Genomic DNA, 57671 nt, shown 5'->3' with positions numbered 1-57671 from the left:
GGGTCGTTCGCCGCGGCGGCCGCCGCCCCGGTCCGGCGCTGCACCGCAGCGAGCGTCGCGGCCGCACCCTCGCGGTCGCCGGACATGGCCTGCTGCTGCAGCCGGCGGGTCAGGTCGGCGACCGCCTGCAGATCGCCGCGCAGGTCGACCGTGCGGGAGGCGGCCCACCCCGCCGTGGCCAGCAGCACGAGGAGTGCGCAGCCCGCACCAACCGCGGCGCGCAGCCAGAACGGCCATCGGCGTTTTAGGTGGTTTACGGCTGATTCATCCCCCACAGTGGACAGCCTAGGTGTCGGCCGGGGCCGCGGTGCCGGATATGCCGTGCGCGGCCCCGATCGCGTGCGGAGCCAGGCGCGGGAGCCGCTCGGGTGCCGGGCCGGTTGCGATGCGGGTGCGGCGCGACGGTCGCCACCTGACATCGCGTCGGGTGGTTGGGCGGAACCCGTGTCCGGGCGGCCCGAGACGGCTCACGGCCAGTGATTTTCCGGCCGCGCCGGGTCATTGTGGATCTCGCGCCGCGACACGTCAGCGGCGGGAACGGAGATCCCATGCCCAGATCAGCCATGCGGCGTCGGGCGGCGGCAGGACGCCGGATTGTGGCGGCCGCCGTGGCCGCAGCCGCGACTGCTGCCGGCCTCGGTGCGGCCGCGGCACCCGCGCACACCCAGGTCGGTGACGCCGGTTGGGCGTCCAGCGCCTGGCTCGGCAGTAGCACCGGCTCGGCCGGCACGACGCTCGCCACCGTACGCTCCGCCATCAACGCCTCTACGGGCGCGGCGGCCGGACTGACCGGCGCCGGTGTCGGCGTCGCGCTCATCGACACCGGTGTCGCCCCCGTCGCCGGCCTGCCGGCCTCACAGATCGTGAACGGGCCGGACCTGTCGTTCGAGTCGCAGGACCCCGATCTGCGCTACCTCGACACGTACGGGCACGGCACCCACATGGCCGGCATCATCGTCGGCAACGACCCGACCACCGGCACCGTCGGCCTGGCGCCCAAGGCGAAGCTGACGTCGATCAAGGTCGGCACCGCCAACGGCGCGGTCGACGTGTCGCAGATGATCGCGGCGATCGACTGGGTGGTGGCACACCGCAACGACGACCCCGCCAACCCGATCCGGGTCATCAACCTGTCCTACGGCACCGGCGGCACGCCGAACTCGTGGAGCGACCCGGTCCAGTACGCCGTCGAGCAGGCCTGGCTGAAGGGCATCGTCGTCGTCGCGGCTGCCGGTAACGACGGCAACAACGACCTCGTGGTCAGCGACCCGGCCAGCGACCCGGCGGTCCTCGCGGTCGCCGCCAGCTCCATCAAGGGCACCACCAACGTCTCCGACGACGACTTCGCCTCGTTCACCACGATCGGCGGCAACAACCGCAGCGTCGACTTCGTCGCCCCCGGCGAGTCGATCATCTCGCTCGCCAACCCGGGCTCGAACATCGACCTGACGTACCCGTCGGCGAAGGTCGGCTCGACGCTGCTGCGCGGCAGCGGCAGCTCGCAGGCGGCGGCCGTCACGTCGGCGGCGGTGGCCCTGCTGCTGCAGGCCCGCCCGACGCTCACCGCGGACCAGGTCAAGACCGTGCTGACGACCTCCGCCAGCTTCGTCTCGGGCCTGGCGATGACCCGCAACATCAAGGCCCTCAACCTCAACGCGGCGATCGCGTCGCAGAACCTGTACGCGACCGGCTGGAACCGCTCCACCGGCACCGGCAAGCTCGACGACGCCCGCGGCACCAGCCGCCTCGTCCGTGACAACGTGGCGCTCAGCGGCGACAACGCCGTCTGGGGCCCGTTCGCCCCCGCCACGTGGGCGCCGCGCAGCGCCAACCAGACGAGCTGGTCGGGCGGCACCTGGATGGGGTACCGCATCGCCGGCGACAACTGGACCGGCACCTCCTGGGCGTCCAAGACGTGGGCGGCCGCGACCTGGTCGGGCAAGCCCTGGAACGGCGCCGCGTCGTGGGCCGACCCCGACTGGGAGGGCCACTACTGGTCCGGTCACTACTGGTCCGGGCACTACTGGTCGGGCCACTACTGGTCCAGTGACGAGTGGGCCAGTAGCTCCTGGTCGTAAGCACCACCGGACGATGCGCCGGGTCCTTCAAGGGCCCGGCGCATCGCCGTTTCCGCATCCAGCGGCGCGCATCGCCGTTGACGCTATTGCGTCGGCGGCGCCGAGGCGGACTTCGGGCGCGCGAGGAACGCCGCGACAGCGGCGGCGGCGAGGAGCAGGGCCAGGGCGGCGAAGCCGTACGCGAGCGTGGCGAGGGTGGCGATCGCCGCGACGAGGAGCGGGCCGCCGGCGTCGCCGAGCTCGCGGCCGAGCTCCGCGGTGCCCATCGTCTGGCCGAGGCGTTCCGGTGGCGTGCCGGCGGCGAGCGCGGCGAACCCCAGCGGGGTGATCAGGCCGGTGCCCGCGCCGATCAGGGCGGCGGCGGTGAGCAGCCCGGCGAGGCCCGGCAGCGCCGCGCAGGCCAGGCCCGCGGCGGTGACGGCCAGGCCGGCGGTCAGGCCCGTGCGGGTCGTGAGGCGCCGCCCGTCCAGGGCCCGGCCCGCCCACGGCTGGACGACCGCCGCGCAGAGGGCGAGCAGCGACACGGCGGCGCCGGTGGCGACCGTGCCGAGGCCGGCGGTCCGGCCGTTGACGGGCAGGAACCCGACGCCGACGGACAGGGCGGCGGTCGCCGCGGCGAGCGCGCCGGTCGGGGCGAGGAACGCGCGGTCGGCCAGCCGGCGCACGAGGTCCACGACGGTCTGCCGCTGCTTCGGCAGGGGAGCGACGGCGGGCACGGCGAGCGCCGCCCAAGCCGCCACGGCCGCGCCGAGGACCGCCAGGACGACGAACAGCAGCCGCAGCCCGCCGGCCCAGACCAGCACGCCGCCGAGCAGCGGGCCGAGGGTGTAGCCGATGGACTTGTGGAAGCCGTACGAGCCGAACGCCCTGCCGTGCCTGGCCGCCGGGTTGAGCCGGGCGACGAGTGCGGACGCGGCGGGGGAGAACGCGGACGCGGCGGCGCCCTGGCCGAGGCGTGCGGCCCACAGCCAGCCGGGGCTGTCGGCGACGGCGTAGAGGGCGGACGCGACGGCGAAGGCGACGAGCCCGCCGAGCAGCACCGGCCGCGCGCCGACCCGGTCCGCGAGGTTGCCGAACACCGGCTTGAGCAGCACCTCGGCGCCGTCGTACAGGGCGAGCAGGCCGCCGAGCACCAGCAGCGACGTGACCGCACCCTCCGCGAACCCGCCCAGGTTGGCGGCGATGCCGTGCGCCCCGAAGGCGGTGGTGAAGCCGGCCGCGTACAACGGCCACATCGGTCGGCGGGTCACCAGGGCCTCCGGGAAGCGGGAAGGTGCCGTCAGGATCTCCTGGTCGGGGCGGGTGGGGCGAAGGCCGACAGCAGGGTCGTGGTGATGACGTCCGGTGCCTGGTCGAGCGTGAGGCGGCCGGCGGTGACCTCGTCCGCCGCGCCGTGGATGACGTTGTAGACCACGGCGGTCATCCAGGACACGGGCAGGTCGATCCGGAACGTGCCGGCCTGCCGGCCGCGCTCGATGAGCTTCTCGACCCGGTCGAGCGGGCGGCGGTGGTGTTCGCGGATCTGGTCGGCGGGCAGCTCCAGCTGGGCGGCGTGCAGCAGCAGCCGGGACCGCTCGACGATCCGCCACGACGACGCGATCAGCCGGGCGAGGGCCTGGCGCTCGTCGCCGTCGAGGTCGACCTCGGCGAGGGCGCGCTCGGCGTCGGCGATCACCTGGGTGAAGACGGCGTCCACCAGCTCGGCGCGGGAGCCGAAGTGGGCGTACAGGGTGACCCTGCCGACGCCGGCGGCGCGGGCGACGTCCTGCATGCTCGCGGCCGGATCGGCGACGAGGCAGGCCTGCGCGGCGTCGAGGATGGCGCTGATGTTGCGGCGCGCGTCGGCGCGGCGCGGCGGCGTCGGTGACATCGGCCGGCATCCCCCTTCCATCAGGTGAAGTCGAACACAGGTGTTCGACTTTAGCAGCGTGCGCCCTACAGTAAGCCGTACATCGCTGTACGACTTATGGGAGGCCGAGGATGGAGCACCACCACGAGAAGTCCGGCAGCTGGGGCACGCTCACGCTGCTGTGCCTGGCGCAGTTCATGGTCATCCTCGACGTGACCGTGGTGAACGTCGCGCTGCCGAAGATGTCCGACGACCTGCGGCTCGACGCCGGCGCGGCCGCGTGGGTCGTCACCGCGTACACCCTGTGCTTCGGCGGGCTGCTCATCCTCGGCGGCCGGCTCGGCGACCTGCTCGGCCGGCGCGCCGTCTTCCTGGCCGGGCTGGCCGTGTTCACCGCCTCGTCGCTCGCAGCCGGGCTCGCCGGCGACGCGGCCGTCATCCTCGGCGCGCGGGCCGCGCAGGGCGTCGGCGCGGCGATGCTGTCGCCGGCGGCGCTGTCGATCGTCAGCACCCTGTTCCACGGCCGGCGCCGGCACCAGGCGCTCGCCGTCTGGGGTGCCGTCGGGGGCGGTGGCGCCGCGGCCGGCGTGCTCATCGGCGGGCTGCTCGTGTCGGGCCCCGGCTGGAGCTGGGTGTTCTTCGTCAACGTGCCGATCGGCATCGCGGTCGGCCTGGCGGTCCGGCACATGGTGCCACCGTCGCCGCGGCAGCCCGGGCGGGTCGACATCCCCGGCGCGCTGCTGCTCACCGGCACCGCCGCCCTGGTGATCTACGGCCTCGTGCGGGCCGGCACGGCGGGCTGGACGGCGACCTCGACCTGGCTGTCGTTCGCCGGCGCCGCCGTGCTCGGTCTGGCGACCGCCGCGGTCCAGCGCGCCACGCGGTCGCCGCTGCTGCCCACCGGACTGCTGCGCCGCCGGCCGGTCATCGCCGGCAACGCCGTCATGCTGGCCGCGTCCAGCCTGCTCATCGGCGGGTTCTTCCTCACGTCGATGCTGCTGCAGCACCGCTTCGGCTACTCCGCGCTGCGCACCGGGGTGCTGTTCCTGCCGGTCACCCTCGCCACGATCGTCTCCGCGCACCTGACCGGCCGGGGGCTGCAGCGCTTCGGCGCCCGGCCGGTGATGCTGGTCGCGTTCGCCGTGGCCGCCGCCGGGTTCGGGCTGCTGGCCCGGGTCGAGCCGCACGCCCAGCCCTTCAGCGCGGTGCTTCCTGGTTTCGTGCTGGCGGCGGCCGGCCTCGGTGCCGGGTTCGTCACCGCGTCCACCTCGGTGATGACCAGCGTCGACCACGCGGCCGCCGGCAGCGCCTCCGGCCTGCTCAACACCGGTCACGAGCTCGGTGCCGCGCTGGGCGTCGCGCTCGTCTCCGCCATCGCCGCCGGTGACCTGGCGGCGGCGCCGGGCGGCCCGCTGGACGGCTTCACCGCCGCCTACACCGCGGCCGCCGTGGTGGCGGCGGTCAGTGCCGTCGTGCTCGCGGCCGCGCTGCCCGGCGGCCGCCCGGCCGTCACGGAAGGCCCGGTCTTCGTGCACTGACGCCAGTACGTGTCGCGGGCCACCGTTGCGTAGATACCCCAGGGGGGTATAGTCGGCACAGGAAAAGGGAGGTCGACATGGATCACACGCATCACCACCCGGTCAGCACCGCGGCGACGACGACGTGGGCGGCGGCAGCGCAGGCGACCCTGCACTGCCTGACCGGCTGCGCGATCGGCGAGGTCCTCGGCATGGTGCTGGGCACCGCGTTCGGGCTGCACAACGCCGCCACCGTCGCGCTGTCCGTCGCGCTCGCCTTCGTGTTCGGCTACGCGCTGACCATGCGCGGCGTCCTGCGCGCGGGTGTCGGCGTGCGGACGGCGCTGAAGGTGGCGCTCGCCGCCGACACCGTGTCCATCGCCGTCATGGAGGTGCTCGACAACGCGGTCATGGTGACCGTGCCGGGCGCGATGGACGCCGGGCTGACCGCGTGGCTGTTCTGGGCCTCGCTGGCGTTCTCGCTGGCCGTGGCGTTCGTGCTCACCACGCCCCTGAACCGGTGGATGATCTCCCGCGGCAAGGGCCACGCGGTCGTCCACCAGTACCACCACGGTCACTGAACCGCGCATTTGCCGTCCGGCAAGTTTCGTCACGTGAACGGGTGGGGTAATGCACGGGCCGTGACGGCAACTGCGAGCGCAGGCCCGCCGCGGTGAGCCCTCTCACCGCGCACTTCGACCTCCCGATCAGCGACGGGGCGCCCGCCATCGCACGGCGGGCGATGGTGTCGACGTTCGCCGGCTGGGGGCTCACCGACGCCGACTGGATCGACCGGGCGATGCTGGCCGTCACCGAACTGGTCACCAACGCGGTGCGGTACGGCGGCGGCCGGGTCGTGCTGGCGCTGCAGGCGGACGAGCGGCACGTGACCATCTCCGTCGCGGACGGGTCCGCGGTCGTGCCGCGCATGCCGGCCGAAGCCGACACGATCGACCGCGACAGCGGCCGGGGGATCGCGATCATCGCCGCCCTCGCCGAGCGGTGGGGCGTCGAGGACCACGAGGGCGGCAAGCGGGTGTGGGTGCAACTGCCGCCACACCCGCCGGCCTGACGTGCTCAGCCGTGCCGCGGCGCGTGCATGATGACCGCCACGCCGAGCAGGCAGACGGCGGCGCCGACGATGTCGTAGCGGTCGGGCCGGAACCCGTCGACGACCATCGCCCAGCCGAGCGAGCCGGCGACGAAGACACCGCCGTACGCGGCGAGGATCCGGCCGAAGTTCGCGTCGGGCTGGAGGGTGGCGACGAAGCCGTAGGCGCCGAGGGCGGCGATCCCGGCCCCGATCCACAGCAGCCCCTTGTGCTCCCGGACGCCCTGCCAGATCAGCCACGCGCCGCCGATCTCGGCCAGCGCGGCGAGCAGGAACAGCAGGATGGACCGGATGATCGTCATGCGTGTATCGCAGCACATCGTCGCGGAAGGACGCCCTTGTGGTGCGGGTCAGCAGCCGCATCCGCCGCCGCAGCCGCAGGAGGCGCCCGCGGCGGCGGCCCGCCGGGCACTGCGGCGGCGGTGCAGCCACCACATGCCGAGCGCGGCGGCGGCGAGTCCTGCGGCGACCGCGAGGAGCGTCTGCTCGACGACCGCGGCGCCGGCGGTGGTGAGCACCCCGGCGGCGATGAGCAGCGGCAGGGCGCAGCAGGCGGCGCAGGCGGCAGCGGCGAGGACGCCACTGACCTTGCTCCGCATCGGCGGCGCTTTGTCCACCGCCGCGGGTTTCGGGTCGTGGTGGGTGTGCACCGGTCGCAGGGGCAGGCTCATGTGGCAGCTCCGTCAGTAGGCAGGGAGAGCGGGGTCGGTCACCGGGGCGCCACGGCTGTCGCCCGGCCGGCCAGAGAGGCGAGGACGTCGGTGTACGCGGCGGGGACCTCGATGTCGAGGACGAGCGCGCCGTCGGCGGGGCCGGGCGTCACGGTGAAGGTGAAGAACGAGCAGCACGCGGTCTCCCGCGCGGCGAGGTCGCGGACCGTCGCCTCGAGGCCGGCCGGCCCGGCCAGCCGCATCCGGGCATGGGTCGGGCTCACGGCCTCGACCGACCGGACGGCGCTGCTGAACAGCGCGTCGAACTCGGCGAGCCGCAGCGGCCGTTCCGCGGTCGGCAGGGTGCAGGCGTCAGGGGCGTCGAACGACATGACAGGCTCCTCGGGCTGGTGTCCCTCGACGGTAAGCCTGTACCTGGGTACCGGATGCAACCCCGGAAGTGGCGCCGGGCCGCCTCACCGCGCGGATCAGTAGCGGTGCGGCTTGGCTGAGCGCCAGGAGCGTGACAGGTGGACCGCGCCGGCGCCGGTGAGGAGCAGGGCCAGGCCGAGGCCGGTGAGCCAGGCGGTGTCGGCGCCGGTGACCGCCAGGCGGGTGGTCTGGATCGGCAGCTCGACCCTGGCCGGTTCCGGCGACATGACGCCGACGTCGGCGGTCGCCGAGGTGGCGCCGGTGGCCGGGTCGCGGCCGCTACTGGGCCGCGTTCGCCTACACGGGCGGCGGCCAGTCACGCAGCTCCAGGCTGTCCACGTACGCAAGGGCGAGCTGTCTGGCACGGGCGTCGTCGTCCACACGGCCGACCCTACAATCGGCCGGTGACAGGTCTCTCATCACGGCAGCAGGACCTGCTGCGGCGGTGGCTGCCGGACGCGACCGTCGACCGGGACCACAGCTGGGGGCTGGTCGCGACGACCGTCCTCGAGGTGACCTGCGGCGGGGCCCGGTTCATCGTCAAGGCCGGCGGCGACAGCGACCACCACATCGCCCGCGAGCTGCACGCCCACCGGCACTGGCTCGGCCCGTGGACGTCCCGCGGGCTGGCGCCGGTGCTGGAGCGCGGCGACGACGACGCGAAGCTGCTCGTCACCCGGTACCTGCCGGGCAGCCTCGTCCTGGGCACGGCGTTCGAGGACGACCCCGCCACCTACCGGCAGGCCGGTGGGCTCCTGGCGCTGCTGCACGCCCAGCCCGCGGAGACCGACGAGGACTACGAGCAGCGCGAGAACGCCAAGTCGCTGGCCTGGTTGGACGGTCCGCACCGGGTCCCGGCAGCAACGGCCGAGCGGCTGCGGGCCGAGATCGCCGGCTGGCCGGCGCCGCCGGCCCGCCTGGTGCCGACGCACGGCGACTGGCAGCCCCGCAACTGGCTCGTCCACGACGGTGCCGTCGCCGTCATCGACTTCGGCCGCGCCGCGATGCGCCCCGCCGCGAGCGACCTCACCCGCCTCGCCGCGCAGCAGTTCCGCCGCGACCCGTCGCTGGAGGCGGCGTTCCTCGACGGCTACGGCGCCGACCCGCGCGACCCCGCCGCGTGGCACCGCACCCGGGTCCGCGAGGCGATCGCCACGGCCGCCTGGGCGTACAAGGTGGGCGACGAGACCTTCGAGGCCCAGGGGCACCGGATGATCGCCGAGGCCCTGGCGTCCTGACCGCTGCTACCGGCCGGCGTGGAACGCGCGCTCGCGGTAGGTCAGCGCGGCGCCGGCCGGGCCGATCCGTGCGGCGGCGACCTCGGCGACGACCACGGTCGAGGCGCCGACCGGCAGCCGGTGCAGCGTCGTGCACCGAAGCGCCGCCGGCACGCCGTGCAGCAGCGGCTCGCCCGTGGGCAGCATCGTCCACGGCTGGTCGTCGGTGAAGCGGCGGCCGCCCGGTTCGGCGAACTGCCGGGCCAGGTCCTCGTGCGCCGCTCCGAGCAGGTGTACGACGAAGCTGTCCGCCGCCACGATCAGCCGCGCCGACGGCGAGTCCATGACCGAGAACGACAACGCAGGCGGCGCCAGCGACACCGACGCGACGCTCGACGCCGTCAGCCCGACGGGACCGTCCGGACCGGCCGCGGCGATGACCGCCACCCCCGTCGGATAGCCGCGGAACGCCGCCTTGAACGACGCCACGACCCCCATGTCGACCTCGACGGTCACCGACCGGCCCGCCTTCCGCCACCCCGTACCGACACCAACACCGCCAACCCTAAAACCTCAACCGAACTTGAGGTCAAGTCCGCGCTCCGCGCGCGATGAGGTCCGCGCGGGCGCGGCCGTACTCGGCGAGGGCGTGGAAGGCGGCCTTCGGGGTCCACGAGCCGTCCGGCAGCACCCGCACGATCCCGCGCGCGGCCAGGTCGAAGTCGCGGGCCGGGTCGTCGGTCGTCGGCAGGTGCCGGTTCGCGAACGTGTAGACGAACGCCGCCTCCGCCCCGCCTGCCTCGTAGTCGCGCAGCAGGTCCACGATGTACCGGGCCTGGGCCTCCTCGTCGCGTTCCAGGGCGGCGGTGAGCGTCGCGGCGCGGCCGTGCTCGTCGTACGTCACCGGCTCCGCCGCGCCCGCGACGTCGGCGGCGCCGCGGAACGTGCAGCAGCCGAACTCGGTCGCGGCGTAGGGCTTGCCCTGGCCCACGGCCGCCGCCAGGGTCTGCGGGAACGCCGCGGCGTTGGTCGCGTCACGGTAGCCGGCGTCGCTGGCGATGATGTCGAACGGCGTCCAGTCCACGGCCTCGAGGGGGATCGAGGCATACCCGACGGGCCCGCCGAAGCGCTCCCGGACCGCCGGCACCGCCTCGGCGAAGAAGTCCCGGACCGCGGCGCGGGCGGCCGGGACGGCATCCCGCATCCGCATCGGGTCGGCGAACAGCGCCATCCGCTCGGTCAGGTCGCGGCCGGGCAGGAACCCGTCGGTGAACATCGAGATCTCGGAGCCGGCGAGGTACACGACGGAAGCGCCGTCGCGCCGCAGCCGCTCGGCCCGTGACGCGCCGTCGAGCACGAACGCCATGAGCCCGTCGCGGTTGAGGCCGTTGGTGAACGGGCAGTACCAGACCTCGAGCCCGGCGTCGGCGGCCAGCCGGGCCGTGAGCTCGACGCGGTCCTGCACGCCGCCGGTGACACGCACCGCGTCGCAGTGCAGCTCGTCGCGGATGACGCGCAGGTCCCGCTGCACCACCTGAGGGTCGAACGGCTCGTGGGTGGTGGACCCGGCGCTCACGAAGCCGGTGTCGTAGTTCATGCCGAAGACGCGCATCGCGAAGCTCTCCTCGTTCGTAAGGTACGACGCGTACCCTATAAGGTACGTCCAGTACCCTGCAAGGCATGAGCACGAGGCGTCGCGGCGAGGACCTGGAGCGGGCGATCCTGCACGCGGCGGCGGAGGAGCTGCGCGAGTCCGGCTACGCGGGCATGACCATGGACCGGGTCGCGGGGCGGGCCGGGACCAACAAGAACGCCATCTACCGCCGCTGGCCGAACCGTGCCGCGCTGGGCATCGCCGCGTACCGGCACCTGTCCGACGCCGTGCTGCCCGACCCGGACACGGGGACCCTGCGGGGCGACGCGCTGGAGATGCTGCGCCTGGCGAACCAGACCTGGTCCTCACCGCACGGCGCGATCCTGCGCGGCCTGCTCGCCGCCGCCGCTGACGACCCCGAGCTGCTCACCCTCATGCGCGAACGCTCCGGCGCGGACACCATGGACCGCGCCTGGCTGACCATGCTCGGACGGGCCGCGGCCCGCGGCGAGGCGCCGGCGGCGGCCGTCCACCCACGGGTCGCGGCCACGCCGATGATGCTGCTGCGCGCCGAGTACGCGATGCGCGGCATCCCTTCGGTACCTGACGAGGTGCTCGTCGAGATCGTCGACGAGGTGTTCCTGCCGCTCGTCCGGGGCCGCGCCTGAACGCGGTGCGGCGACGCGGGGCACTTGAACAGGCCGGGTGGGTGGTCGCAGCCCGCGTGGCGGTGGGCTGTTCAACTGTGGCTGGTCACATCGGAGCGGTCGAGTGATGATCCTCCGGGCGCCGACTGGGCGACCAGCACATTGAGCATGGGAGGTCCGATCCGCATGATCCGGACGGCCGTCACGAAACGCAGCAAGCCCCGGATGTGGGGCTGGACCTACCGATGACCCTCAGCCCGGAGCTGCTGGACCTTCCGGCACCACACGCACAGGCCGTCGCCCCGCCGCGGCACACCCGCATCGCCGGGGTCGGCACGGCGGTGACGCCGGAGTCGTACACCCAGCGTGAAGTCCTCGACCTGTTCCGGATCACCGATCCGAAGATCCGGTCCGTCTTCCTGAACAGCGCCATCACCCGCCGCCACCTGACGCTGCCGCCAGTGGACGCCGACGGCAACCGGGTCTCCGAGCCGCAGGGTGAGCTCCTCGCGAAGCACACGCGGCTCGCCGTCGACATGGCGCTGCGCGCGATCCAGTCCAGTGTGGACGATGCCGGGGCTGGGCTCGACGACATCGAGTACCTGTGCTGCGTCACCTCGACCGGGTTCCTGACCCCCGGGCTGAGCGCCCTGATCATCCGCGCGGCCGGGATGGACCCGAGCTGCCACCGGGTCGACGTCGTGGGCATGGGCTGCAACGCGGGGCTCAACGCGTTGAACGGCACGGCCGCCTGGGCCCGCGGCAACCCCGGCCGGCTCGCCGTCATGGTGTGCGCCGAGGCGTGCTCCGCCGCCTACACGTTCGACTCGACGATGCGCACCGCCGTGGTCAACAGCCTGTTCGGCGACGGCGCGGCCGCCGTCGCGCTCAGGGCCGGCGACCACACGCAGGCCGCCGGCCCCCGGGTGCTGGGCTTCGCCAGCCACATCATCACCGACGCGATCGGTGCGATGCGCTACGACTGGGACACCGACCAGAACAGGTTCAGCTTCTTCCTCGACCCCGACATCCCGTACGTCGTCGGCGCCCACGCGGAACGGGTCGTGGACCGGCTCCTGTCCGGCGCGGGCCTGCCCCGCAGCGCGGTCCGGCACTGGCTGATCCACTCCGGCGGCAAGAAGGTCATCGACGCGGTGCGGGTCAACCTCGGGCTCACCCGCCACGACGTGCGGCACACCACGGGAGTCCTCGCCGACTACGGCAACCTCTCCAGCGGCTCGTTCCTGTTCTCGTACGAGCGGCTGCTCCGCGAACAGGTCGCCGAACCCGGCGACCACGGGGTCCTGATGACGATGGGCCCCGGCTCCACGATCGAGACGGCGCTGGTGCAATGGTGACGGAAAAGATCATGATCACGGTCGACGGCACGCAACCCATCTCCGCCGAGCTGGTCGCGAAGGTCGGTGAGGCGTGCGACCGGGCCGAGACGCTCGGCGGGCAGGTCGTCGTGTACGCGTCCGGCGCCCCGGCGCACGCCCGGACCGAAGGGCTGACGGTCGCGCTGGTGAGCCGCTGGGAGCGGGCGCTGCGGCGGCTGGAGCGGCTGCCGGTCGCGCTCGTGGCCGTCGCCGAGGGTGACGTCGGCGGCCCCGCCCTGGACGCGCTGCTGACCACCGACTACCGGATCGCGACCCCGTCGGCGCGGCTGGTCGTGCCGGTCGGGACCGGGGCGACCTGGCCCGGGATGGCGCTGTACCGGCTGGCGCACCAGGGCTCGCACACCGCCGCGGTCCGCCGGGCGCTGCTCTTCGGCGACCCGATCGGCGCGCGGGACGCGCTGGCTTTGCAACTGCTCGACGAGGTCACCGACGACGTCACCGGCGCGCTGGAGGCGGTCGCCGGGCTCACCGGGAACCTGTCCGGCAAGGAGCTCGCCATCCGCCGGCAGCTGATGCTGGACGCCGGCACGGTCAGCTTCGAGGAGGCCCTCGGCGGCCACCTGGCGGCCTGCGACCGCACGCTGCGCCAGGCCGCGGTGTGAGCGGTATGAACAGGGCGGAGCGGTGCGCGTTCCTCGACCGGCACGTCGAGGAGGTGTACGCGGAGCTGACCGGCGACGGCACCCGCCACCTGCGGCTCGCCGAGCTGGCCGAGGCCGCCGCGACCCGGCACCCGGGCCTGGTCCCGACGGCCGCGCAGCTCGCCGCCGACCGCGACCTGCCGCAGGCCGCGAAGGCCGGGCACGAGATCGACCTCGGCATCTTCTTCAACCGGGTCCTCGGCTCGCCCACGGCGGGGGCGCACCTCATGGACGCCATGCTCCGGCCGACGGAACGGGCGCTGGCGATGCTGCCCGAGTTCGAGCGGACGGGGACGGCCGATCTGGGGTCGGTCCGGGCGGAGCTGCGCGGGGCGGTGGTGCACCTGACCCTCTGCCGCGACGATTGCCTCAACGCCGAGGACCCCCGGCAGGTCGACGACATGGAGACCGCCGTCGACCTCGTGCTGCTGCACCCGGGGGCCGAGGTCGGGGTGGTCCGCGGCGGGGTGATGACCCACCCGCGGTACCGCGGCCGGCGGGTCTTCAGCGCCGGCATCAACCTCAAGACGCTGCACGCCGGTGGGATCACCCTCGTCGACTTCCTGCTGCGCCGCGAGCTCGGCTACATCCACAAGCTCCTGCGGGGGATCGTGACCGACGATCCGGCACGCTGGCACTCGCGGACCGTCGAGAAGCCGTGGGTCGCGGCCGTGGACGGCTTCGCCATCGGCGGCGGGGCGCAGCTGCTGCTCGTCTTCGACCACGTCCTCGCCGCCGCCGACGCGTACGTCAGCCTCCCCGCCGCGCAGGAGGGCATCATCCCGGGCGCGGCGAACCTGCGGCTGGGCCGGGCCGCCGGGGCACGGTTCTCCCGCCGTCTCGTGCTGCAGGGCCACAGGATCTGGGCGACCGAACCCGACGCCAGGTGCCTGATCGACGAGGTGACCGACCCGGCGGCGCTCGACGACGCCGTCGACCGGGCGGCGGAGGCGCTGCGAGGACCCACGATCGTCGCCAACCGCCGGATGCTGATCGCCGCCGAGGAGCCCGCCGACGCCCTGCGCCGCTATCTGGCCGAGTTCGCCTTGCAGCAGGTGTTGCGCATGTACGACGACGACGTGCTCGACAAGGTCCGCCGGTTCACCGAGCGCGGCTCGTGAGCGGCCAGCGAAGCGGCTCGGGCCGCTCACCAGGATTGCAGGTTGGGCTCAGGCCGACGCCGGAGCGAAGCGGAGGCGGCGGGGTGAGCGGCCAGCGCAGCGGCGACGACCGGCCGCGGGTGCGGTACGAGAAGCGCGCCGGCGTCGCCCGCGTGACGATCGACCGCCCCGCCGTGCTCAACGCGATGGACCTGCGCACCCACGAGGAGCTCGCGGCCGTCTGGGACGACTTCGAGGCCGACGACGACCTGCGGGTCGCGGTCCTGACCGGCGCCGGCGACCGGGCCTTCTCCGTCGGCCAGGACCTGCGGGAGCGGGCCCGGCTGAACGCGGACGGGGCGGCACCGACCACGTTCGGCAGCCGCGGCCAGCCCGGCTGGCCCCGCCTCACCGAGCGGTTCGAGCTCACCAAGCCGGTGGTCGCGCGGGTCGACGGCTACGCGCTCGGCGGCGGGTTCGAGCTCGCCCTCGCCTGCGACATCATCGTGGCCAGCGACCGGTCGGTCTTCGCCCTGCCGGAGGCGCGGCTCGGTCTCGTCCCCGGCGCCGGCGGCGCGTTCCGGCTGGCCCGGCAGCTGCCGTTGAAGGTCGCGATGGGCTACCTGCTGACCGGCCGCAGGATGACGGCGGACGTGGCGCTGCGGGCGGGGCTGGTGAACGACGTCGTGCCCGCCGGCGGCCTCGACGCGTGCGTCACCGGATGGACCGACGACCTCGTCCGGGCGGCGCCGCTGTCGGTACGGGCGATCAAGGAAGCCGTGCTGCGGTCGCTCGACATGCCGCTGCCGGACGCGTTCACGGCCGAGTTCGCCTGGGAGCGGCGGCGGATGCACAGCGAGGACGCCGTGGAGGGCCCCCGCGCGTTCGCCGAGGACCGCGAGCCCCGCTGGCTCGGCCGGTGAGCAGCCGCCCGGGCGGTGTGCAACTGCCGCGCCGCAGCGGTTGAACACCGCCGTTCAACTGTCGCAGCGGGCCGGTTGAACATGGGCGCCCGCAACGGATCCGGGCCTGATGATGAGGGCCGCATCCGTTCGAGAGGGGCATCGGCCGCACTATGCGCTACGTAACCGCCAACGGCATCAGGCTCGCCTACGACCGCACCGGCGACGGCGACGACGTCCTGCTGATCATGGGATCCGGTGCCAGCGGCCGGGTCTGGACCGCGCATCAGACGCCCGCGCTGCACAGGGCTGGCTACCGGACCATCACGTTCGACAACCGCGGCATCGCCCCGTCGGACGTGCCGCCCGGCCGCTACAGCCTCGACGACATGGTCGCCGACACCGTCGGGCTGATCGAGGCCCTCGACGCCGGGCCGTGCCACCTGGTCGGCACCTCGCTCGGCGCCGTGATCGCGGAGGAGATCGCGCTGCGCCGGCCGGAGCTCGTGCGCTCCGCCGTCCTCATGGCGACCCGGTCCCGCTCGGACCTCGTGCGCCGGGCGCTGAACCGGGCGGACCAGGTCCTCAACGAGAGCGGCGTGCAGCTGCCGCCGGGGTACTCGGGGCCGACGACGGTGCTGCAGATGTTCTCGCCGCGGACCCTCAACGACGAGTCCACCGTGTCGCTGTGGCTCGACGTGTTCGAGCTGTCCGGCGACAACGGCTCCAGCGGCCAGGACTGGGTCGACGTCGGCGCCGACCGGCGGGACCTGCTGTGCCGGATCACCGTGCCGTGCCGGGTCATCACCTTCACCGACGACCTGATCTGCCCGCCGCACCTGGGCGCCGAGGTCGCCGACGCCATCCCGGACTGCGACCTGGTGGAGATCGACGGTGCGGGGCACCTCGGCAACCTCGAACGGCCGGACGAGGTCAACGCCGCGATCGTCGAGTTCCTCGGCAAGTTCTGAGCCGGCCGGTGTTCAACTGGGGCACCGCTGTTCAACGGTGTATCCGCTGGTCCCCGGGGCTGCCGTGACCGGCCGGACGGACGCCGTTGATCGGATCGATGGGCTTGGGCATAGTGTGCACGCCCCCGGTGCCCACCGGTGGGAATGCGGTTTCGCCGGCCGGCACCAGGACACCGGGAAGCCGATCCGGCCGGCGCTGCGGCTGATGCACGTCTCGGAGGAATCCTGATGATCCCGTTGTCGTACGCGCAGCAGCGGCTGTGGTTCATCGGGCAGCTGGAAGGCCCCAGCGCGACGTACAACGTCCCGATCACCCTCCGGCTGACCGGAGTCATCGACGCCGGGGCGCTGGACGCGGCGCTGCGCGACGTCATCGGCCGGCACGCCGTGCTGCGGACCGTGTTCCCGGTCGCCGACGGGCAGCCGCACCAGCGGATCGTCCCGCTCGAGGACCTCGACCGGACCCTGCGCGTCGTCGAGGTGGCCGCCGCGGACGTGCCGGCGGCGGTGGACGCGGCCGCCGGGCACGTGTTCGACCTCGCCGCCGAGATCCCGATCCGCGCCACGCTGATCTCGTCCGGGCCGCACGAGCACGTGCTGATGGTGGTGATGCACCACATCGCCGGCGACGGCTGGTCGAAGGCGCCGCTGGCGCGGGACCTGTCCACCGCGTACGCCGCCCGCCGCGCCGGCCGGGCCCCGGACTGGGAACCGCTGCCGGTCCAGTACGCCGATTACGCCCTCTGGCAGCGGGAGCTGCTCGGCGACGAGTCCGACCCGGACAGCCTCATCGCACGGCAGGTCGCGTACTGGCGCGAGACCCTCGAAGGGGCGCCGGAGGAGCTGACGCTGCCCGCGGACCGGCCGCGCCCGCTCGTCGCCGGCCACCGCGGCCACCAGGTCCCGGTCGAGGTGCCCGCCGACCTGCACGCGCGGCTGGCCCGCCTCGCCCGGGCGCAGGGCGTCACCATGTTCATGCTGCTGCAGGGCTCCCTGGCGGTCCTGCTGTCCAAGCTCGGCGCCGGCTACGACGTCCCGACCGGCTCGGCCGTCGCCGGGCGCACCGACGAGGCGCTGCACGACCTGGTCGGGTTCTTCGTCAACACCCTCGTCATCCGGACCGACCTGACCGGCGACCCGACGTTCGAGCAGATCCTCGCCCGGGTCCGCACCACGAGCCTGGGCGCGTTCGCGCACCAGGACGTCCCGTTCGAACGGCTCGTCGAGGAGCTGGCCCCGGCCCGGTCCCTGGCCCGGCACCCCCTGTTCCAGGTCATGCTGACCGTGCAGAACATCGCGAACGCCGCCCTCGACCTGCAGGGGCTGGACGCGGCCGGCGTCGCCACGGAGCACGCGACGGCGAAGTTCGACCTGGACCTGACGGTCGCTGAGATCGAGGACGCCGCGGGCGCGCCGGCCGGGCTGCGGGGCTGGGTCACCGGCTCGGCGGACCTGTTCGACGCGGCGTCGGTGGCGTCGATCGCCCGGCGCTGGGTCCGGGTCCTGGCGGCGGTCGCCGCCGACCCGGCGCTGCCGCTGTCCGCGGTGCAGGTCCTCGACCCGGCCGAGCGCGACCTGCTCCTCACCGGCTGGAACGACACCGCGACGCCGCTGCGGGCCGACCTCGTCCCCGCGCTGTTCGCCGAGCGGGTCGCGCGGACCCCGGACGCGGCCGCGGTCGTGCGCGACGGTGTCGCACTGTCCTATGTGGACCTGGACACCCGCGCGAACCGGCTCGCCCACCGGCTGGCCGCCGCCGGGGTCGGCCCCGACTCGGTCGTGGGACTGTGCCTGCCCCGCGGCGTCGACGTCGTGGTCGCGCTGCTGGCGGTGTGGAAGGCCGGCGGTGCCTACCTGCCCGTCGACCCGGCGTTCCCGGCCGAGCGGATCGGCTTCATGCTCGCCGACGCGGGCGCGGTCTGCGTCGTGTCCGACGGTCCCGTGGCGGCGCCCGGTGTACCGGTCGTGCACCCCGACGACCCGGACCTGGCCGGCCTGCCCGGCAGCGCCCCCGCGGTGCGGATCCTGCCGGACCACCTCGCGTACGTCATCTACACGTCCGGCTCCACCGGCACCCCGAAGGGCGTCGCCGTCACCCACGGCGGCCTGACCAACTACGCGCAATGGGCCGCCGCCGAGTACGGGCCGGCGGGCCGCGGCGTGGTCCTGCACTCCTCGCTCGCCTTCGACCTGACCGTGACGAGCGTCGTCGTGCCGCTCATCACCGGGTCGCCGGTCGTGGTCGCCGCCGGAGGCGGGCCCGAGGCCCTCGCCGACCTGGTCAACGCCACCGCCGGGTTCGACGTGCTCAAGGTCGTGCCGGCGCATCTGCCCCTGCTCGCCGAGCTGGTCACGGTGCCGGCGGCCGCGCGGGTCCTCGTCGTCGGCGGCGAGGCGCTGACGGCGGGCCCGGTCCGCCGGTGGCTGGACCGGGCACCGGATTCGGTGGTGGTCAACGAGTACGGTCCGACGGAGACCGTCGTCGGGTGCTGCGTGCACCGCGTGACGGCGGGACAGCCGATCGACGGCGACGTCGTGCCGATCGGCCGCCCGATCGCCAACACCCGCCTGTACGTCCTCGACGAGCGCCTGCGGCCGGTGCCGGCCGGGGTCGCCGGGGAGCTGTACATCGGCGGCGCCCAGGTCGCCCGCGGCTACGCCGGCCGGCCCGGCCTGACCGCGAACCGGTTCGTCGCCGACCCCTTCGGCAGTGGCGACAGTGGCCGGCTCTACCGGACCGGCGACGTCGTGCGCTGGACCGCCGGCGGGGACCTGGTCTACCTCGGCCGGTCCGACGAGCAGGTGAAGCTGCGCGGGTTCCGGATCGAGCCCGCCGAGATCGAGGCCGTCCTCGCCGGCCACCCGCAGGTCGGCCAGGCCACGGTCGTCGTCCGCGAGGACACCCCCGGTGACCGGCGCCTCGTCGGCTACGTCACCGGCACCGCCGACGGCGCGGCGCTGCGGGAGCACGCCGCCGCGCGGCTGCCCGAGCACATGGTGCCCGCCGTCGTCGTCGTCCTCGAGGCGCTGCCGCTGACCGCCAATGGCAAGCTCGACCGCAGGGCACTACCGAAGCCGGTCTTCGCGGGCGGCGCCGGCCGCGGACCTGCGAACGCCCGCGAGGAGATTCTCTGCCAGGCGTTCGGCGAGCTGCTCGCCCTCGACTCGGTCGGCGTCGACGACAACTTCTTCACCCTCGGCGGGCACTCCCTGCTCGCCGTCCGCCTCGTCGAGTGGCTGCGGGTCCGCGGTGTGGCCGTGTCCGTTCGGGCGCTGTTCCTCACGCCGACCCCGGCCGGGCTCGCCGCGGCGGCCGGCACGGCGGCGACCGAGGTCCCCGCCAACCTGATCCCCACCGGCGCGCCGGCCATCACCCCGGAGATGCTGCCCCTCGCGGACCTGACCCAGGCGGAGATCGACATCGTCGTCGGCACCGTCGACGGCGGCGCGGCGAACGTCGCCGACATCTACCCCCTGGCCCCGCTGCAGCAGGGCATCCTGTTCCACCACCTCCTCGCCGGCGGCGGCGAGGACGACGTGTACGTCGCGCCGACGGTCCTCGAGTTCGCCGACCGCGACCGCCTCGACCGGTTCGCGGCCGCGCTGCAGCGGGTCATCGACCGGCACGACGTGCTGCGCACCTCCGTCGTGTGGTCCGGGCTGCGCGAACCGGTCCAGGTCGTGTGGCGGTCGGCGACGCTGCCCGTCACGCAGACCGGCCCGGCGGCCGGCGCCGACGACCTCCTCGCCGCGGTCGGCCTGTCGATGGACCTGGGCCGGGCGCCGCTGCTGGACCTGCACGTCGCCGAGGCACCCGGCGGCCGCTGGCTGGGGCTGCTGCGCGGCCACCACGTCGTGCAGGACCACGTCGCCCTCGACGTCGTGCTCGGTGAGATCCAGACGGTGCTGTCCGGGCGGGCCGCGACGCTGCCGGCGCCGCGCCCGTTCCGCGACTTCGTCGCCCAGACCAGGTCCGCGGCCGCCACCGGCGACCACGACGCGTTCTTCCGCGGCCTTCTCGAGGGCGTCGACCAGCCGACCGTCGCCTACGGCGTCACCGACGTGCGCGGCGCCGGCACCGGCATGCGGCGCGCCCACGCGGAGCTCGACCCCGCCGTCTCGGCCCGGCTGCGCGACGCCGCCCGGCGGCTCGGGTCGAGTCCGGCGACGCTGCTGCACGTGGCGATGGCGCGGCTCCTCGCCGTCGTCGCCGACCGCGACGACGTCGTCTTCGGCACCGTGCTGTTCGGGCGGATGAACGCCGGCGCGGGCGCCGACCGCGCACCCGGCCTGTTCATCAACACGCTGCCGGTCCGCGTCGACACCGCCGGCCAGGACGTCGCCGGGGCCGTCGCCGCGATGCGCACCCAGCTCGCCGGACTGCTCGAACACGAGCACGCCCCGCTCACCACCGCCCAGCGGGCCAGCGCACTCCCGGCCGACGAGCCGCTGTTCACCACCCTGTTCAACTACCGGTACCAGGCCGGCGGCGACCCGGACGGCGGCGGGTTCGCCGGCATCCGCAAGCTGTACTCCCGCGACATCACCAACTACCCGCTGACCGTGTCGGTCGACGACCACCCCGCCGGGTTCGGCATCGTCGTCGACGCCGTCGGGCCGATCGAGCCCGACGCCGTCGCCGGGATGCTCCGCACCGCCGTCGGCAACCTCGTGGCGGCCCTCGACGAGAACCCCGGGCTGCCGCTGCCGGCCGTCGGCGTCCTCGCCGGACCCGACCTGGACCGCCTGCTGCGGCAGTGGAACGACACCGGGTTCGCCGCGCCGGACGCGACGGTCCCGCAACTGTTCGCCGCCCAGGTGGCACGGACCCCGGACGCGCCGGCGGTGCTGTGCGGCCCGGCCGTCGTCACGTACGCGCAGCTGGACGCCCGCGCGGACACGGTGGCGCGGGCCCTCGCCGGCGCCGGCGTCGGACCCGAGTCGGTGGTGGCGCTGTGCCTGCCGCGCGGCGCGGACATGGTCGCCGCGGTCCTCGGCGTGTGGAAGGCCGGCGGCGCCTACCTGCCCGTCGACCCGGCGTACCCGGCGGAGCGGATCGCGTTCATGCTCGCCGACGCGGCACCGGTGTGCGTGCTCACCGCGGCCGGCTTCCCCGCCCTCGACGCCGCCGCCGTCCCGGTCATCGCCGTCGACGACCTGCCGCCGACCGCCGGCGGGCCGGTGCCGGTGGCCGCGGGCCCGGGGTGCGCGGCCTACGTGATGTACACGTCCGGGTCGACCGGCGTGCCGAAGGGCGTCGTGGTCGAGCAGCGATCCGTGGCGGCGCTGGTGACCTGGGCCGCCGCCCGCTTCGGCGACCGCTTCGGGCGGGTGCTGGCGGCGACGTCGCTGAGCTTCGACGTGTCGGTGTTCGAGCTGCTGGGCCCGCTGTGCTGCGGCGGGTCGGTCCGGGTCGTCGACGACCTCCTCGCGCTCGCGGACACCGCGATCGACGACGTGACCCTGGTCAGCGCGGTGCCGTCGGCGCTGGTGCCGGTCGTCGGCTCGGTCTCCGCCGACGCGATCGTCCTGGCCGGGGAGGGTCTGTCGGCGCCGGTCCTGGACACCATCAAGACCGCCGTGCCGGGCGCGGCCGTCGCGAACATCTACGGCCCGACCGAGGCGACGGTGTACGCCACGGCATGGCACGACGACGGGACCACCCGCTCCGTCCCGCCGATCGGGCGGCCGATCGGCGGCGCCCGGGCGTACGTCCTCGACGAACGCCTCACGCCGGCGCCCGCCGGGGTCGCCGGTGAGCTGTACCTCGCCGGTTGCGGTGTCGCGCGCGGGTACGTGAACCGGCCCGGACTGACGGCCGAGCGGTTCGTCGCCGACCCGTTCGGGCCCGGACGGCTGTACCGGACCGGCGACGTCGTGCGCTGGAACGCCGACGGCGAACTCGTGTACCTCGGCCGTGCCGACCAGCAGGTGAAGATCCGCGGGTTCCGGATCGAACCCGGTGAGATCGAGGCGGTCCTGGTCGGGCACCCGCGGGTCGCCCAGGCCGCCGTCGTCGCCCGCGAGGACGTCGGTGGCGACAAGCGCCTCGTCGCCTACGTCGTGCCCGCCGACGGCGCCGCCGGGAGCACCGGCCTGCCGGCGACGCTGCGCGGGTTCGCCGCCGAGCGGCTCCCCGAGTACATGGTCCCCGCCGCCGTGGTCGTGCTCGCCGCGCTGCCGCTGTCGCCGAACGGGAAGCTGGACCGCAAGGCGCTGCCGGCCCCCGACTTCGCCGCGAACGCCGGGACCGGCCGCGGCCCCGCCGACGTCCGCGAGGCCCTGCTGTGTCTCGCCTTCGCCGAGGTCCTCGGCATCGACGCCGTCGGCGTGGACGACGACTTCTTCGCCCTCGGCGGCCACTCGCTGCTCGCGGTGCGGCTGACGAGCCGCGTCCGGGCGGTCTTCGGCGTGGAGCTGCCGCTGCGCGCCCTGTTCGAGGCGCCGACCCCGGCCGGGCTCGCGCGCCGGCTGCCGGGCGCCGCGGCGGCCCGTCCCGCGCTGGAGCCCCACCAGCGGCCCGACCGGCTGCCGCTGTCCTACGCGCAGCGCCGCCTGTGGTTCCTCGGGCAGCTCGACGGGCCGAGCCCCACGTACAACCTTCCGATGGTCCTCGGCCTCGCCGGCGACGTCGACGCGGACGCCCTCGCCGCCGCCCTGCTGGACGTGATCGGCCGGCACGAGGTGCTGCGCACCGTGTTCCCGACCGTCGACGGCGAGCCACTGCAGCGCGTGATCCCCGTCGAGGACCTCGACTGGGACCTCCATCGAGGCGACGTCGCCGACCTCGAGGCGGCGGTCGGGCACGCCTTCGACCTGGCCGTCGAGCCGCCGATCCGGGCGTGGCTGCTCACCGGCGGCGGCCGGACGGTCCTCGCCGTGGTCGTGCACCACATCGCCGGCGACGGCTGGTCCCGGGGCCCGCTCGCCGCCGACGTCTCCACGGCCTACCGGGCCCGGCTGGCCGGTCACGCCCCGGCGTGGCGGCCGCTGCCGGTGCAGTACGCCGACTACGCGCTCTGGCAGCGTGACCTGCTCGGGTCCGAGGACGACCGGGACAGTGTCATCGCCCGGCAGGTCGCCTACTGGCGCGATGCCCTCGCCGGGACCCCGGAAGAGCTGACCCTTCCCACGGACCGGCGCCGTCCGGCCGTCGCCGGGTATCGCGGGCACGTGGTCCCGGTGCGGCTCGACGCGGCCACGCACGCGCGGCTGCTCGCCGTGGCGCGGGCGGAGGGCGTGACCGTCTTCATGCTGCTGCAGGCCGGTCTCGGGGTGCTGCTGTCGAAGCTGGGTGCGGGCACGGACATCCCGATCGGCGCGGCCGTCGCTGGGCGTACCGATCAGGCCTTGGACGATCTGGTCGGGTTCTTCGTCAACACGCTCGTTGTGCGGACGGACGTCTCGGGCGATCCGACGTTCGCGGGGCTGCTCGCCCGGGTGCGGGAGACGACCCTGGCGGGGTTCGAGCACCAGGACGTGCCGTTCGAGCTGCTCGTCGAGGAGCTGGCACCGGTCCGCTCCCTCGCCCGGCACCCGCTGTTCCAGGTGATGCTGACGGTGCAGAACACCGCGGGCGCGACCCTGGACCTGCCCGGCGCCGGCGTGGACGGTCAGGGCGGACCGGCGTCCGCGGTCACGGCGGCGAAGTTCGACCTCGAGTGGAGTGTCACCGAGGCGTTCGACGGTGACGGCCGCCCGGCGGGGCTGCACGGCGTGCTGATCGGGTCGGCGGACCTGTTCGACGCCGGGTCCGTGGCGGTGCTGGGGGAGCGGTGGGCGCGGGTCCTGGCGTCGTTGCTGGCGGACCCGTCGGCGCCGGTGTCGGCGGTGAGCGTGCTGGACCCGGCGGAGCTGGACCTGGTCCTGCGGGCGTGGAACGACACCGCCGCGGACGTGCCGGCGGCAACGCTGCCCTCGCTGTTCGCGGCGCAGGCGGCTCGGACCCCGGATGCGCCGGCGTTGGTGTTCGAGGGTTCGTCGGTGTCGTACGCGGAGCTGGACCGCCGCGCGAATCGTCTGGCGCGCCGGTTGATCGCCGAGGGTGTGTGCGCGGATGCCGTGGTGGGTGTGTGCCTGCCGCGTGGGGTGGACCTGGTGGTGGCGTTGCTGGCGGTGGTGAAGGCAGGAGGGGCGTACCTGCCGATCGATCCGGATCTGCCGGCCGAGCGGGTCGCGTACATGAGCGAAGACGCCGTCTGCGTGCTGACTGACGTCACCGCTGAGGACTGGCCGGACACCGATCCCGGCGTCGAGGTGCTGCCCGCTCAGGCTGCGTACGTCATCTACACGTCCGGCTCGACCGGTCTGCCCAAGGGTGTTGTCGTGCCGCACGAGGGCATCGTGAACCGTCTGGTGTGGATGCAGTCCCGGTTCGGGCTGGCAGCGGGCGATCGGGTGTTGCACAAGACGCCGTTCGGGTTCGACGTGTCGGTGTGGGAGCTGTTCTGGCCGTTGATTCAGGGCGCGACGATGGTGATCGCGAAGCCCGGCGGTCACCGGGACCCGTCCTACATCGCGGCGCTGATCTGCGATGACCGCGTCGACACCGTCCACTTCGTCCCGTCGATGCTGGAGGCGTTCCTGGCCGATCCGGAGTCGGCGGAGTGCACCGGGCTGCGGCGGGTCATCTGCTCCGGTGAGGCCCTCGGCACCGCGGTCCGCGACCGGTTCTTCGAGGTGCTGCCGGGCGTCGGCCTGTTCAACCTGTACGGCCCGACGGAGGCGTCCGTGGACGTCACGGAGTTCGAGGTGCGGCCGGACGGTTCTTCGGTGGTGCCGATCGGCAGGCCGGTGTTCAACACCCGTGTCTACGTCCTGGACGACCGGCTCGCCCCGGTGCCGGTGGGTGTCGCCGGTGAGCTGTATCTGGCGGGTGTCCAGATCGCCCGCGGCTACGCGGGTCGGCCTGGTCTGACGGGCGAGCGGTTCGTCGCCGACCCGTACGGCAGCGGGGAGCGGCTGTACCGCACCGGTGACGTGGTCCGCTGGTCCGCCGACGGTGACGTCGTCTATCTCGGCCGGGCGGACGAGCAGGTGAAGGTCCGCGGGTTCCGGATCGAGCCCGGTGAGATCCAGGCGGTCCTGGCCGCGCACCCTGCCGTCGAGCAGGTGGCGGTGGTCGCGACCGCGGATCAGCGGCTCGTCGCCTACGTCGTCGGCGCGGCCGACGGGCTGCGGGAGTTCGCGGCGGAGCGGCTGCCCGAGTACATGGTGCCGTCGGCGTTCGTGACACTCGACGCGCTGCCGGTCACCCGCAACGGCAAGCTGGACCGCAAGGCGCTGCCGGCGCCGGAGTTCACGGCCGGGACCGGGCGCGGCCCCGCCAACGCCCGCGAGGAACTGCTCTGCCAGGCGTTCGCCGAGGTCCTCGGCGTCCGAGGTGTCGGGGTCGACGACGACTTCTTCACCCTCGGCGGCCACTCCCTGCTCGCGGTGCGGCTGGTCGAGTGGCTGCGGGTCCGCGGCGTTTCGGTGTCGGTGAAGGCGCTGTTCCTCACGCCGACCCCGGCCGGGCTCGCGGGCGTCGCTGTTCGAGCGGCCGTCACCGTGCCGGCGAACCTGATCCCCGCCGGCGCGCGGACCATCACCCCGGACATGCTGCCGCTCGTCGAGCTGAGCCAGACGCAGATCGATGCGGTCGTCGGTACCGTCGACGGCGGCGCGGCGAACGTCGCCGACATCTACCCGCTCGCCCCGCTGCAGGAAGGCCTGCTGTTCCACCACCTGCTCGCCGACGGCGGCGAAGACACCTACGTCACGCCGTTCGTCCTCGAGTTCGAGGACCGCGACCGTCTCGACGCGTTCGCCGCGGGGCTGCAGCGGGTCGTCGACCGCCACGACATCCTCCGGACGTCGTTCGTGTGGGCGGGGCTGCCGGAGCCGGTGCAGGTCGTCTGGCGCGCCGCGACGCTGCGGGTGACCGAGGTCGAGGGCACCACGGGCGCTGACGAGCTGCTGGCGGCCGTCGGGCTGACGATGGACCTGGGCCGGGCGCCGCTGCTGGACCTGCACGTCACGCGGACCGACGCCGGACACTGGCTGGGATTGTTGCGCGTGCACCACCTGGTGCAGGACCACACGGCGCTCGATGTGGTGATCGGTGAGATCGACGCGGTTCTTGCCGGGCGGGCCGACGAGCTGCCGGATCCGTTGCCGTTCCGGGACTTCGTCGCGCAGTCGCGGGCCGGGCTCGCGGATGGGCGGCACGAGGTGTACTTCCGTGAGCTGCTGGCGGGTGTCGAGGAGCCGACGGCGGCGTTCGGGGTCAGCGACGTCCGCGGGGACGGCTCGGACGTCGTGCGCGCCGGCACGGGCGTCGACCCGGCACTGACGGCACGGCTGCGGGAGGTCGCCCGGCGGCGCGGGGTCAGCCCCGCGACGGTCATGCACGTCGCCTGGTCCCGGGTCCTCGCCGTCGTCTCGGGCAGGGACGACGTCGTGTTCGGCACGGTCCTGTTCGGCCGCATGAACGCCGGCGCCGGATCCGACCGGGTGCCGGGCCTGTTCATCAACACGCTGCCGGTCCGGGTCCGCACCGGCGATCTCGACGTCACGGCGGCGGTCGACGCGATGCGGCGCCAGCTCGCCGGGCTCCTCGAACACGAGCACGCCCCGCTCGCCCTCGCCCAGCGGGTCAGCGAGGTGCCGGGCGACGCGCCGCTGTTCGCCACCCTCTTCGACTACCGGCACAACACCGGCGGCGACGCGAGATCGAGCGGATTCCAGGGCGTCCGGACGGTCCTGTTCCGCGAGCGGACCAACTACCCGCTGACCGTGACCGTGGACGACGACGGCACCCGGCTCGCGGTGACCGTCGACGCCGCCCGGCCGATCGACCCGCAGGCCGTCGCCGGCATGCTGCACACGGCCGCCGGCCAGCTCGTCGCCGCCCTGGAACGTGGCGCGCCGACGCCCCTGGCGGAGATCGGGGTGCTCGACACCGCCGAGCTCGACCGGGTGCTGCTGGAGTGGAACGACACCGCCACCGCCGGGTCGGCCGAGACACTGCCGGGGCTGTTCGCCATCCAGGTGGCCCGGGACCCCAGCGCGACCGCGGTGGTGTTCGAGGGCACGTCGGTGAGCTTCGCCGACCTCGACGCGCGGTCCGACCGGGTCGCCGGTTACCTGCAGGGTCTGGGCGTCGGTCCGGAGTCGGTCGTGGGTGTACGGCTGCCGCGGGGCGTGGACCTGGTGGTGGCGGTCCTCGGTGTGGTGAAGGCCGGTGCGGCGTTCCTGCCGATCGACCTGGATCTGCCGGCGGAGCGGGTCGGGTTCATGCTCGCCGACGCGGGTGCCCGGATCGTCCTGTCCGACGTGGACGTGCCGGCTGCCGGTTACCGGTCGATCGAGGTGCTGCCCGACAGCCCGGCGTACGTCATCTACACGTCCGGGTCGACGGGCACCCCGAAGGGTGTCGTCGTGCCGCACGCGGCGGTGGTGAACACGCTGCGGTGGCTGGCGGACGAGTACGACCTCGGCTCGTCCGACCGGATCCTGTTCAAGACGCCGGTCGGGTTCGACGTCTCCGTCTGGGAGCTGTTCCTGCCGTTGACGTTCGGCGCGACGATGGTGGTCGCCCGCCCCGACGGTCACCGTGAGCCGGACTACCTCGCCGGCCTGATCCGGGACCAGCGGGTGACGGCGGCGGAGTTCGTGCCGGCGCTGCTGCGGGCGCTCCTGGAGGAGCCGTCGACCGCGGAGTGCCGGTCGCTGCGGCACGTGCTCAGTGGCGGCGAGGAGCTGACCACCGCCGTCCGGGACCGGTTCTTCGAGGTGCTGCCGGATGCCCGGCTCCACAACACGTACGGCCCGACCGAGGCAGCGATCACCGTGACGTCGGGGGAGTGCGGACCCGGTGGGGTGGTGCCGATCGGCGGGCCGATGGCGAACGTCCGCGCCTACGTCCTCGACGACCGGCTGCAGCCCGTGCCGGTCGGTGTGGCGGGCGAGCTGTACCTGGGCGGCGCCCAACTGGCCCGCGGCTACCTGAACCGGCCGAAGCTGACCGCCGAGCGGTTCGTGGCGGACCCGTTCGGGCCCGGACGGCTGTACCGCACCGGCGACCTGGTGCGCTGGACCGACGATGGGCAACTGGTGTTCCTCGGCCGGGCCGACGAGCAGGTGAAGCTGCGCGGGTTCCGGATCGAGCTCGGTGAGATCCAGACCGTCGTGCAGCGGCACCCGGCCGTGTCCCAGGCCGTGGTACTGCTCCGCGAGGAGCGGCTCGTCGCCTACGTCGTCGGCGGCACGGACGGGCTGCGGGAGTTCGTGGCGGGGCGGCTGCCGGAGTACATGGTGCCGGCCGCGTTCGTGACCCTGGACGCGCTGCCGCTCACGGTCAACGGCAAGCTCGACCGCAAGGCGCTCCCCGCACCGCACTTCGAGGGCGGCTCCGGCCGCGGCCCGGCGAACGTCCGCGAGGAGCTGCTCTGCCAGGCGTTCGCCGACGTCCTCGGCGTCGGCGCGGTCGGCGTCGACGACAACTTCTTCACCCTCGGCGGGCACTCGCTCCTCGCCGTCCGGCTCGTCGAACGGCTCCGCGTCCAGGGCGTCCAGGTCTCCGTCCGCCGCCTGTTCGACGCGCCGACCCCCGCCGGGCTGGCCGCGACCGCCGCCGCCCCGGCCGTCGCCGTGCCGCCGAACCGGATCCCGGACGGCGCGCAACGCATCACCCCGGACATGCTGTCCCTGGTCGACCTGAGCCAGGCGGAGATCGATGCCGTCGCCGGCACCGTCGACGGCGGCGCGGCCAACATCGCCGACATCTACCCCCTCGCACCGCTGCAGGAAGGGATCCTGTTCCACCACCTCCTGGCCGACGGCGGCGACGACGTCTACGCCGTCGCCCGGGTCTTCGAACTGCCGGACAGGGCCCGCCTCGACGCGTTCACCGCAGCGCTGCAGCAGGTCGTCGACCGGCACGACGTCTTCCGTACCTCGGTGGTGTGGTCCGGGCTGCGGGAACCGGTCCAGGTCGTGTGGCGGACGGCGACCCTGCCCGTCACCGAGGTCGGCGGCACGACCGGCGCCGAGGACCTGGTGGCGGCGGTCGGGCTGGCGATGGACCTCGGCCGCGCGCCGCTCGTCGACGTGCACACCGCCGAGACGGACGGCGGCCGGTGGCTGGCGATGGTGCGCATCCACCACCTGGTGGAGGACCACACCGCGGCGCAGACCGTCTACACGGAGGTGCGGGCGATCCTCGCCGGCTGGGCCGCGGAGCTGACGGCGCCGCTGCCGTTCCGCGACTTCGTCGCCCAGGCCCGGGCCGCCCTCGCCCGCGGCGCCCACGAGGCACACTTCCGCGACGTCCTGGCGGGCGTCGACGAGCCCACCGTGGCGTTCGGGGTCACCGACGTGCGGGGCGACGGCACCGCGATCGCCATCGCGCACGCCGACCTCGACCCCGGCGTCGGCGCCCGGCTGCGGGACGTGTCCCGTCGGCTCGGCGCCAGCCCGGCCACCGTCATGCACGTCGCCTGGTCGCGGGTACTCGCCGTGATCGCGGCCCGCGACGACGTCGTCTTCGGGACGCTGCTGTTCGGCCGGATGAACGCCGGCGCCGGCGCCGACCGGGTCCCCGGCCTGTTCATCAACACCCTGCCGGTGCGGGTCCAGACCGGCGACCTCGACGCCGCCGGTGCCGTCGCCGCCATGCGCGCGCAGCTCGCCGGGCTCCTCGAACACGAACACACCCCGCTCGCCGTCGCCCAGCGGGCGAGTGGCGTGCCGGCCGACGTCCCGCTGTTCACGACGCTGTTCAACTACCGGCACAACACCCGCGGCACCGCGCAGACCGGCGAGCCCGACAGCGGCGTCACACACCTGCTGCTGCGTGAGCGGACCAGCTACCCGCTGTCGGTCGCCGTCGACGACATCGGCGACGGCTTCGGGCTGGTCGTGGAGGCCACCGCCGGGATCGACCCCGACGCCGTCCTCGCGATGCTGGCCACCGCGGTCACCGGCCTGGTGACCGCCCTCGAGTCGAGCGTGCCGACCCCGCTGCCGGCGGTGCCCGTCCTGGACGCCGTGACCGTCGACCGGGTCCTGGCCGGGTGGAACGACACGGCGGCGGCGATCCCGTCCGAAACGGTGCCGGAGCAGATCGCGGCGCAGGCGGCCAGGACCCCGGACGCGACGGCGGTGCTGTGCGACGGCGTCGCGGTGACGTACCGGGAGCTGGAGCGCCGGGCCGGGCGGCTCGCCCGGTCCCTCGCCGCGCGGGGCGTGCGGCCCGGGTCCGTGGTCGGGCTGTGCCTGCCACGCGGCGCCGACATGGTCGTGGCGATCCTCGCCGTGTGGAAGGCCGGCGGCGCCTACCTGCCGATCGACCCCGGCTACCCGGCGGACCGGATCGCCTTCATGGTCGCCGACGCCGCGCCGGTGTGCGTCCTGACCGACCGGCCGACCGCCGCGGCGCTGTCCGGGACGCTGACCGGGATCGCGTCGGTGGTGGTCCTCGACGACGACACCCCCGCCGCGGACGCGGCGCTGCCCGACCGGCTGCCGGCGGAGCGGGTCGCGTACCTCATCTACACGTCCGGGTCGACCGGGACGCCGAAGGGTGTCGCGGTGTCGCACGCGGCGCTGGCGAACTCCGCGGCGGCGTTCCGGCCGGTGTTCGGGGTCGCGTCCGGTGCCGGGGTGCTGCAGTTCGCGTCGTTCAGCTTCGACGCCTCGGTCCTCGACCTGGCGGTCACGCTGACGGCCGGCGCCCGCCTCGTCGTCGCGACGGCGGCGGAGCGCGCCGACATGGCGCTGCTGCGCGACCTCGTCGCGTCCGCCCGGGTCGAGATCACCAGCGTGGTGCCGAGCCTGCTGGAGGCGTTGACGCCGCAGGACCTGGCGTCCGTCCGCCGGCTCGTGGTCGGCGCCGAGGCGATCTCGGCGCGGCAGGCCGCGGTGTGGTCGGCCGGGCGGGACCTCGTCAACACGTACGGGCCGACCGAGGCGGCGGTGATGGTCGCCGCCGGCACCGTCGACGTGCGGCGGGCGGCCGGCGGCGCGGTCGTGCCGTTCGGGCGGCCGGCGGCCAACAGCCGGCTGTTCGTGCTCGACGACCGTCTCCAGCCGGTGCCGGCCGGTGTCCCCGGCGAGCTGTACGTCGCCGGCACACAACTGGCGCACGGGTACGTCAACCGCCCGGCCCTGACCGCGGAGCGGTTCGTCGCCGACCCGTTCGACCCGTCCGGCAGCGGCAGGCTGTACCGGACCGGCGACGTCGTCCGGTGGACCGGCGACGGTGAGCTGGCCTTCGTCGGCCGCGCCGACCAGCAGGTGAAGATCCGCGGGTTCCGGATCGAGCCGGGCGAGATCGAGGCCGTGATCGCCACGCACCCGCGGGTGGCGCAGGTCGCCGTCATCGCCCGGGAGGACGCCGCCGGGGAGAAGCGTCTCGTCGCCTACGTCGTCGGCGAGGCGGACGGGCTGCGGGAGTTCGTCGCGGAGCGGCTGCCGGAGTACATGGTGCCCGCCGCCGTCGTCGTCGTGGCCGCGCTGCCGCTGTCCCCGAACGGCAAGCTCGACCGCAAGGCCCTGCCCGCACCGGACTTCGCGGCTGTCGCCGGCAGCGGCCGGGCCCCGGCCGGCGTCCGGGAGGAGCTGCTCTGCCTGGCGTTCGCCGAGGTGCTCGGCCTCGACGCCGTCGGGGTCGACGACGACTTCTTCGCCCTCGGCGGGCACTCGCTGCTCGCCGTCCGCCTGATCAGCCGGGTCCGGGCGGTCTTCGGGGTCGAGCTGCCGCTGCGGGCGCTGTTCGACGCGCCGACGTCGGCCCGGCTGGCGTCCGGGCTGCCGGGCGCCCCGGCGGGCCGGCCGGCGCTGACGCCGCGGGAACGGCCCGAGCGGATGCCGCTGTCGCACGCGCAGCAGCGCCTCTGGTTCATCGAGCAGCTCGAAGGTCCGAGCACGACCTACAACATCGCGATGGTGCTGCACCTGAGCGGCGCCGTCGACACCGCGGCGCTCGACGCGGCGCTGCGGGACGTGATCGGCCGGCACGAGGTGCTGCGCACCGTCTACCCCGCCGTCGACGGCCGCCCCTACCAGCACGTGATCGCGCCCGCCGACCTGCGGTGGCGGCTGCACCTGGCGGACGTCGCGCCGGCGGACCGCGCCGAGGCGGTGGCGGCGGCCATGCGGCACACCTTCGACCTGGCCGCCGACCTGCCGATCCGGGCCAGCCTGGTCGGCGACGGCACCGATGAGCGGGTCCTGGTCGTCCTCGTCCACCACATCGCCGGCGACGGCTGGTCGACCGGCCCCCTCGCCAGAGACGTGTCGGCGGCGTACGCGGCACGCACCGGCGGGTCGGCGCCCACCTGGACCCCGCTGCCGGTGCAGTACGCCGACTACGCCCTGTGGCAGCGGGAGCTGCTCGGCGACCGGGACGACCCGCAGAGTCTGATGTCGCGGCAGGTGGCGTTCTGGCGGGAGGCGTTGGCGGGTGCGCCGCTGGAGCTGGCGTTGCCGTTCGACCGTCCGCGGCCGGCGGCGAGCGGCTATCAGGGGCATGCGGTCACGTTCACAGTGGCCGCCGGGACGCACGCGCGGCTGGTGGATCTCGCGCGGGCGTATGGCGTGACGTTGTTCATGGTGTTCCAGGCTGTGTTCGGGGTGGTGCTGTCGAAGTTGGGTGCGGGTCGGGATGTGCCGATCGGGACGGTGGTCGCCGGTCGTACCGATGAGGGTTTGGATGATCTGGTCGGTTTCTTCGTCAACACGCTTGTGATGCGGACGGATCTGTCGGGGGATCCGACGTTCGTGGAGTTGTTGGGCCGGGTGCGGGAGTCCGGTCTGTCGGCGTTGAGTAATCAGGACGTGCCGTTCGAGCTGCTGGTGGAGGAGCTGGCGCCGGCACGGTCGCTGTCCCGCAACCCGCTCTTCCAGGTCATGCTGGCGGTCGAGAACACCGCCGCCGCCGTCCTCGACCTGCCCGGCGTGCGCGTCGGCGGAGAAGCGGCGCCGGCGGTCGCCGGGCCGCCGCGCACGGTCACGACGACGTTCGACCTCGACCTGACCGTCGAGGAGACGACCGGCGGGCTGCGCGGCCAGCTCATCGGCTCCACCGACCTGTTCGACGCCGGGACCGTCAGCACGCTGGCGGCGCGCGTCGTGCGGGCCCTCGAAGCGGTCCTCGCCGACCCGACGGCACCGATCTCCACAGTGGACATCCTCGACGCCGGCGAACGCCGCCAGGTCCTCACCGGGTGGAACGACACCGCCGCCGGGTGGCCACCCGCCACATTGCCCGGCCTCTTCGCCGAGCAGGTCGCCCGCGACCCCGACGCGGCCGCGGTCGTCTTCGACGGCGTCGAAGTCACCTACGCCGACCTCGCCGCCCGCGCCGGCCGGGTCGCCGCGCACCTGCGCCGGCTCGGCGCCGGACCGGAGACGGTGGTGGCGGTCCAGCTGCCCCGCGGCCTCGACCTGATCGTGGCGACCCTGGGGGTGGTGCAGGCCGGCGCCGCGTTCCTGCCGATCGACCTCGACCTGCCGGCCGAACGGGTCGAGTTCATGCTCGCCGACGCCGCCGCCCGGATCGTCCTGTCCGACGTGGACGCCCCCGACGCCGACTGGCACGAGGCCGAGGTCCTGCCCGACAGCCCGGCGTACGTCATCTACACGTCCGGGTCGACAGGCACCCCCAAGGGCGTCGTCGTCACCCACGCGGCCGTCGTGAACACGCTGCGGTGGCTCGCCGCCGACTACGGGCTCGGCCCGTCCGACCGGGTCCTGTACAAGACCCCGGCGAGCTTCGACGTGTCGGTCGAGGAGCTCTTCCTGCCCCTGACGATCGGCGCCACCCTGGTGGTGGCCCGGCCCGGCGGCCACCGCGAACCCTCCTACCTCGCCGGGCTGATCCGCGACGAGGGGGTCACGTACGCGGAGTTCGTGCCGTCGCTGCTGCGCGCGATGCTCGACGAGCCGTCCACTGTGGAGTGCGGGTCGCTGCGGCACGTGCTCAGCGGTGGCGAGGAGCTGACCGCCGCGGTCCGCGACCGGTTCCTCCAGGTGCTGCCGGACGCGCGGCTGTACAACACGTACGGGCCGACCGAGACCGCCATCACGGTCACGTCGGCGGAGTGCGCCCCCGGGGACGTGGTGCCGATCGGCGGGCCGATGGCGAACGTCCGCGCGTATGTCCTGGACGATCGCCTGCGGCCGGTGCCGGTTGGTGTGGCGGGTGAGCTGTACTTGTCCGGCACGCAATTGGCGCGTGGCTATCTGAACCGGCCGAAGCTGACCGCGGAGCGGTTCGTCGCGGATCCGTTCGGGTCCGGACGGTTGTACCGTACCGGCGACCTTGTGCGGTGGACGGTCGACGGGCAGCTCGTCTTCCTCGGCCGGGTCGATGAGCAGGTGAAGCTGCGCGGGTTCCGGGTCGAGCTGGGCGAGATCCAGGCCGTGCTGCAGCGGCACCCTGGCGTCTCGCAGGCGGTGGTCCTGCTCCGCGAGGAGCGGCTCGTCGCCTACGTCGTCGGCGGCGAAGACGGCCTGCGCGAGTTCGTGGCGGGGCGGCTGCCGGAGTACATGGTGCCGGCCGCGTTCGTGACCCTGGACGAGCTGCCGCTGACCGTCAACGGCAAGCTCGACCGCAAGGCGCTGCCCGAGCCCCGGTTCGACGGCACCGCCGGGCGCCGCCCCGCCGACGTCCGCGAGGAGCTGCTCTGCCAGGCGTTCGCCGACGTCCTCGGGCTCCCGACGGCTGGCGTCGACGACGACTTCTTCGCCCTCGGCGGGCACTCGCTGCTCGCCGCGCGGCTGGCGAGCCGCGTCCGGGCCGTCCTCGGCGTCGAACTGCCGCTGCGGACCCTGTTCGAGGCGCCGACACCGGCCCGCCTCGCCGGGCGGCTGCGCGCCGGCACGGAGAGCCCCCGGCCGGCGCTCGCGCCACGGGAACGGCCGGACCTCGTCCCGCTGTCCTACGCGCAGCAGCGGCTGTGGTTCCTGTGGCAGCTGGAAGGCCCCAGCGCGACGTACAACATCACCGACGTCCTCGGCCTGACCGGCGACATCGACCCGGCGGCCCTCGACGCGGCGCTCCGCGACGTCATCGGCCGGCACGAGTCGCTGCGCACCGTGTTCCCCGCCGTCGACGGCCGGCCGCACCAGCTCGTGCTCCCCGCCGGCGACCTCGGCCGGCAGCTCCACGTCGCCGACATCGCCGCGGCCGACCTCCCGGCGGCCGTGACGGCGGCGGCACAGCACCGGTTCGACCTGGCCGCCGATGTGCCGGTCCGCGCCTGGCTGTTCAGCACCGGCACGGACGAGCACGTCCTGGTCGTCGTCGTCCACCACATCGCCGGCGACGGCTGGTCGACCCGCCCGCTCGCCGCCGACCTGTCGTCGGCGTACGCCGCCCGCACCGCCGGACAGGCGCCCGTCTGGGAGCCGCTGCCGGTCCAGTACGCGGACTACGCGCTCTGGCAGCGGGACCTCCTCGGCGACGAGGAGGACCCGGACAGCCGGATCGCCCGGCAGGTCGGCTACTGGCGGCAGGCCCTCGCCGGGCTGCCGGAAGAGCTCACCCTCCCGGCCGATCGGCCCCGCGCGGCGGCGCCGACGCACCAGGGCCATCGGGAGCCGGTGACCGTCCCGGCGGACCTGCACGCCCGGCTGCTGGACGTCGCCCGGGGCAACAGCGTCACCGTGTTCATGGTCATGCAGGCGGCGCTCGGGGTGCTGCTGGCGCGGCTCGGCGCCGGGACGGACATCCCGATCGGTGCGGCGACCGCCGGCCGCACCGACCAGGCGCTCGACGACCTCGTCGGCTTCTTCGTCAACAGCCTCGTCCTGCGGGTCGACCTGACCGGCGACCCGACCTTCACCGACGTCCTGACCAGGGTGCGGGAGACCACCCTCGCCGGGTTCGAGCACCAGGACGTGCCGTTCGAACGGCTCGTCGAGGAGCTCGCCCCGGCCCGGTCCCTGGCCCGCCACCCGCTGTTCCAGGTCATGCTGACCGTCCAGAACACCGCCGACGCCGCCCTCGACCTGCCCGGGATCGCGGTCGGCGGGCACACCGCGGACGCCGGGACCGTATCGGCGGCCCGCTTCGACCTCGACCTGAACCTCGGTGAGGCGTTCGACGCCGACGGCGCACCGGCCGGGCTGCACGGGGCGCTGACCGGGGCGGCGGACCTGTTCGACGCCGCGACGGTGACCACCATCGGCCGGCGGTGGCTGCGGGTCCTCGCCTCGGTCCTCACCGACCCGGCCGTGCGGCTGTCGGCGGTCGACGTGTGGGAGCCGGCCGAACACGACCACGTCCTGCACGCGTGGAACGACACGACGGCCGACCTCCCGCCGGCGACGCTGCCGGAGCTGTTCGCGGCGCAGGTACGGCGGACCCCGGACGCCCCCGCGGTCGTCGGCGACGGCGTGTCGCTGTCGTTCGCCGACCTCGACGCGCGGTCCAACCGGCTCGCCCGGCACCTGACCGGCCTCGGCGTCGGACCCGAGACCGTGGTCGGCGTGTCCCTGCCCCGCGGCGCGGACCTCGTCGTCGCGCTCCTTGCGGTGTCGAAGGCGGGCGGCGCGTACCTGCCGATCGACCCCGGGCTGCCGGTCGAGCGGACCCAGTTCATGCTCGCCGACGCCTACGCCACCGTCGTGCTCGACGCGTCCACGATCCCCGCCGACCCGCGGCTGCCGGACACGGCCCTGCCGGCCGTGGCCCACCCGTCGCACGCGGCGTACGTCATCTACACGTCGGGTTCGACGGGGACGCCGAAGGGCGTCGTCGTCACCCACGCGGGTCTGGCGAGCCTGGTCGCGGCGCAGGCGGAGCGGTTCGCGCTGGCGCCGGGGAGCCGGGTGCTGCAGTTCGCGTCGGCCGGGTTCGACGCGGCGACGGCGGAGATCTTCGTGTCGCTGTGTTCGGGTGCCGCGCTGGTGGTCGCACCGGCCGAGGAGCTGCTGCCGGGTGCCGGTCTGGTGGAGCTGATCGGCCGGTTCGAGGTGTCGCACGCGACGCTGCCGCCGGCGGTTCTCGCCGTGCTCGATCCGGCAGATCTGGTGTCGGTGTCGACGGTCGTGTCCGCGGGTGAGGCGCTGAGCGCCGATCTGGTCGCCCGGTGGGCGCCGGGGCGCAGGCTGGTGAACGCGTACGGTCCGACGGAGACGACGGTCTGTGCCGCCATGTCGCAGCCGTTGACGGCGGATGCGGTGCCGTCGATCGGTGGGCCGATCCTCAACGCTCAGGCCTATGTCCTCGACGACCGCCTTCAGCCGGTGCCGCCGGGGGTCGCGGGCGAGCTGTACGTGGCGGGTGCGGGTCTGGCGCGTGGGTACGCGGGCCGTGCCGGGCTGACGGCGGAGCGGTTCGTGGCGAACCCATTCGGGTCCGGACGGCTGTACCGCACGGGTGACGTGGTGCGGTGGACCGTGGACGGGAACCTCGTCTACGTCGGTCGCGCGGACGAGCAGGTGAAGATCCGCGGGTTCCGGGTCGAGCCCGGCGAGATCGAGGCGGTCCTTGCCGTCCACCCGGACGTCGACCGGGTCGCGGTGACGGTCCGCGACGGGCAGCAGCTCGTCGCCTACGTCGTCGGCGCCGCCGACTCCGCCGAACTGCGCGCGTTCGTCGCGGAACGCCTCCCCGCATACATGGTCCCCGCCCACGTCGTCGGCCTGGACGCCCTGCCGCTGACCGTCAACGGCAAGCTCGACCGGGCCGCGCTGCCCGCTCCGGACGTCACCGCCGGGCCGCGCCGCGGCCCCTCCAACGCCCGCGAGGAAGCGCTCTGCCAGGCGTTCGCCGAGGTCCTCGGCCTCGACGAGGTCGGCGTCGACGACGACTTCTTCGCCCTCGGCGGGCACTCCCTGCTCGCCGTCCGCCTGATCAGCCGGGTCCGCGCCGCCCTCGACGCCGACCTGTCGATCCGGACGCTGTTCGAAACCCCGACCGTCGCCGGTCTGGCCGCACACATGGACGACCGCAAGTCGACCCGGCCGGCACTGCGGCCGATGCGCAACTCGAAGGAGTTCTCATGATCCCGTTGTCGTACGCGCAGCAGCGTCTGTGGTTCATGGAACAGCTGGAAGGCCCGAGTTCGCTCTACACCGTCCCGGTCGTCCTGCGGCTCTCCGGCGACGTCGACCGCGCCGCCCTCGACGCGGCACTGCGCGACGTCCTCGACCGGCACGAGGTGCTGCGCACGGTGCTGCCCGCCGTCGACGGGCAGCCGTACCAGCGGATCCTCCCCGTCGAGGACACCGGCTGGGCCCTGGACGTCGCCGAGGTCGCCCCGGCGGACCTGCAGCCCGCCGTCGACGCGGCCGCCGAATGCGCGTTCGACCTCACGACGGAGCTGCCGATCCGGGCCCGGCTCATCTCCGCCGGCCGGCACGACCACGTCCTCGTCGTCGTCGTGCACCACATCGCGTGCGACGCCTGGTCGACCGGACCGCTCGCCCGCGACCTCTCCACCGCCTACACGGCCCGGCGCGCCGGCCAGGCACCCGACTGGGAGCCGCTGCCCGTCCAGTACGCCGACTACACCCTGTGGCAGCGCGAGCTCCTCGGCGACGAGTCCGACCCGGACAGCCTCATCACGCGGCAGATCGCCTACTGGCGGCAGGCGCTCGCCGGCCTGCCCGCCGAGCTCGGCCTGCCGGCGGACCGGCCGCGCCCCGCCGTGCCGACCCACCGCGGGCACGAGGTCGAGTGCCAGGTGCCCGCGGACCTGCACGCGCGCCTACGGGACGTCGTCGCCGAGCACGGCGTCACCATGTTCATGGTCGTGCAGGCGTCCCTGGCGATCGTGCTGTCGAAGCTCGGCGCGGGCACCGACATCCCGATGGGCGCCGCCACCGCCGGCCGGACCGACCAGGCGCTCGACGATCTCGTCGGCTTCTTCGTCAACAGCCTGGTGATGCGGACCGACCTGTCCGGCGACCCGACGTTCGCCGACGTGCTGGCCCGGGTGCGGGAGACGTCCCTGGCCGGGTTCGAGCACCAGGACGTGCCGTTCGACCGGCTCGTCGAGGAGCTGGCGCCGGCCCGTGTACCGTCCCGCCACCCGCTGTTCCAGGTCATGCTGACGGTCCAGAACAACGCCGGCGCCGTCCTCGACCTACCCGGCCTCGCCGTCGGCGGGCACGCGGCGGCCGCCGAGTCGGTGTCGGCCGCCCGCTTCGACCTCGACCTGAACATCGGCGAGACGGTCGACGCCGACGGCGCCCCGGCCGGGCTGCACGGCGTGCTGACCGGCTCGGCCGACCTGTTCGACGGCGCGACGGTCGCCGCGATCGGCCAGCGGTGGCTGCGGGTCCTCGAGGCGGTCCTCACCGACCCGTCGGCGCGGGTGTCGGCGGTCGACGTGTGGGACGCCGGCGAACGCGACCGGGTCCTCGGCGGGTGGAACGACACGGCGGCCGGCGTCGCGGCGGCGACGCTCCCGGAGCTGTTCGCCGCGCAGGTCGAGCGGACCCCGGACGCGCCTGCGGTCATCGTCGACGGCGGGCAGCTGTCGTTCGCGGACGTGGACGCCCGCGCGAACCGGCTCGCCCGCTACCTGACCGGCCTCGGCATCGGCACCGAGTCCGTGGTCGGCGTGTGCCTGCCCCGCGGCGCGGACCTGATCGTCGCGCTGCTCGCCGTGTCGAAGGCCGGCGGCGCGTACCTGCCGATCGACCCCGGGCTGCCGGCCGAACGCATCCGGTTCATGCTCGCCGACGCCCGCGCCGCCGTCGTCCTCGGCGAGGAGGACATCCTCGACGAGCTGCCCGCCGGCCGGGTCCGGTCGATCGCCCTCGACGACACCCGGGTCGCCGCGTCGGTCGCCCGCCTGCCCGGCGAACCCGTCGCCGTCCGGTCGGTCCCTGGGAACGCGGCCTACGTCATCTACACGTCGGGGTCGACGGGGACGCCGAAGGGCGTCGTCGTCACCCACGCGGGCCTGGCCAGCCTGGTCGCGGCGCAGGCCGAGCGGTTCGCGCTCACCCAGGGCAGCCGGGTGCTCCAGTTCGCGTCGGTCGGGTTCGACGCGGCGACCGCCGAGATGTTCGTGTCGTTGTGCTCGGGCGCCGCGCTGGTCGTCGCGCCGGCGGACGAGCTGCTGCCGGGAGCGGGTCTCACCGAGGCGATCGACCGCTTCGCGGTGTCGCACGTGACGCTGCCGCCGGCTGTCCTCGCCGTCCTCGACCCGGCCGACCTGGCGTCGGTGTCGACGGTCGTGTCCGCGGGTGAGGCGCTCAGTGCCGACCTGGTCGCCCGGTGGGCGCCGGGCCGGCGGTTCGTGAACGCGTACGGCCCGACCGAGACGACGGTGTGCGCGTCGATGTCCGGGCCGCTCGCCGCCGGTGACGTGCCGACCATCGGCGGGCCGATCCTCAACGCCCAGGCCTACGTGCTCGACGGTCACCTCCAGCCCGTCCCGCCTGGCGTCGCCGGCGAGCTGTACGTGGCGGGTGCCGGTCTGGCGCGCGGATACGCCGGCCGTGCCGGGCTGACGGCGGAGCGGTTCGTCGCGAACCCGTTCGGCGCCGGACGGCTGTACCGGACCGGTGACGTCGTGCGGTGGACCGTGGACGGGAACCTCGTCTACGTCGGTCGCGCGGACGAGCAGGTGAAGATCCGCGGGTTCCGGATCGAACCCGGCGAGATCGAGGCGGTCCTCGCCGCCCACCCGGACGTCGACCGGGTCGCGGTGACGGTCCGCGACGGCCAGCAGCTCGTCGCCTACGTCGTCGGGTCGGCCGGGCAGTTGCGGGAGTTCGCGGCGACGCGACTGCCGGAGTACATGGTGCCGTCCGCGTTCGTCGTCCTCGACGCGCTGCCGCTGACCGTCAACGGCAAGCTCGACCGCAAGGCCCTGCCCGCCCCCGACGTCACTGCCACCGGCTCACGGCGCGCCCCGGCCAACGCCCGCGAAGAAGCACTCTGCCAGGCGTTCGCCGAGGTCCTCGACGTCGACGCCGTCGGGGTCGACGACGACTTCTTCGCACTCGGCGGCCACTCGCTCCTCGCCGTCCGCCTGATCAGCCGCGTCCGCGCCGCCCTCGACATCGACCTGTCCATCCGCACCCTGTTCGAGGTCCCGACCCCCGCCGGGCTCGCCGAGCGGCTGTCCGGCGCCGGAGCGGCCCGGTCGGCCCTCGTGCCGTGGGAGCGGCCCGAACGCGTCCCGCTGTCATTCGCCCAGCAGCGGCTCTGGTTCCTCCGGCAGCTCGAAGGCCCCAGCGCCACCCACAACGTCCCGATGGTCCTCGCGCTCTCCGGCGACGTCGACGCGGCCGCGCTCGGCGCCGCGCTCCGCGACGTCCTCGGCCGGCACGAAGTGCTCCGCACTGTCTTCCCGGCCGTCGACGGGCGCCCCTATCAGCGGGTGATCCCGCTGGCGGACCTCGACTGGCAGCTCCAGCTCGCCGACGTGCCGCCCGCCGACCTCGCGGCGACCGTCGAAGCGGCCGCACAGCACGCGTTCGACCTCGCCGCGGACGTCCCGATCCGCGCGTGGCTGTTCGCCGACGGCACCGGCGAGCGGACCCTCGTCGTCGTCATGCACCACATCGCCGGCGACGGCTGGTCGATGGGGCCCCTCGCCGCCGACCTGTCGACGGCCTACCAGGCCCGCCTCGCCGGGCGGGCCCCCGCGTGGGATCCGCTGCCGGTGCAGTACGCCGACTACGCCCTCTGGCAGCGCGAGTTCCTCGGGTCCGAGGACGACCCGCACAGCGTCATCTCGCGGCAGGTGACGTACTGGCGGCAGGCCCTCGCCGACCTGCCCGAGGAGCTGACCCTCCCCGCCGACCGGCGCCGCCCCGCCGTCGCCACCCACCGCGGGCACGTCGTGCCCGTCCACCTGCCGGCCGACCTGCACGCCCGGCTCCTCGACCTCGCCCGCGCCCAGGGCGTCACCGTCTTCATGCTGCTGCAGGCCGGGCTCGGGGTGCTGCTGTCGAAGCTCGGCGTGGGGACGGACGTCCCGATCGGTGCCGCGGTTGCCGGCCGGACCGACCAGGCTCTGGACGATCTCGTGGGCTACTTCGTGAACACGCTCGTCATGCGGACGGACGTGTCCGGGGATCCGACGTTCGCGGAGTTGCTGGGCCGGGTGCGGGAGGCGTCGCTGGCCGGGTTCGAGCACCAGGACGTGCCGTTCGAGCGGCTGGTGGAGGAGCTGTCGCCGGTCCGGTCGCTCGCCCGGCACCCGCTCTTCCAGGTGATGCTGACCGTCCAGAACAACACCGAAGCGGCCCTCGACCTGCCCGGCGTCCACGCCGGCGACTCGGCGGCCGCTGCCGAGATGACCGTCGCGAAGTTCGACCTCGACTGGAACGTGGTCGAGACGTTCGACACCGACGGCGCCGCCGCCGGTATGTGGGGCATGCTGACCGGCTCCGCCGACCTGTTCGAGGCGGGGACGGTCGCGTCGATCGCCCGCTGGTGGGTCCGGGTGCTCGAGGCCGTCCTGTCGGACCCGTCCGCGGCCGTGTCCACTGTGGACCTCCTGGACTCCGTCGAGCGTGAGCAGGTGGTGTACGGGTGGAACGATCTGACGGTCCGCACTCCGGACGTGTCGCTGGCTGAGCTGTTCGCGGCCCAGGCTACGGCCTCCCCGGACGCGGTGGCGCTGGCCGGTGATGTGGCACTGTCCTACGCCGAGCTGAATGAGCGGTCGAACCGTCTGGCCGCATACCTGCGCGGTGCGGGCGTCGGTGCCGAGTCGGTGGTCGGGGTCTGCCTACCCCGCGGCGCGGACCTGATCGTGGCGCTCCTGGCGGTCGTGAAGGCCGGCGGTGCGTACCTACCTGTTGATCCTGAGCTGCCGGTGGAGCGGATCCGGTTCATGCTGGCCGACGCCCGGGCCGCGGTGCTGCTCGGTTTGGAGGATGTGCTCGACGAGCTGCCGTCGGGCCGGTTCCGGTCGATCGCCCTGGACGAGCGTCGGGTGGTGTCGGCGGTGGCGAACGCTGTGGCGGAGCTGCCGGCAGTGAGTGGCGGCAATGCCGCGTACGTGATGTACACGTCGGGTTCGACGGGCACCCCGAAGGGCGTTGCCGTGCCGCACCGGGCCGTCGTGAGGCTCGTTCGGGACGCCAGCTTCTTCGAGGTGGGTGTCGGGGATGTCGTGGGGCATCTGGCGTCGGCGTCGTTCGACGCGGCGACGTTCGAGATCTGGGGTGCGCTGCTCAACGGCGCGACCCTCGCGGTTGCGCCGTCCGGCGCGATGTCCACGGCGGAGCTGGGCGGGTTCCTGGCCGAGCATGAGGTGGGGACGTTGTGGATGACCGCCGGCTGGTTCGACCAGGTGGTCGCCGCGGACGTGTCGGTCCTCGCTCCGGTCCGGCACCTTCTCGCCGGTGGTGACGTCCTGTCGCCGGCAACCTGCCAGACGGTGCTTGCGGCGAACCCGAGCCTCCGGCTGTCGAACGGTTACGGACCCACCGAGAACACCACGTTCTCCGCCGTGCACGCGGTCCGGCAGCAGGACGCGGCCGGTGTCCCGATCGGCGCGCCGATCTCCGGTACCCATGCCTACGTCCTGGACGAGCGTCTCCAGCCGGTGCCGGTCGGTGTCGCCGGTGAGCTGTACGTCGCCGGCGCGGGGCTGGCCCGTGGCTACGTCGGGCAGCCGGGGCTGTCGGGTGAGCGGTTCGTCGCCGACCCGTTCGACCGCGCCGGTGGTGCTCGCATGTACCGCACCGGCGATGTCGTGTCGTGGACCGGTGAGGGTGTGCTCGCGTTCGTCGGACGCGCTGACGAGCAGGTGAAGATCCGCGGGTTCCGGGTCGAGCCGGGCGAGATCGAAGCCGTCCTTGCCGGGCACCGGCAGGTCGCCCAGGTAGCGGTGATCGCACGGCAGGACACGGCAGGGGAGAAGCGGCTCGTCGCCTACGTCGTGGGCGAGGTTGACGGGCTGCGGGAGTACGTGGCGGACCGGCTGCCGGACTACATGGTGCCGTCCGCGTTCGTGAGCATGGCGAGCCTGCCGCTGACGGCGAACGGCAAGCTGGACCGGCGGGCGCTGCCGGCACCGGATTTCGCCTCGGCGGCGGGGGCGGGTCGTGGCCCGGCGAACGTGCGGGAAGAGCTGCTGTGCCTGGCGTTCGCCGAGGTCCTGGAGCTTGACCACGTCGGCGTCGATGACGACTTCTTCACTCTCGGCGGGCACTCGCTGCTCGCGGTGCGGTTGATGAGCCGGGTGCGGGCCGTGTTCGGGGTCGAACTGTCGCTGCGCGCCCTGTTCGAGGCACCGACCGCGGCAGGCCTCGCGGCCCGCCTCGGGTCCGACGCGGGGACGGCGAGGCCCGCGCTGGTGCCGCAGGAACGGCCCGGACTGTTGCCGCTCTCCTACGCACAGCAGCGCCTGTGGTTCATCGGCCAGTTGGAGGGGCCGAGCGCCACGTACAACATCCCGATGGTCCTCGGCCTGTCCGGCGACGTCGACGAGACCGCGCTCGGCGCCGCGCTGCGCGACGTCATCGGCCGGCACGAGGTGCTGCGCACGGTCTTCCCGACCGTCGACGGGCAGCCGCATCAGCACGTGATCCCCCTCGATGCGCTCGACTGGCGCCTCGACCTCGCCGACGTGACGGACCTCGACGCGGCGGTCGACGCGGCCGCCGAGCACCCGTTCGACCTCGCCGCCGAGGCGCCGATCCGCGCGTGGCTGTTCACCTGCGACGGCCGGAAGACCCTTGTCGTGGTCGTGCACCACATCGCCAGCGACGGCTGGTCGACGGGCCCCCTCGCGGCGGACGTGTCCACGGCCTACCAGGCCCGGCTCGCGGGCCACGCCCCGGCGTGGCGGCCGCTGCCGGTGCAGTACGCCGACTACGCCCTCTGGCAGCGTGACCTGCTCGGCGACGAGGCCGACCGGGACAGCGTCATCGCCCGGCAGGTCGCCTACTGGCGGGGCGCCCTGGCCGGCGTGCCGGAGGAGCTGGAGCTGCCCACCGACCGGCGCCGTCCGGCGGTCGCGGGCCGCCGCGGGCACACCGTCCCGGTGCGGCTCGACGCGGCCACGCACGCGCGGCTGCTCGCCGTGGCGCGCGCCGAGGGTGTCACCGTCTTCATGCTGCTGCAGGCCGGTCTCGGGGTGCTGCTGTCGAAGCTGGGTGCCGGCACGGACATCCCGATCGGTGCCGCCGTCGCTGGGCGTACCGACCAGGCCCTCGACGACCTCGTCGGGTTCTTCGTCAACACGCTTGTCGTGCGGACCGACCTGTCCGGGGACCCGACGTTCGCGGAGCTGCTGAGCCGGGTGCGGGAGACGACCCTGGCCGGGTTCGAGCACCAGGACGTGCCGTTCGAGTTGCTCGTGGAGGAGCTCGCCCCCACCCGCTCGCTTGCCCGCAACCCGCTCTTCCAGGTGATGCTGACCGTTCAGAACACGGCCGGCGCCACCCTGGACCTGCCCGGCGCCGACGTGGACACGGACGGCGGCTCGATCACCGGAGAGGCGCCGGCGAAGTTCGACCTCGAGTGGAGCATCACCGAATCGTTCGACGGTGACGGCCGCCCGGCGGGGCTGCACGGCGTGCTGACCGGATCGGCGGACCTGTTCGACGCCGAAACCGTCGCGACGGTGGGCGAGCGGTGGACCCTGGTCCTGGAGGCGCTGCTGGCGGACCCGTCCGCGCCGGTGTCGGCGGTGAGCGTGCTGGACCCGGCGGAGCTGGACCTGGTCCTGCGGGCGTGGAACGACACCGCGGTGGAGGTCGCCCCGGGGACGCTGCCCGGACTGTTCGCGGCGCAGGTGCGTCGGACCCCGGACGCGCTGGCGTTGGTGTTCGAGGGTTCGTCGGTGTCGTACGCGGAGCTGGACCGCCGCGCGAACCGTCTGGCGCATCGGCTGATCGCCGAGGGTGTGCGCGCCGACTCGGTGGTGGGTGTGTGCCTGCCGCGTGGGGTGGACCTGGTGGTGGCGTTGCTGGCGGTGGTGAAGGCCGGTGGGGCGTACCTGCCGATCGATCCGGATCTGCCGGCCGAGCGGGTCGCGTACATGAGCGAGAACGCCGTCTGTGTGCTGACCGGCGTCGACGCGGAAGGGTACGCCGACACCGATCCGGGTGTCGAGGTGCTGCCCGCTCAGGCCGCGTACGTCATCTACACGTCCGGGTCCACAGGTCTGCCCAAGGGCGTCGTCGTGCCGCACGAGGGCATCGTCAACCGCCTGGTCTGGATGCAGTCCCGGTTCGGGCTGGCAGCGGGCGACCGGGTGTTGCACAAGACGCCGTTCGGGTTCGACGTGTCGGTGTGGGAGTTGTTCTGGCCGTTGATCCAGGGCGCGACGATGGTGATCGCGAAGCCGGGCGGTCACCGGGACCCGTCCTACATCGCGGCGCTGATCTGCGATGACCGCGTCGACACCGTCCACTTCGTCCCGTCGATGCTGGAGGCGTTCCTGGCCGATCCGGAGTCGGCGGAGTGCACCGGGCTGCGGCGGGTCGTCTGCTCCGGTGAGGCTTTGGGCACCGTGGTCCGGGACCGGTTCTTCGAGGTGCTGCCGGGCGTCGGCCTGTTCAACCTGTACGGTCCGACTGAGGCGTCGGTGGACGTCACCGAGTTCGAGGTCCTCGCGGACGCGTCGCCGGTGGTGCCGATCGGTAGGCCGGTGTTCAACACGCGCGTCTATGTCCTGGACGACCGCCTGGCTCCGGTGCCGGTGGGTGTCGCCGGTGAGCTGTATCTGGCGGGTGTTCAGATCGCCCGCGGCTACGCGGGTCGGCCTGGTCTGACGGGCGAGCGGTTCGTCGCCGACCCGTACGGCAGCGGGGAGCGGCTGTACCGCACCGGTGACGTGGTCCGCTGGTCCGCCGACGGCAACGTCGTCTACCTGGGACGCGCCGACGACCAGGTCAAGGTCCGCGGGTTCCGGATCGAGCCCGGCGAGATCCAGGCGGTCCTCGCCACCCATCCGCAGGTCGACCAGGTCGCCGTCGTCGCGACCGCCGACCAGCGGCTCGTCGCCTACGTTGTTGGCGGCGCCGACGGGCTGCGGGAGTTCGCCGCGTCCCAGCTGCCGGAGTACATGGTGCCGGCGGCCGTCGTCGTCCTGGACGCGCTGCCGGTCACCCGCAACGGCAAGCTGGACCGCAAGGCGCTGCCGGCGCCGGAGTTCGCGGCCGGGACCGGGCGCGGCCCCGCCAATGCCCGCGAGGAACTGCTCTGCCAGGCGTTCGCCGAGGTCCTCGGCGTCCGAGGTGTCGGGGTCGACGACGACTTCTTCACCCTCGGCGGCCACTCCCTGCTCGCCGTCCGGCTCGTCGAACGGCTCCGCGTCCAAGGCGTCTCCGTGCCGGTGAAGGCGCTGTTCCTCACCCCGACCCCGGCCGGGCTCGCCGCCGCGGCCGCCGGTGCCGAGGCCGTCGTGGTCCCGGAGAACCTGATCCCCGCCGGCGCGCAGAGCATCGCCCCGGACATGCTGCCGCTCGTCGACCTCACCGACGCGCAGATCGACACCGTCGTCGGTACTGTCGACGGCGGCGCGGCGAACGTCGCCGACATCTACCCGCTCGCCCCGCTGCAGGAAGGCATCCTGTTCCACCACCGCCTCGCCGAGGGCGGCGACGACGTGTACGTCACGTCGTTCGTCCTCGAGTTCGACGACCGGGACCGTCTCGACGCGTTCGCCGGGGCGCTGCAGCACGTGATCGACCGGCATGACGTGTTCCGCACCTCCGTCGTCTGGGCCGGGCTGCCCGAGCCGGTGCAGGTCGTGTGGCGCACCGCGTCGCTGCGGCTGACCGAGGTCGACCTCCCGGACGGCGCCGACCTGCTCCCCGCCGTCGGCCTCACCATGGACCTCGGCCGGGCACCACTGCTCGACCTGCACGTCACGCGGCAGGCCGGCGGACGGTGGCAGGGCGTCCTGCGCGTCCACCACCTCGTCCAGGACCACACCGCCCTCGACATCGTGACCGGCGAGATCCAGGCGGTCCTCGCCGGCCGCGCCGACCTCCTGCCGGCGCCGCTGCCGTTCCGGAACTTCGTGGCACAGGCCCGCGCGGGGCTTGCCGACGGTGGCCACGAGGTGTTCTTCCGCGACCTCCTCGACGGCGTCGACGAGCCGACGGCCGCGTTCGGCGTCAGCGACGTCCGCGGCGACGGCTCCGGCCTGGTCCGCGCCGGTGCCGTCCTCGACGAGACCCTGGCGGCCCGGCTGCGGGACGCCGCCCGCCGCTCGGGCGTCAGCCCCGCGACCGTCCTGCACGTGGCCTGGTCCCGGGTCCTGTCGGTCGTCTCCGGGCGCGACGACGTCGTGTTCGGCACCGTCCTGTTCGGCCGCATGAACGCCGGCGCCGGATCCGACCGGGTGCCAGGTCTGTTCATGAACACCCTGCCGGTGCGGGTCAGGACCGGTGGCCTCGGCGTCCAGCAGGCGATCGACGAGATGCGCGGGCAACTGGCCCGGCTCCTCGAACACGAACACGCCCCGCTCGCCCTGGCGCAGCGGGTCAGCGCGGTCCCCGGCGACCTGCCGCTCTTCACGACCCTGCTCAACTACCGGCACAACAGCCCCGCCGAGGCGGAAGGCGCCGGCGGCGAAGGGTTCGCGGGCGTCCAGGCGACGTACTCCCGGGAGAGCACCAACTACCCGATCACCGTCTCCGTCGACGACGACGGCAACCAGCTCGGCCTGACCGTCAACGCCGTCGGCCCGATCGACTCGACCGCGGTCGTCAGCATGCTGCACACCGCGGTCCGGCACCTCGTCACGGCCCTGGAGGCCGGCGACCCGACGCCGCTGTCCGAGATCGGCGTCCTCGACACCGCCGAACTCGACCGGGTGCTGCGGGACTGGAACGACACCGCCGCGGACGTGCCGCCGGGCACGCTGCCTGGGTTGTTCGCGGCGCAGGTACGCCGGACCCCCTCCATGCCGGCGCTCGTGTTCAGGGGTCGGTCGGTGTCGTATGCGGAGCTCGATGCGTGGTCGAACCGTTTGGCGCATCGGCTGATCGCTGAGGGCGTGCGAGCGGACTCCGTTGTCGGGGTGCGCCTTCCGCGCGGTGTGGACATGGTGGTGGCGGTGCTGGCGGTGGTGAAGGCCGGTGGTGCGTATCTGCCGATCGACCCTGACCTGCCGGTGGATCGTAGTGCGTTCATGGCGGCGGACGCGGGTGCCGTGTGTGTATTGACCGACGTGTCCGCTGAGGGTTGGCCGGACACGGATCCGGGTGTGCGGGTGCTACCGGGCCACGCGGCGTACGTCATCTACACGTCCGGCTCCACCGGACTGCCCAAGGGCGTCGTGGTGCCGCACGAGGGCATCGTGAACCGTCTGGTGTGGATGCAGGCACGGTTCGGTCTCCAACCGGGGGATCGGGTGCTGCACAAGACGCCGTTCGGGTTCGACGTGTCGGTGTGGGAGCTGTTCTGGCCGCTGATCCAGGGCGCGACGATGGTGATCGCGAAGCCCGGCGGGCACCGCGACCCGTCGTACATCGCCGACCTGATCCGCACCGCCGGTGTCGACACGGTCCACTTCGTCCCGTCGATGCTGGAGGCGTTCCTCGCCGCTCCCGAAGCGGCCGCGTGCACCGGGTTGCGGCGGGTCGTCTGCTCCGGTGAAGCCCTCGGCACCGTGGTCCGGGACCGGTTCTTCGAGGTCCTTCCTGACGTCGGCCTGTTCAACCTGTACGGCCCGACCGAGGCGTCCGTGGACGTCACCGAGTTCGAGGTGCGGCCGGACGCGTCGCCGGTCGTGCCCATCGGCAGGCCGGTGTTCAACACCCGCGTGTACGTCCTGGACGACCGGCTCGCTCCGGTGCCGGCCGGCGTCGCCGGTGAGCTGTACCTGGCCGGCGTTCAGCTGGCCCGCGGCTACGTCAACCGCCCCGGCCTGACCGGCGAGCGGTTCGTGGCGGACCCCCTCGGTCACGGCGAGCGGCTGTACCGGACCGGTGACGTGGTCCGCTGGTCCACCGACGGCGACCTGGTCTACCTCGGCCGGGCCGACGACCAGGTGAAGATCCGCGGGTTCCGGATCGAGCTGGGGGAGATCCAGGCCGTGCTCGCCGCGCACCCTGACGTCGAGCAGGCCGCGGTCGTGCTTCGCGACGACCGCCTCGTCGCGTACGTCGTCGGCGCCGCCGACGGTCTGCGGGAGCACGCTGCCACGCGACTGCCCGAGTACATGGTGCCCTCCGCGGTCGTCGTCCTCGACGCGCTGCCGCTGACCGTCAACGGCAAGCTCGACCGCAAGGCCCTGCCCGCGCCGGACTTCGCCGCGAACGCCGGCAGCGGGCGCGGCCCCGCCGACGCGCTGGAAGAGCTGCTGTGCCTCGCCTTCGCCGACGTCCTCGACGTCGGCAGCGTCGGCGTCGACGACGACTTCTTCGCCCTCGGCGGCCACTCGCTCCTCGCCGTCCGGCTCGTCGAGTGGCTGCGGGCACGCGGCCTGGCCGTGCCGGTCCGCGCCCTGTTCGACACCCCGACCCCGGCCCGGCTGGCCGCCGTCGCCGGACGGGTGACCGTCGACGTGCCGCCCAACCGGATTCCGGACGGCGCGCAGGTCATCACCCCGGACATGCTGCCGCTCGTCGAGCTCACCGGCGACGAGGTGCAGGCGGTCGTCGGCACCGTCGACGGCGGCGCGGCGAACGTCGCCGACATCTACCCGCTCGCCCCGCTGCAGGAGGGCATGCTCTTCCACCACCTCCTGGCGGACGGCGGCGACGACGTCTACGCCGTGCCGCGCGCGTTCGTACTGCCCGACCGTGGCAGCCTCGACGCGTTCGTCGGCGCGCTGCAGCAGGTGATCGACCGGCACGACGTCTTCCGCACCTCCGTCGTGTGGAAGGGCCTGCGCGAGCCGGTGCAGGTCGTGTGGCGGACGGCGGCCTTGCCGGTGACCCAGGTCGACGGGGTCACCGACGCCCAGGAGCTGCTGTCGGTCGCCGGGCTGTCGATGGACCTGCGCCGTGCCCCGCTGCTCGACGTCCACACCGCCGCCCTCGACGGCGGCCGGTGGCTGGCGATGGTCCGCATCCACCACCTCGTCGAGGACAACACGGCGGCGCAGGTCGTCTACGACGAGGTCCGGGCGGTCCTCGCCGGACGCGCCGGCGACCTGTCCGCGCCGCTGCCGTTCCGCGACTTCGTCGCCCGGGCCCGCGCCGGCCTCGCCCGCAGCGACCACGAGGCGTACTTCCGCGACCTCCTCGCCGGTGTCGACGAGCCGACCGCCGCGTTCGGGGTCACCGACGTCCGCGGCGACGGCGCCGGGTCGGTGCGCGCCGGCCAGATCATGGACCCGGCGCTGGCGGCCCGGCTGCGGGACACGGCCCGGCGGCTCGGCGTCAGCCCCGCCACCGTCCTGCACGTCGCCTGGTCGCGGGTCCTGGCCGCCGTCGCGACCCGCGACGACGTGGTGTTCGGGACGCTGCTGTTCGGCCGGATGGACGCCGGCGCCGACCGGGTCGGCCTGTTCATCAACACGCTGCCTGTCCGGGTCCGCACCGGCGACCTCGACGTCGCCGCCGCCGTCACCGCGATGCGCGGGCAGCTCGCCGGCCTCCTCGAACACGAGCACACCCCGCTCGCCCTCGCCCAGCGCGCCAGCGGCGTGCCGGCGAACACCGCCCTGTTCAACTCGCTGTTCAACTACCGGCACAACGACCTCGACCGCTCTCACGAGCACGAGGACGACGCCGGGTCGACCGGCATGCGCCAGGTGTTCCTGCAGGAACGCACCAACTACCCGGTGACGGTGTCCGTCGACGACGACGGCGACGGGTTCGGCGTGGTCGTCGACGCGGTCGCGCCGATCGACCCCAGCGCGGTCGCCCGCATGACCCTCACCGCGGTCGCCGGCCTGGTGACCGCCCTGGAGCACGACGCGCAGAGCCCTCTCGCCGCGGTGCCGGTGCTGGATCCGGCCGATGTCGACCGGCTCCTCACCGACTGGAACACCGCCCCGGTGGATGTGCCGGAGGTGTCGCTGGGTGCGTTGTTCGCGGCGCAGGTGGCGCGGACGCCGGACGCGGTCGCGGTGGTGTCCGACGGCGTCCAGGTGTCGTATGCGGAGCTGGACGCGCGGGCGGCCGGTCTGGCCCGGCTCCTCACGGCCGCGGGTGTGGGCCCGGAGTCTGTGGTCGGTGTGTGCCTGCCCCGGGGCGTGGACCTGATCGCGGCGCTTCTGGCGGTGTGGAAGGCGGGTGGGGCGTATCTGCCGATCGACCCGGCGTTGCCGGCGGAGCGTGCGGCGTTCATGGTCGCGGACGCGGGTGTGCGGTGCGTGCTGACCGACCGGCCGGAGACGGCGTTCGGTGTGCCGGTGGTGGACGTCGCCGGGCCGGTCCCGGCCGGTGGCGACGTCGATGTCCGGGTGTTGCCGGGGCATGCGGCGTACGTGATCTACACGTCGGGGTCGACGGGCACGCCGAAGGGTGTGGTGGTGTCGCACCGCAACGTGGTGGCGCTGTTTGCGGCGACCCGTGAGCTGTTCGGTGCGGATGACGTGTGGACGTGGTTCCACAGCTTCTCGTTCGACTTCTCGGTGTGGGAGCTGTGGGGTGCGCTGCTGCACGGCGGCCGGGTCGTGGTCGTGCCGCTGGACGTGTCGCGGTCCCCGGTGGAGTTCTGGGATCTGGTGGTCCGGGAGCGGGTGACGGTGCTGAGCCAGACCCCGTCCGCGTTCTACCAGCTGAGCCCGGCGCCGAGCGATCTGCGCGTGGTCGTGTTCGGTGGCGAGGCCCTGGACCCGGCGCGCCTCGCCGGCTGGTGGGGCCGCGGCGTCCAGCTCGTGAACATGTACGGCATCACCGAGACGACGGTGCACGTCACCTACCGGCCGCTCACCGCGGGCGGGTCCAAGGACAGCGTCATCGGCCGCGGCCTGGCCGGGCTGCGCACCTACGTCCTCGACGACCGGCTCGCACCGGTCCCCGCCGGGGTGGCCGGCGAGCTGTACGTCGCCGGTGAGCAACTGGCCCGCGGCTACCTCGGCCGGGCCGGCTTGACCGCCGGCAGGTTCGTCGCCGACCCGTTCGGTGCTGGCGGCCGCCTGTACCGCACCGGTGACGTCGTCCGCTGGACCGGCGACGGCGACCTCGTGTATCTCGGCCGGGCGGACGCGCAGGTGAAGATCCGCGGGTTCCGCATCGAGCTGGGCGAGATCGAGTCGGTCCTCGCGCAGCGGGTGCAGCAGGTGGCGGTGGTCGCCACGGAGGACAAGCGCCTCGTCGCCTACGTCGTCGGCACGACCGACGGCCTGCGGGAGTTCGCCGCCGCGAGGCTGCCGGAGTACATGGTGCCGTCCGCGTTCGTCACCCTCGAGACGCTGCCGCTCACCGTCAACGGCAAGCTCGACCGCAAGGCGCTGCCCGCACCGGACTTCAGGACCGGGTCCGGCCGTGGACCGGCGAACGCCCGCGAAGAGGTCATCTGCCAGGCGTTCGCCGAGATCCTCGGCGTCGGCAGCGTCGGCGTCGACGACGACTTCTTCGCCCTCGGCGGCCACTCGCTCCTCGCCGTCCGGCTCGTCGAGTGGCTCCGGGCCGCCGGCGTGTCCGTGTCGGTGCGGGCGCTGTTCGACACGCCGACCCCGGCCGGGCTCGCGGCCGCGGGCACCGGCGCGGCGGCGCGGGAGGTCCCGGCGAACCGGATCCCCGCCGGCGCGCAGAGCATCACCCCGGACATGCTGCCGCTCGTCGAGCTCACCGGCGACGAGGTGCAGGCGGTCGTCGGTACCGTCGACGGCGGCGCGGCCAACGTCGCCGACATCTACCCGCTCGCGCCGCTGCAGGAAGGGATCCTGTTCCACCACCTCCTGGCGGACGGCGGCGACGACGTCTACGCCCTGCCGCGCGTGTTCGAACTGCCCGGCCGCGCCGCCCTCGACACGTTCGTCGCCGCGCTGCAGCAGGTCGTCGACCGGCACGACATCTTCCGCACCTCCGTCGTGTGGGCCGGGCTGCGCGAACCCGTCCAGGTCGTCTGGCGGTCCGCGACCCTGCCCGTGACCGAGGTCGAGGGGATCGCCGACGCCGAGGAACTGCTGTCCGCCGTCGGCCTGTCGATGGACCTCGGCCGGGCCCCGCTGATCGACGTGCACGCCGCGGCCGCCGGCGGCGGGTGGCTGGCGATGGTCCGCATCCACCACCTGGTGGAGGACCACACCGCCGTCGAGGTCGTCTACAACGAGGTCAAGGCGATCATGGACGGGCGGGCCGGCGAACTGCCGACGCCGCTGCCGTTCCGCACCTTCGTCGCGCAGGCGCGGGCCAGCCTCGTCGGCGGCGACCACGAGGAGTACTTCCGCGACCTGCTCGACGGCGTCGATGAGCCGACCGCCGCGTTCGGCGTCACCGACGTGCGCGGCGACGGCTCCGGCGTCGTCACCGTCCACACCGACCTCGACACCGGCCTCGGCGAGCGGCTGCGCACCGTCGCCCGGCGGCTCGGCGCCAGCCCGGCGACCGTCCTGCACGTCGCCTGGTCCCGGGTCCTCTCCGTCGTCGCCGCCCGCGACGACGTCGTCTTCGGCACCGTCCTGTTCGGCCGCATGAACGCCGGCGCCGGAGCCGACCGCATCCCCGGCCTGTTCATCAACACCCTGCCCGTCCGGATGCGCACCGGCGACCTCGACGTCGTCGCCGCCGTCGCCGCGATGCGCGGGCAGCTCGCCGGCCTGCTCGAACGGGAACACACCCCGCTGGCCCTCGCCCAGCGCGCGAGTGGCGTCGCGGCCGACGTCCCACTGTTCACCACCCTGCTCAACTACCGGCACTACACCCTCGACCTCCCGCAGGACGGCCCGCAGGACGACGCCGCCGCCGGTGCCGGCGACGAAACCCCGGCCGGTGTGCGGGAGATCCTGTCGCGGGAGCGGACGAACTACCCGCTGTCGGTCGCGTTCGACGACAACGGCGCGACGTTCGGGCTGGTCGTCGACGCGGTCGCGCCGATCGACCCGCATGCCGTCGCCGGCATGCTCCTCACCGCCGTCGCCGGGCTCGTCGCCGCCCTCGAAACCGGGCTGGACGCCGGGACGCCGGCACCGCTCGCGGCCGTGCCGGTCCTCGGCGAGCCCGAGCTGACCCGGGTCCTGCGGCAGTGGAACGACACCACCACCACCGACGCCGCCGCGGACAACCCTGCCGGGCTCCTGCCGGAGCTGTTCGCGGCGCAGGTCGCGCGGACACCGGACGCGGTGGCGGTGACGCACGACGGTGCCGCCGTGTCCTACGCCGAGCTCGACGGCCGCGCCGACCGGCTGGCCCGCTGGCTGGCCGGCCGTGGCGTCGGCGCCGAGTCCGTCGTCGCGGTCTGCACGGCCCGCGGCATCGACATGGTCGTCGCACTCCTCGCGGTGCTGAAGGCCGGCGGCGCCTACCTGCCGATCGACCCCGAGTTCCCGGCGGAACGGGTCGGGTACATGGTCGCGCACGCCGGAGCGGTGCGCGTCCTGACCGACGCGGCGTGCGAGGCCGTGCTGGCGGAGGCCGGCGTGGCCGCCGGCGCCGTCCCGGTGGCGCGCCTCGACGACCCGGCCGTGATCGCCGCCGTCGACGCACAGCCCGGCACGACGCCGGCCGTCACGGTCCTGCCGCAGCAGGTCGCCTACGTCATCTACACATCCGGCTCGACCGGCACGCCGAAGGGCGTCGCCGTCACCCACGGCAACCTCGCGAACTTCCTCACCGCGATGCAGGCCCGCGCCGCAGTCACGGCCGCGGACCGGCTGGTCGCGGTGACGACGATCGGGTTCGACATCGCCGGCCTGGAGCTGTTCCTGCCGCTCGTCCACGGCGCGACGGTCGTCCTCGCCGGGCGCGACCAGGTCCGCGACCCGCGGCTGCTACGGGACCTGGTCCGGTCCTCGGCGGCGACGGTCGTGCAGGGCACGCCGAGCCTGTGGCAGGCGCTGATCGACGACAGCGACACCGGACCGGACCTCTGGACCGGCGTGCGGATCCTCGTCGGCGGCGAAGCCCTGCCCGACGCCCTCGCCGGCGCACTGGTCGAGCGGGCCGCGGCGGTGACCAACGTGTACGGCCCGACCGAAGCCACGATCTGGGCGACCGCGAAGACCGTCGGCGACGGCGCGGCAGGGTCGATCGGCGCCCCGCTGGCGAACACCCGCGTCTACGTGCTCAACGGGCGGCTCGCCCCGGTGCCCGTCGGCGTGACCGGCGAGCTGTACCTGGCCGGCGTCCAGCTGGCCCGCGGCTACGCCGGGCAGGCCGGGCTGACCGCCGAACGGTTCGTCGCCGACCCGTTCGGCAGCGGCGAGCGGCTCTACCGCACCGGCGACGTCGTGCGCTGGTCGGAGCGCGGCGAGCTGCTGTTCGCCGGCCGCGTCGACGAGCAGGTCAAGATCCGCGGGTTCCGGATCGAACCCGGCGAGATCGAGGCCGTCGTCGCCGCCCACCCGCGGGTCGCCCAGGCCGCGGTCGTCGCGCGCGAGGACACCGCCGGCGACCGGCGCCTCGTCGCGTACGTCGTCGCGCGGGAGGAGACCGCGGGCGGCCCCGGCGGCGACCTGCCGCTGGTGCTGCGCGCGTTCCTCGGCGACCGGCTGCCGGAGTACATGGTGCCGTCCGCCGTCGTCGTCCTCGACGCGCTGCCGCTGACCGCGAACCGGAAACTCAACCGCAAGGCCCTGCCCGCACCCGACTTCGCCACCAGCGCCGGCACCGGCCGCCGCCCCGCCGGCGCGCAGGAGGAGCTGCTCTGCCTCGCCTTCGCCGAGGTCCTCGGCCTCGCCGCGGTCGGCGTCGACGACGACTTCTTCGCCCTCGGCGGGCACTCGCTGCTCGCGGTCCGGCTCATCAGCCGCATCCGGTCCGTGTTCGGGGTGGAGCTGCCGCTGCGGGCACTGTTCCAGGCACCGACGCCGGCGAAGCTCGCCCGGCGGCTGCCGGGCGCCGGTGCCGCCAGGTCCGCGCTCGTGCCGTGGCAGCGGCCCGAGCGGCTGCCGCTGTCGTTCGCGCAGCAGCGGCTGTGGTTCCTCTGGCAGCTGGAAGGCCGCAGCGCGACCCACAACATCCCGATGGTCGTCGGCCTGTCCGGCGACGTCGACGCCGAAGCACTCGGCGCCGCGTTCCGCGACGTGATCGGCCGGCACGAGGTGCTGCGCACCGTGTTCCCGGCGGCCGGCGCGGAGCCGTACCAGCGGATCATCCCCGCCGACGAGCTCGACTGGCGGCTGGAGACCGTCGAACTGCCCGCCGAGGAGCTGCCGGCGGCGGTGTCGGCCGCGGCGCGGTCCACCTTCGACCTGTCCGCCGACCTGCCGATCCGGGCCTGGCTGTTCGCCGACGGCACCGGCGCACAGACCCTCGTCGTCGTCATGCACCACATCGCCGGTGACGGCTGGTCGACGCTGCCCCTCGCCGCGGACGTGTCGGCGGCGTACGCGGCCCGCACCGCCGGACAGCACCCGACCTGGACACCGCTGCCGGTGCAGTACGCCGACTACGCGCTCTGGCAGCGGGAGTCGCTCGGCGACGAGTCCGACCCGGGCAGCGTGATCTCGCGGCAGGTGGCGTACTGGCGGCAGGCGCTCACGGATCTGCCGGAGGAGCTCGTGCTGCCGGCCGACCGGCGCCGCCCCGCGGTGGCATCGAACCAGGGGCACGTGGTGCCGGTGGAGGTGC

The 57671-nt window shown here is 74.0% G+C and carries 22 protein-coding genes (1 of these 22 running past the window's edge); 13 read left to right on the top strand and 9 right to left on the bottom strand.

Annotated features, from left to right (window positions below):
- Positions 1-188 carry the 5' portion of a DUF4012 domain-containing protein gene (locus ACQEVZ_RS00110; protein WP_433359474.1) on the bottom strand. 1522 nt of this gene lie to the left of the window's left edge, so the window shows 188 of its 1710 coding nt (coding positions 1-188); its start codon is at positions 186-188; its stop codon lies off the left edge, out of view.
- 360 nt (positions 189-548) lie between these two features.
- Between ACQEVZ_RS00110 and ACQEVZ_RS00105 the strand changes: the two genes are divergently transcribed.
- Positions 549-2078, top strand: coding sequence for a S8 family serine peptidase (locus ACQEVZ_RS00105; protein WP_433359471.1), 1530 nt, complete (start codon positions 549-551; stop codon positions 2076-2078).
- A gap of 83 nt (positions 2079-2161) precedes the next feature.
- On the opposite strand, the gene ACQEVZ_RS00100 is transcribed toward ACQEVZ_RS00105, so the two are convergent.
- Both ACQEVZ_RS00100 and ACQEVZ_RS00095 read right to left on the bottom strand, forming a co-directional pair.
- Complete coding sequence (locus ACQEVZ_RS00100; RefSeq protein ID WP_433359468.1) at positions 2162-3328, bottom strand: MFS transporter; 1167 nt, start codon at positions 3326-3328, stop codon at positions 2162-2164.
- Positions 3329-3357: 29 nt separating this feature from the next.
- Positions 3358-3948 carry a TetR/AcrR family transcriptional regulator gene (locus ACQEVZ_RS00095; RefSeq protein WP_433359465.1) on the bottom strand — a complete coding sequence of 197 codons (591 nt, stop codon included), beginning with the start codon at positions 3946-3948 and terminating at the stop codon, positions 3358-3360.
- Positions 3949-4058: 110 nt separating this feature from the next.
- On the opposite strand from ACQEVZ_RS00095, the gene ACQEVZ_RS00090 reads away from it, so the two are divergent.
- From ACQEVZ_RS00090 to ACQEVZ_RS00080, 3 genes are all read left to right on the top strand, one after another.
- Positions 4059-5465, top strand: a complete 1407-nt coding sequence (locus tag ACQEVZ_RS00090) for an MFS transporter (protein ID WP_433359462.1) — start codon at positions 4059-4061, stop codon at positions 5463-5465.
- Between the two features lie 77 nt (positions 5466-5542).
- Positions 5543-6025 carry a DUF4396 domain-containing protein gene (locus ACQEVZ_RS00085; RefSeq protein ID WP_360572980.1) on the top strand — a complete coding sequence of 161 codons (483 nt, stop codon included), beginning with the start codon at positions 5543-5545 and terminating at the stop codon, positions 6023-6025.
- A gap of 92 nt (positions 6026-6117) precedes the next feature.
- Positions 6118-6516 (top strand): ATP-binding protein, encoded by a 399-nt coding sequence (locus ACQEVZ_RS00080; RefSeq protein WP_433359458.1) that lies wholly within the window; start codon positions 6118-6120, stop codon positions 6514-6516.
- Between the two features lie 5 nt (positions 6517-6521).
- On the opposite strand, the gene ACQEVZ_RS00075 is transcribed toward ACQEVZ_RS00080, so the two are convergent.
- The 4 genes from ACQEVZ_RS00075 to ACQEVZ_RS00060 form a co-directional block, all read right to left on the bottom strand.
- Positions 6522-6857 (bottom strand): YnfA family protein, encoded by a 336-nt coding sequence (locus ACQEVZ_RS00075; RefSeq protein WP_433359455.1) that lies wholly within the window; start codon positions 6855-6857, stop codon positions 6522-6524.
- Positions 6858-6905: 48 nt separating this feature from the next.
- On the bottom strand, positions 6906-7226 hold the full coding sequence (locus tag ACQEVZ_RS00070) for a hypothetical protein (protein WP_433359452.1): 321 nt from the start codon (positions 7224-7226) through the stop codon (positions 6906-6908).
- A gap of 38 nt (positions 7227-7264) precedes the next feature.
- Positions 7265-7597 (bottom strand): hypothetical protein, encoded by a 333-nt coding sequence (locus ACQEVZ_RS00065; RefSeq protein WP_433359449.1) that lies wholly within the window; start codon positions 7595-7597, stop codon positions 7265-7267.
- 96 nt (positions 7598-7693) lie between these two features.
- On the bottom strand, positions 7694-7864 hold the full coding sequence (locus ACQEVZ_RS00060; RefSeq protein ID WP_433359446.1) for an LPXTG cell wall anchor domain-containing protein: 171 nt from the start codon (positions 7862-7864) through the stop codon (positions 7694-7696).
- A 177-nt stretch (positions 7865-8041) separates the two neighbouring features.
- Between ACQEVZ_RS00060 and ACQEVZ_RS00055 the strand changes: the two genes are divergently transcribed.
- Complete coding sequence (locus tag ACQEVZ_RS00055; protein WP_433359443.1) at positions 8042-8875, top strand: phosphotransferase; 834 nt, start codon at positions 8042-8044, stop codon at positions 8873-8875.
- A gap of 6 nt (positions 8876-8881) precedes the next feature.
- Here the strand turns inward: ACQEVZ_RS00055 and ACQEVZ_RS00050 are convergent, their stop codons facing one another.
- Positions 8882-9370 carry a flavin reductase family protein gene (locus tag ACQEVZ_RS00050; RefSeq protein WP_433359440.1) on the bottom strand — a complete coding sequence of 163 codons (489 nt, stop codon included), beginning with the start codon at positions 9368-9370 and terminating at the stop codon, positions 8882-8884.
- Between the two features lie 73 nt (positions 9371-9443).
- The gene (locus ACQEVZ_RS00045) at positions 9444-10466 is read right to left on the bottom strand and encodes a hypothetical protein (RefSeq protein ID WP_433359437.1); all 1023 of its coding nucleotides are present in this window, start codon (positions 10464-10466) and stop codon (positions 9444-9446) included.
- Between the two features lie 68 nt (positions 10467-10534).
- Between ACQEVZ_RS00045 and ACQEVZ_RS00040 the strand changes: the two genes are divergently transcribed.
- From ACQEVZ_RS00040 to ACQEVZ_RS00005, 8 genes are all read left to right on the top strand, one after another.
- Entirely contained in the window at positions 10535-11116 is a 582-nt protein-coding gene (locus tag ACQEVZ_RS00040) for a TetR/AcrR family transcriptional regulator (protein WP_433359434.1), read from the top strand.
- 224 nt (positions 11117-11340) lie between these two features.
- Positions 11341-12453: a 3,5-dihydroxyphenylacetyl-CoA synthase DpgA gene (gene dpgA / locus ACQEVZ_RS00035; RefSeq protein WP_433359431.1), complete on the top strand. Its 1113-nt coding sequence runs from the start codon at positions 11341-11343 to the stop codon at positions 12451-12453.
- 11 nt (positions 12454-12464) lie between these two features.
- On the top strand, positions 12465-13097 hold the full coding sequence (gene dpgB / locus ACQEVZ_RS00030; RefSeq protein WP_433359428.1) for an enoyl-CoA-hydratase DpgB: 633 nt from the start codon (positions 12465-12467) through the stop codon (positions 13095-13097).
- Positions 13098-13102: 5 nt separating this feature from the next.
- Positions 13103-14257: a (3,5-dihydroxyphenyl)acetyl-CoA 1,2-dioxygenase DpgC gene (gene dpgC / locus ACQEVZ_RS00025; protein ID WP_433359425.1), complete on the top strand. Its 1155-nt coding sequence runs from the start codon at positions 13103-13105 to the stop codon at positions 14255-14257.
- Positions 14258-14340: 83 nt separating this feature from the next.
- Positions 14341-15159 (top strand): enoyl-CoA-hydratase DpgD, encoded by an 819-nt coding sequence (gene dpgD, locus ACQEVZ_RS00020; protein WP_433359422.1) that lies wholly within the window; start codon positions 14341-14343, stop codon positions 15157-15159.
- Between the two features lie 152 nt (positions 15160-15311).
- Complete coding sequence (locus ACQEVZ_RS00015; protein ID WP_433359419.1) at positions 15312-16109, top strand: alpha/beta fold hydrolase; 798 nt, start codon at positions 15312-15314, stop codon at positions 16107-16109.
- A gap of 228 nt (positions 16110-16337) precedes the next feature.
- Positions 16338-38108 (top strand): non-ribosomal peptide synthase/polyketide synthase, encoded by a 21771-nt coding sequence (locus ACQEVZ_RS00010; protein ID WP_433359416.1) that lies wholly within the window; start codon positions 16338-16340, stop codon positions 38106-38108.
- Positions 38105-57671, top strand: a 19567-nt coding sequence (locus ACQEVZ_RS00005) for a non-ribosomal peptide synthase/polyketide synthase (protein WP_433359413.1), incomplete at its 3' end; no start/stop codon positions are given. The genes ACQEVZ_RS00010 and ACQEVZ_RS00005, both read left to right, overlap by 4 nt.

The sequence above is a fragment of the Dactylosporangium sp. CA-152071 genome (genome assembly GCF_050936335.1).
Lineage (GTDB): Bacteria > Actinomycetota > Actinomycetes > Mycobacteriales > Micromonosporaceae > Dactylosporangium > Dactylosporangium maewongense.
This window is presented reverse-complemented; position numbering and strand designations above follow the sequence as displayed.

What these genes read in the sequence shown, in the direction of transcription:
- ACQEVZ_RS00095 (WP_433359465.1), bottom strand. Translation starts at nt 3,948, where the DNA reads ATGTCACCGACGCCGCCGCGCCGCGCCGACGCGCGCCGCAACATCAGC.
- ACQEVZ_RS00040 (WP_433359434.1), top strand. Translation starts at nt 10,535, where the DNA reads ATGAGCACGAGGCGTCGCGGCGAGGACCTGGAGCGGGCGATCCTGCAC.
- ACQEVZ_RS00065 (WP_433359449.1), bottom strand. Translation starts at nt 7,597, where the DNA reads ATGTCGTTCGACGCCCCTGACGCCTGCACCCTGCCGACCGCGGAACGG.
- ACQEVZ_RS00105 (WP_433359471.1), top strand. Translation starts at nt 549, where the DNA reads ATGCCCAGATCAGCCATGCGGCGTCGGGCGGCGGCAGGACGCCGGATT.
- ACQEVZ_RS00060 (WP_433359446.1), bottom strand. Translation starts at nt 7,864, where the DNA reads ATGTCGCCGGAACCGGCCAGGGTCGAGCTGCCGATCCAGACCACCCGC.
- ACQEVZ_RS00075 (WP_433359455.1), bottom strand. Translation starts at nt 6,857, where the DNA reads ATGACGATCATCCGGTCCATCCTGCTGTTCCTGCTCGCCGCGCTGGCC.
- ACQEVZ_RS00010 (WP_433359416.1), top strand. Translation starts at nt 16,338, where the DNA reads ATGATCCCGTTGTCGTACGCGCAGCAGCGGCTGTGGTTCATCGGGCAG.
- ACQEVZ_RS00015 (WP_433359419.1), top strand. Translation starts at nt 15,312, where the DNA reads ATGCGCTACGTAACCGCCAACGGCATCAGGCTCGCCTACGACCGCACC.
- ACQEVZ_RS00070 (WP_433359452.1), bottom strand. Translation starts at nt 7,226, where the DNA reads ATGAGCCTGCCCCTGCGACCGGTGCACACCCACCACGACCCGAAACCC.
- dpgB (WP_433359428.1), top strand. Translation starts at nt 12,465, where the DNA reads ATGATCACGGTCGACGGCACGCAACCCATCTCCGCCGAGCTGGTCGCG.
- ACQEVZ_RS00085 (WP_360572980.1), top strand. Translation starts at nt 5,543, where the DNA reads ATGGATCACACGCATCACCACCCGGTCAGCACCGCGGCGACGACGACG.
- ACQEVZ_RS00045 (WP_433359437.1), bottom strand. Translation starts at nt 10,466, where the DNA reads ATGCGCGTCTTCGGCATGAACTACGACACCGGCTTCGTGAGCGCCGGG.
- dpgA (WP_433359431.1), top strand. Translation starts at nt 11,341, where the DNA reads ATGACCCTCAGCCCGGAGCTGCTGGACCTTCCGGCACCACACGCACAG.
- dpgC (WP_433359425.1), top strand. Translation starts at nt 13,103, where the DNA reads ATGAACAGGGCGGAGCGGTGCGCGTTCCTCGACCGGCACGTCGAGGAG.
- ACQEVZ_RS00090 (WP_433359462.1), top strand. Translation starts at nt 4,059, where the DNA reads ATGGAGCACCACCACGAGAAGTCCGGCAGCTGGGGCACGCTCACGCTG.